This window comes from Pseudomonas sp. efr-133-TYG-23, from assembly GCF_030209215.1.
GTDB classification, from domain to species: domain Bacteria; phylum Pseudomonadota; class Gammaproteobacteria; order Pseudomonadales; family Pseudomonadaceae; genus Aquipseudomonas; species Aquipseudomonas rhodesiae.
In genome coordinates this window covers 1-57671 of the sequence record NZ_JARVSL010000021.1, presented here as the reverse complement: position 1 = coordinate 57671, position 57671 = coordinate 1, and the positions used below count along the sequence as shown (strand labels likewise).

Below are 57671 nucleotides of genomic sequence, written 5' to 3'. Positions count from 1 at the left end.
GGCGGCCGAGCGATGGAAATCGTTTACGAAGAAGAAGAACTCAAGCGCTACCTGCGCGATGCTGTGAAAGTGTCCAACGACAGCCCGGTGCTGCTGGACCACTTCCTCAACTGCGCCATCGAAATGGACGTGGATGCGGTCTGCGATGGCACCGACGTAGTGATCGGCGCGATCATGCAGCACATCGAGCAGGCCGGTGTTCACTCCGGTGACTCTGCTTGCTCGCTGCCGCCTTACTCGTTGCCGGCGCACATTCAGGATGTGATGCGCGACCAGGTCAAGAAAATGGCTTTGGAGTTGGGCGTGGTCGGTCTGATGAACGTGCAGTTGGCCTTGCAAGGCGAAGACATCTACGTCATCGAGGTCAACCCACGAGCTTCGCGTACCGTGCCATTTGTGTCCAAGTGCATCGGCGTGTCCCTGGCCATGATCGCTGCGCGCGTGATGGCTGGTAAGACTCTGAAAGAAATCGGTTTTACCAAAGAAATCATCCCGAACTTCTACAGCGTGAAAGAGGCGGTGTTCCCATTCGCCAAATTCCCTGGCGTGGACCCGATCCTGGGCCCAGAGATGAAGTCTACCGGTGAGGTGATGGGCGTGGGCGACACGTTCGGTGAGGCATTTGCTAAAGCACAGATGGGGGCCAGCGAAATTCTGCCGACCGGCGGTACTGCGTTCATCAGTGTTCGTGATGACGACAAGCCACTGGTTGCAGGCGTGGCGCGTGATCTGATCAACTTGGGCTTCGAAGTCGTGGCCACCGCTGGGACTGCCAAGCTGATCGAGGCTGCCGGCCTTAAGGTGCGTCGCGTGAACAAGGTAACGGAAGGTCGTCCGCATGTGGTCGACATGATCAAGAATGACGAAGTCACCTTGATCATCAACACTACTGAAGGTCGTCAGTCGATCGCGGATTCCTACTCCATTCGTCGTAACGCCCTGCAGCACAAGATTTACTGCACCACCACCATTGCTGCTGGCGAAGCTATCTGTGAAGCACTCAAGTTCGGTCCAGAAAAGACCGTTCGTCGCTTGCAGGATCTACACGCAGGATTGAAGGCATGAGCATTACCAAATACCCAATGACTGTTCAGGGCGCTCGCGCCCTGGAAGAGGAGCACGCCCACCTGACTAAGGTCGTACGTCCGAAGCTGAGCCAGGACATCGGTACGGCCCGCGAGCTGGGTGACTTGAAGGAGAACGCCGAATATCACGCCGCTCGCGAGCAGCAGGGTATGGTCGAGGCACGGATTCGTGATATCGAAGGTCGCATGCAAAATGCTGTGATCATCGATGTGACCACTATCCCGCACACCGGCAAGGTGATTTTCGGCACCACTGTCGAAATCGCCAACGTTGAAACGGACGAAAGCGTGACTTACCACATCGTGGGTGAGGACGAGGCTGATATCAAACAGGGCAAAATCTCTGTAGGTTCGCCTATAGCACGTGCCTTGATCGCCAAGGAAGAGGGGGACGTGGTTGCCGTCAAAACGCCAAGTGGCGTGATCGAGTACGAGATTGTCGAAGTTCGTCACATCTGATACTCGGCGCCCGTTTCGTGCGGGCGCCATGCTATGGCAGCTCACTCAGATGTTGTGGGTGGGCGGCTTGTGGTTGCTTCACATTGGCGTGCTGCCGGCACTCGGTTTGATTGGTTTGGCGCCGTTGCTGATAGACGAACTCGACGGATTGCTCAGTGCATTACTGGTGGGTTTTGCTGCGGCGTGCGTGGTGCTTCAAGCGTTTGTGCTGATCAAGGCTGAGGGCTTGGAGAGTTTGTGGCGGGATATTCGCGGCCAACTGCTGTTGATGGCGCTGTATGCATGCGCTATGTATTGCGTCGTGCATCTCTGGCTGCCGGAAGCGTTGCGCTGGCGGCTATTCAGCTATCTTGTGCTAGGGTTCTCGGGGCTTGTGCTGGTTGTACAGCCTGCGCCGGGATGGAGTGGCGGGGCGCGCGAAGCACGCCCTTGACCCTATTTGTCATTTGAAGCGATGAACGTTCGACAGTTGTTTGTTGACGCTGAAATTCTTGCGATACAGCAGCGCCATCTTGCCGATGACCTGAACCAGGTCTGCTTTGCCCGCCTTGCACAGTTCCGCAATGGCAGCCAGGCGTGCTTCGCGATCGAGGATATTGACCTTGATCTTGATCAGTTCGTGATCGTTGAGTGCGCGCTCGAATTCAGCTAACACACCCTCAGTCAAACCGTTGTCTGCCACAATCAGAACTGGTTTCAGATGGTGGCCAATGGATTTGTACTGTTTCTTCTGCTCTTGAGTGAGCGGCATAATCTGACCCCTGCGTCTGATCTTGTAAAAAGCGGCGGCCAGTTTACCCGAGCGAGTCCGGGACCGCCCAGTTAATCACGACCCGTTTTATTTTCGAGGTGGCCCGTGGCCCGTTCCAAAACCAGCCTTAACTGGCTAAAAGAACATTTCAACGATCCTTACGTCAAAAAGGCGCAAAAGGACGGCTACCGTTCCCGGGCCAGCTATAAGCTGCTGGAGCTGCAGGACAAGGACAAATTATTCCGGCCAGGCATGAGTGTGATCGATCTGGGGGCCGCCCCGGGGGGCTGGTCTCAGGTGGCCAGTCGTCTGATTGGTGGGCAGGGGCGATTGATCGCTTCCGACATTCTGGAGATGGACAGCATCCCGGATGTGACCTTTGTGCACGGCGACTTCACCCAGGATTCAGTGCTGGCCGAGATCCTTGAGGCTGTGGGAAATTCACAGGTGGACCTTGTGATTTCCGATATGGCACCCAATATGAGTGGATTACCGGCCGTTGATATGCCGCGCGCCATGTTCCTGTGCGAATTGGCGTTGGACCTGGCAGGGCGTGTATTGCGTCCGGGCGGAGATTTCCTGGTCAAAGTCTTCCAGGGTGAAGGTTTTGACGAATACCACAAGAACATCCGTAAATTGTTCGACAAGGTACAGATGCGCAAACCGGACTCCTCAAGGGATCGTTCCCGCGAGCAGTATCTGTTGGCTCGAGGGTTCCGTGGCATCGAAGGCGCGGCGAGTGATGAGCGTCTTTAAGGGTTTCAACGGAGTCGATAGGTTTTTTTATATCGCTTTCGTCATGAAGCTTTACGAATATTGTGTAGTCAAAGTTTCACAAAGGGTTACAGACGGCGCCTGCCAGAGTTGTAGGTAATGTAGTAAGTTAGGTCGGTGAATATCATGCGAAGCGCGCGCCAGCAGCGGAGCTTGCTTCAGAGGGTAGTTAATTGAACGATATGGCAAAGAATCTGATCCTGTGGTTGATCATCGCGGCTGTCCTGGTGACGGTGATGAACAACTTCTCCAGCCCTAACGAGCCGCAGACCCTCAACTATTCCGACTTCATCCAGCAAGTTAAGGATGGAAAGGTCGAGCGCGTAGCGGTTGATGGCTACGTGATCACCGGCAAACGCACCGATGGCGACAGCTTCAAGACCATTCGTCCGGCAATCCAGGACAACGGTCTGATCGGTGATTTGGTGGATAACCATGTTGTCGTTGAAGGCAAACAGCCAGAGCAGCAGAGCATCTGGACACAGTTACTGGTGGCCAGCTTCCCGATCCTGGTGATCATTGCTGTGTTCATGTTCTTCATGCGTCAGATGCAAGGTGGCGCGGGAGGCAAGGGTGGGCCGATGAGCTTCGGGAAGAGCAAGGCACGCCTGCTCTCCGAAGATCAGGTGAAAACCACTCTGGCCGACGTTGCCGGTTGTGATGAAGCTAAAGAGGAAGTGGGCGAGCTCGTCGAGTTCCTGCGCGATCCGGGGAAATTCCAGCGTCTTGGCGGGCGTATTCCGCGCGGTGTGCTGATGGTCGGTCCTCCGGGTACTGGTAAAACCTTGCTGGCCAAGGCGATTGCCGGTGAAGCCAAGGTGCCGTTCTTCACGATTTCCGGTTCTGATTTTGTCGAAATGTTCGTCGGTGTCGGCGCAAGCCGTGTTCGCGATATGTTCGAGCAAGCTAAGAAGCATGCGCCGTGCATCATCTTTATCGACGAAATTGACGCCGTTGGTCGTCATCGTGGTGCGGGCATGGGCGGTGGTCACGATGAGCGCGAGCAAACGCTCAACCAATTGCTCGTGGAGATGGATGGTTTCGAGATGAATGACGGCATTATCGTCATCGCCGCAACCAACCGTCCTGATGTGCTTGACCCCGCGTTGCTGCGTCCAGGTCGTTTCGACCGTCAGGTCGTAGTTGGCCTGCCGGACATTCGTGGACGCGAACAGATTCTGAAAGTTCATATGCGCAAAGTGCCGATGGGCGACGACGTTGCTCCTGCGGTGATTGCTCGTGGCACTCCAGGTTTTTCCGGTGCCGACCTTGCCAACTTGGTGAACGAGGCGTCGTTGTTTGCAGCGCGTACCGGCAAGCGCATTGTTGAAATGAAAGAATTCGAGCTGGCAAAAGACAAGATCATGATGGGCGCCGAGCGCAAATCCATGGTTATGTCCGAAAAAGAGAAGCAGAACACTGCTTACCACGAGGCTGGTCACGCTATTGTGGGCCGCGTTGTGCCTGAGCACGACCCGGTCTACAAGGTGTCGATCATTCCACGAGGCCGGGCACTTGGCGTGACTATGTTCCTGCCTGAGGAAGACCGTTACAGCCTCTCCAAGCGCGCGCTGATCAGCCAGATCTGTTCGCTGTATGGCGGGCGGATTGCTGAAGAGATGACCTTGGGTTTTGACGGTGTGACCACCGGCGCCTCCAACGACATCATGCGCGCCAGCCAGATTGCGCGAAATATGGTGACCAAGTGGGGCTTGTCCGAAAAACTCGGCCCTCTTATGTATGCCGAGGAAGATGGCGAAGTGTTCTTGGGGCGTGGTGGTGGCGGTCAAAATGCCAGTTTCTCCGGTGAGACTGCCAAGCTGATCGATTCCGAGGTGCGCAGCATCATTGATCAGTGCTACGGCACAGCCAAGCAGATTCTCACGGACAACCGCGACAAACTGGACGCCATGGCCGACGCGCTGATGAAGTACGAAACCATTGATGCCGATCAGATCGACGACATTATGGCAGGCCGTCCGCCACGTGAGCCGCGGGACTGGGAGGGGGGATCAGGCACCTCAGGTACCCCGCCCGTTGTTCAGAATGAGCGCCCTGAGACCCCGATCGGCGGCCCTGCGGCTGACCACTAAGGTTTGAAATGACTTCTGTGTTGTCCTCCACCCGGTTGCCTTGCGGCAACCGGGTTCTTGATTTGGCCCATACGCATGTCATGGGCATTCTCAATGTAACCCCCGATTCTTTTTCCGATGGCGGCCGATTCAGTCAGCAGGATGCAGCGTTGCGTCATGCCGAGGCGATGGTGGCGGCTGGTGCGACCTTGATTGATGTCGGCGGCGAATCGACTCGGCCTGGTGCTCGTATAGTTTCTCCACTCGAGGAGTTGGAGCGGGTTGCTCCCATTGTCGAGCGCATCGCACGTGAGCTGGATGTGATCATCTCCGTTGATACATCGACTCCGGCTGTCATGCGCGAAACTGCGCGCCTTGGGGCTGGATTGATCAATGATGTGCGCTCTCTACGGCGTGATGGAGCCTTGGATGCGGCTGCGGCTACAGGATTGCCGGTGTGCCTGATGCATATGCTCGGTGAGCCCGGGAATATGCAGGACGACCCCCATTACGATGATCTGGTAGGTGAAGTGACGGGTTTCCTGGCTGAGCGAATCGCTCAGTGCGCCGCAGTTGGAATAGCGCCGGAGCAGATCATCCTGGATCCGGGTTTTGGATTCGCCAAGACCTTACAACACAATCTAAGTTTGTTCAGGCACATGGAGTCCTTGCATGTCCTCGGCCGGCCCCTATTGGTGGGTGTGTCGCGCAAGAGCATGATTGGACTGGCGTTGAATCGTCCTGTTGGCGAACGTCTGTATGGCGGCCTTGCGCTGGCGGCGCTTGCCATGACCAAAGGTGCGCGGATTTTGCGCGTGCACGATGTCGCCGAGACCGTTGACGTGGTGCGTATGATTGCCGCAGTAGAATCAGCCGAATAAGAATGATGGAGCACTTATGACTAAAAAATATTTTGGCACCGACGGTATTCGTGGTCGGGTCGGCGAGTTTCCCATTACCCCTGATTTTATGCTCAAGTTGGGGTGGGCGGCAGGCATGGCGTTCCGCAGTATGGGGGCGTGCCGCATCCTGGTGGGGAAGGACACTCGAATTTCCGGCTACATGTTTGAATCAGCGCTTGAGGCTGGTTTGTCAGCTGCAGGTGCGGATGTGATGTTGTTGGGGCCAATGCCTACGCCAGCGATCGCTTACCTGACGCGCACGTTTCATGCTGAGGCCGGTATTGTGATCAGTGCCTCCCACAACCCTCACGACGACAACGGCATCAAATTCTTCTCTGGGCAGGGCACTAAACTGCCGGACGAAATCGAGTTGATGATCGAGGAATTGCTGGATGCCCCCATGACAGTGGTCGAGTCTAGTAAGTTGGGCAAAGTGTCACGCATCAATGATGCATCCGGCCGCTACATCGAATTTTGCAAAAGCAGTGTGCCAAGCAGTACTAATTTCGCTGGCCTTAAAATCGTTGTCGATTGCGCTCACGGTGCGACTTACAAAGTGGCGCCAAGCGTATTCAAGGAGCTGGGCGCTGATGTGACAGTGCTGTCGGCCCAGCCTAACGGTTTGAACATCAACGAGAACTGCGGTTCTACTCATATGGAGCAATTGCAGGCCGCGGTTTTGGCTCAGCATGCCGATCTGGGGATTGCTTTTGATGGCGATGGTGACCGCGTGTTGATGGTGGATCACACGGGCACTGTAGTGGACGGTGATGATCTGTTATTCATCATTGCCCGCGATCTGCATGAGCGTAACAAGTTACAGGGCGGTGTCGTTGGAACGCTGATGAGCAATTTGGGCCTTGAGTTGGCTCTGGCGGAATTAGGCATTCCTTTCATTCGCGCGAATGTTGGGGACCGTTATGTGATTGCTGAGCTCCTGGAGCGAAATTGGCAGGTGGGGGGCGAGAACTCCGGGCATGTTGTCTGCTTCCAGCACACCACGACAGGTGATGCCATTATCGCTGCATTGCAGGTGTTGCTTGCGCTGCGGCGTCGTGAAGAGAGCCTCGCTCAAGCACGTCAGGCCATGCGTAAATGCCCGCAGGTGCTACTCAATGTGCGCTTTGCCGGTGGCGAAAACCCAATCGAGCACCCCGCTGTTAAGGAAGCGTGCGAGCGCGTGACCCAAGCGATGGCTGGCCGTGGACGCGTGTTGTTGCGTAAGTCCGGGACCGAGCCTCTAGTGCGTGTCATGGTCGAAGGGGAAGATGAAATACAGGTCCGTGGCCATGCAGAAGACCTGGCGAAACTGGTAACTGAAGTTTGCGCCTGAATTCGGCTTGCCAGTGATGTTGTGGTTGGGTAACATCTGCGCCCACTTTGACCGACGAGGTACAGCATGCGTCGCACTATGGTAGCTGGTAACTGGAAGATGCACGGTACCCGCGCCAGTGTCGCTGAGCTGATCAATGGCCTTCGTCACTTGGCTTTGCCGAGCGGTGTTGATGTTGCGGTTTTCCCGCCTTGCTTGCATATCACCCAAGTGGTTGATGGCTTGAAAGGTAAGTCGATTCAGGTCGGCGCGCAAAATTCTGCGGTGGAGGCCATGCAAGGTGCCTTGACTGGCGAGATTGCGCCAAGTCAGCTGGTCGATGCGGGATGTTCATTTGTGCTTGTTGGGCATTCCGAGCGTCGCCAGATGATGGGTGAGCGGGATGGCACTCTCAATCGCAAGTTCGCAGCAGCACAAGCATGTGGCCTGGTTCCCGTGTTGTGTATAGGGGAGACCCTGGAGCAGCGCGAATCCGGCAAGACCCTTGAGGTTGTCTCGCGTCAGCTTGGCAGCATCATTGAAGAGTTGGGCGTTGGTGCGTTTGCAAAGGCGGTCATTGCTTATGAGCCGGTCTGGGCCATTGGTACCGGGCTGACTGCTACACCGCAACAGGCGCAGGATGTGCATGCAGCCATCCGCGCTCAGTTGGCGGCAGAGAATTCTGAAGTCGCACAAGGTGTGCGTCTTCTATACGGCGGCAGCGTGAAGGCGGCCAATGCGGTCGAACTGTTCGGCATGCCGGATATCGATGGGGGGCTCATTGGTGGAGCTTCCCTGAATGCAGATGAGTTCGGTGCGATTTGTCGCGCCGCGGGAAACTGAAAAAATGCTGGAAACAGTCGTAGTCGTTTTTCATCTGTTGGCTGCCCTGGGCGTAGTTGCCCTGGTTTTGTTGCAACAGGGTAAAGGTGCGGATGCTGGTGCGTCTTTCGGTGCAGGTGCTTCAAATACTGTGTTCGGAAGCCAAGGTTCCTCTACCTTTCTTAGTAAGTTTACTGCTATACTTGCCGCCGGTTTCTTCATAACCAGCTTGGGGTTAGGTTACTTTGCTAAAGAGAAAGCTCATATGCTGACTCAAGTAGGTTTGCCAGATCCAGCAGTGTTAGAAGTACCTAAAGCAAAACCGGCTTCTGATGATGTCCCGGTGCTTCAAGAGCAAAAGTCGGCTACTCCAGCGACTGACGTACCTCCAGCTCAAGAGCAGAAGTAAGAAGGGTTTTAAACGCTGTATTGCCGAGGTGGTGGAATTGGTAGACACGCAACCTTGAGGTGGTTGTGCCCATAGGGTGTAGGGGTTCGAGTCCCCTTCTCGGTACCAATTATCAGGAGAGCCCGCTGTTGCGGGCTTTCTTGTAGGTGGAAGGTTACATTGACCCTGTAAGGGATCGGTCGTATACTTCCGCCCCAGCTTTGTCGCGGGGTGGAGCAGTCTGGTAGCTCGTCGGGCTCATAACCCGAAGGTCGTCGGTTCAAATCCGGCCCCCGCAACCAGTTTTAGCGGAGCCCCTTTTAAGGGGCTTTTTGTTAGCTGGACACTTTCAACGCCGCTGTTCGACGGCGTTTCAAGGATGGGCGTTTCGCCCATTTTTTTATTTTGCACAGCATGCACATACATGCACGAGGGGGTTCAGGTGTCGAGCAAGCTAGAAGAGTTGCAGGCCTTGCTGGCCCCGGTGGTCGTGGCCCTAGGCTATGAATGCTGGGGTATTGAGTTTTCGGCTCAAGGTCGCCACTCAATGTTGCGCGTTTATATCGATAAAGAGGGCGGCGTGCTGGTGGACGATTGTGCCATTGTCAGCCGTCAGATCAGTGGTGTGTTGGATGTTGAAGATCCAATTTCCGTTGAGTACACCCTCGAAGTTTCCTCGCCAGGCATGGAACGCCCACTGTTCACTCTCGAGCAGTTTGCTAAATATGTCGGTGAACAAGTGAAGATCAAGCTGCGATCTCCCTTTGAAGGGCGACGCAACTTTCAGGGCCTTCTACGCGGTGTAGAAGAGCAGGACGTCGTGGTGCAGGTAGAAGACCATGAGTTCCTGTTGCCGATCGATATGGTCGACAAGGCCAATATTATTCCCAGTTTTGACTGAGACGCGGATCCCGCGGATCCAATGGCTTGCGAAAGGCGAGGCGTACGATGAGCAAAGAAGTACTGCTGGTTGTTGAGTCGGTATCCAATGAAAAGGGCGTACCGGCAAACGTGATTTTTGAAGCGTTGGAGCTGGCTTTGGCCACTGCTACCAAAAAGCGTTTTGAAGACGAAGTTGATCTGCGTGTGGAAATTAACCGCCACACCGGTGCCTATGAGACTTTCCGTCGCTGGACGGTCGTCGAAGAAGCCGATCTTGATGATCCGGCCATCGAAACCTGGCCGAGCAAGGTTGCTGAAACGCACCCTGGCGCAAAGGTCGGTGATGTCGTCGAAGAAAAGATCGAATCGATCGAATTCGGCCGTATTGCTGCACAGACTGCTAAACAGGTCATCGTGCAGAAGGTTCGCGAAGCCGAGCGCGCTCAAGTCGTTGACGCCTATCGCGAACGCCTGGGTGAGATCATCTCCGGTACCGTTAAAAAAGTAACTCGCGACAACGTGATCGTCGACCTGGGTAACAACGCCGAAGCGTTGCTGGCCCGTGAAGACATCATCTCTCGCGAAACCTTCCGTGTCGGCGTGCGTTTGCGTGCGCTGCTCAAGGAAATCCGCACCGAGAACCGCGGCCCTCAGTTGATCCTGTCGCGTACCGCCCCGGAAATGCTGATCGAGCTGTTCCGTATCGAGGTGCCGGAAATTGCCGAAGGTCTGATCGAAGTGATGGCTGCGTCCCGTGACCCGGGTTCGCGCGCCAAGATCGCGGTCCGCTCCAAGGACAAACGTATCGACCCGCAGGGCGCTTGTATTGGTATGCGTGGTTCGCGCGTTCAGGCGGTGTCGGGTGAGTTGGGCGGTGAGCGTGTGGATATCGTCCTGTGGGACGATAACCCGGCGCAGTTCGTGATCAACGCCATGTCGCCGGCTGAAGTGGCGGCAATTATCGTTGACGAAGATGCCCATGCCATGGACATCGCCGTTGGCGCAGACAATCTGGCTCAGGCCATTGGTCGTGGTGGTCAGAACGTGCGTCTGGCCAGCCAACTGACCGGTTGGACCCTGAACGTGATGACCGAATCGGACATCCAGGCTAAGCAGCAAGCTGAAACCGGCGACATCCTGCGCAACTTCATCGAAGAGTTGGAAGTCGATGAAGAACTGGCACAGGTTCTGGTAGATGAAGGTTTCACCAGCCTGGAAGAGATTGCCTACGTACCGTTGGAAGAAATGCTCAACATCGACGGCTTTGACGAAGATATCGTCAACGAGCTTCGCGCTCGAGCCAAGGATCGCTTGTTGACTAAAGCCATCGCTACTGAGGAAAAGCTGGCAGACGCCCATCCGGCCGAAGACCTGCTCTCGCTTGAGGGTATGGACAAGGATTTGGCGATGGAACTGGCGGTGCGCGGCGTAATTACCCGCGAAGACCTGGCCGAGCAGTCTATTGACGATCTGCTCGACATCGACGGCATTGACGAAGATCGTGCCGGCAAGTTGATCATGGCCGCCCGAGCCCATTGGTTCGAGTAACTAGGCGCGGCCTGAGGAGAGAAGTGCATGACGCAAGTCACGGTGAAACAACTGGCCGATGAGGTCAAAACACCGGTAGAGCGCCTGTTGCAGCAGATGCGTGAGGCAGGTCTGCCGCACACCGCCGCCGATGAAGGTGTGAGCGATAGTGAGAAGCAGTCTTTGCTGACTCACTTGAAGAGCAGCCACAAGGCGAAAGTGGAAGAACCGCGCAAGATTACATTGCAGCGCAAAACCACCAGCACCCTGCGTGTTGCGGGTAGCAAGAGCATTAGCGTTGAAGTACGCAAGAAGAAAGTCTTCGTACAGCGCAGCCCGGAAGAAATCGAAGCCGAGCGCAAACGTGAACTGGAAGAGCGTCGCGCAGTAGAAAATGCTGCACGTCAGAAGGCTGAAGAAGAAGCCAAGCGTCGCGCCGAAGAAGAAGCGCGTCGCCAGCCTGCTGCTGCGCAACCTGCTGCCACTGAAGCGGTTGCCGCGCCAAGTGCACCTGTTGAAGCTGTGCGTGAGGCCGCTCCGGTTGCCGCTGCACCAGCCCCAGCAGCTGACCGTAAGCGTGAAGAGCCCCGTCGTCCGGACAAACCACGTGCCGACGATAACAATCGTCGCGGCGGCGGCGATGGCGAGCGTAAAAACGCTCCGCATCGTGCTTCGGTCAAAGAGAAAGCGCCTGCTCCGCGCGTTGCCCCACGTACTACCGACGAAGAGAGCGATGGCTTCCGTCGCGGTGGTCGCGGCAAGGCCAAGCTGAAGAAACGCAACGCCCACGGTTTCCAGAGCCCAACCGGCCCTGTTGTGCGCGAAGTGAAGATCGGCGAGACCATCACTGTGGGCGATCTGGCCCAGCAGATGTCGGTCAAGGCCGCTGAAATTATCAAGTTCATGTTCAAGCTGGGCACTCCGGCCACCATCAACCAGGTGCTGGATCAGGAAACTGCTCAACTGGTTGCTGAAGAGCTGGGCCACAAAGTGACCCTGGTCAGCGACACCGCCCTGGAAGATTCCCTGGCCGAGTCCCTGAAGTTTGAAGGTGAAGCGGTTTCCCGTGCACCGGTTGTGACCGTAATGGGTCACGTTGACCACGGTAAAACCTCCCTGCTCGACTACATCCGTCGTGCCAAGGTGGCTGCGGGCGAGGCCGGTGGTATCACCCAGCACATTGGTGCTTACCACGTTGAAACCGACCGTGGCATGGTGACGTTCCTTGACACCCCTGGTCACGCCGCGTTTACCGCAATGCGTGCCCGTGGTGCAAAGGCGACCGACATCGTGATCCTGGTGGTTGCGGCGGACGACGGCGTGATGCCACAAACCATCGAGGCCGTTCAGCACGCCAAGGCTGCTGGGGTTCCGTTGGTTGTAGCCGTGAACAAAATCGACAAGCCGGGCGCCGATCTTGATCGCATCCGTAGCGAACTGTCGGTTCATGGCGTGACTTCCGAAGAGTGGGGTGGTGACACTCCATTCGTACCGGTCTCCGCGAAAATGGGTACTGGCGTTGACGAACTGCTTGAAGCCGTTCTGTTGCAAGCCGAAGTTCTGGAGCTGACCGCAACACCATCGGCTCCTGGCCGCGGTGTCGTGGTCGAATCCCGCCTCGACAAGGGCCGTGGCCCGGTTGCGACGGTGCTGGTTCAAGACGGTACCCTGCGCCAAGGCGACATGGTTCTGGTCGGTTCGAACTACGGCCGTGTACGTGCCATGCTCGACGAGAACGGTAAGCCAATCAAGGAAGCCGGTCCGGCCATTCCAGTTGAGATTCTCGGCCTGGACGGTACCCCGGACGCTGGCGACGAGATGAGCGTGGTTGCCGACGAGAAGAAAGCCCGTGAAGTGGCTCTGTTCCGTCAAGGCAAGTTCCGCGAAGTCAAGCTGGCCCGTGCTCACGCCGGCAAGCTGGAAAACATCTTCGAGAACATGGGCCAGGAAGAGAAGAAGACGCTTAACATCGTCCTCAAATCTGACGTACGTGGTTCCCTCGAAGCGTTGAACGGCGCCTTGAACGGCCTGGGTAACGACGAAGTGCAAGTGCGTGTTGTCGGTGGCGGTGTCGGTGGTATCACCGAATCCGACGCCAACCTGGCACTGGCTTCCAACGCTGTACTGTTCGGCTTCAACGTGCGTGCCGATGCCGGCGCTCGTAAGATCGTCGAGCAGGAAGGCCTGGACATGCGTTACTACAACGTCATCTACGACATCATTGAAGACGTCAAGAAAGCCCTTACCGGCATGCTTGGCAGCGACGTCCGGGAGAACATCCTGGGTATCGCCGAGGTGCGTGACGTGTTCCGCTCGCCGAAATTCGGTGCGATCGCCGGTTGCATGGTTGTCGAAGGCACTGTGTACCGTAACCGCCCAATCCGTGTACTGCGTGAAGACATCGTTATCTTCGAAGGCGAGCTGGAATCCCTGCGCCGCTTCAAGGATGACGCTTCCGAAGTGCGTGCCGGCATGGAATGCGGTATCGGCGTCAAGAGCTACAACGACGTCAAGGTTGGCGACAAGATCGAAGTCTTCGAGAAGGTTCAGGTTGCTCGCAGCCTCTAACTCGCGCACTTCCGGAGCCACGCGGCGATTGGGTATGCAAATGCCCTACACCGCGTACGGACTCTAAACGCAACGCCCGGTCTGGCTCTTGTCAGGCCGGGCGTTTGCCGCTTTCAGACCCCACGGGTTTCACCGTGTGGCAGTAACAGGTAACAAGACATGGCAAAAGAATACAGCCGTACCCAGCGTATCGGCGATCAGATGCAGCGTGAGTTGGCTCAACTGATCCGTCGCGAAGTCAAAGACCCGCGCGTTGGCCTGGTCACCATCACCGCTGTTGAGGTGAGCCGTGACGTGGGTCACGCGAAGATCTTCATCACTGTAATGGGGCAGGATAACAGCGAAGAAATCGCGCAAAGCATCAAGGTGCTCAACGCCGCGGCAGGTTTCCTGCGCATGCAGTTGGCCCGAGAAATGAAGCTGCGTAGCGTTCCCCAACTGCACTTCCACTACGATGAAAGTGTCGTGCGTGGTGCGCATCTGTCGGCACTGATTGAGCGTGCCGTGGCAGAAGACAGCCAGCACCCGTCCGCACCTGAAGACGCCAAGGAGTAAGCGGTGGCTCAGGTCAAACGTATCCGTCGTAACGTCAGCGGCATCATTCTGCTCGACAAACCCATTGGCTTTACCTCCAATGCAGCGCTGCAGAAGGTCCGCTGGTTGCTCAACGCTGAGAAGGCCGGGCACACAGGTAGTCTCGATCCGCTGGCTACTGGCGTATTGCCGCTGTGCTTCGGCGAGGCCACCAAGTTCTCGCAATACCTGCTCGATTCCGACAAGGGTTACGAAACCCTGATGCAACTGGGCAAGACCACTACCACGGCCGACGCAGAAGGCGATGTTCTGCAGGTTCGTGACGTGACCGTTGGTCGTGCTGATATCGAGGCTGTTTTACCCGCTTTTCGTGGAGAAATCAGCCAGATACCGCCTATGTACTCGGCGCTCAAGCGTGATGGCCAGCCCCTTTACAAGTTGGCGCGTGCGGGTGAAGTAGTGGAGCGGGAACCGCGTTCTGTTACTATTGCGCGCTTGGAATTGCTCGCCTGTGAAGGCGATACCGCGCGTTTGGCCGTGGACTGCAGCAAAGGCACCTATATCCGTACCCTGGTGGAAGATATCGGTGAAAAGCTCGGTTGCGGCGCCTACGTTGCAGAACTGCGACGCACCCAGGCCGGGCCTTTCAGTCTGGCCCAGACGGTGACGTTGGAAGAGTTGGAAGCGGTGCATGCCGAAGGCGGTAATGAAGCGGTTGATCGCTTCCTGATGCCATCGGACAGTGGGCTGCTGGATTGGCCATTGCTGCACTTCTCGGAACACAGCGCGTTCTACTGGCTCAACGGCCAGCCGGTACGCGCTCCGGATGCCCCGAAGTTCGGTATGGTGCGAGTACAGGATCACAACGGTCGCTTTATCGGTATCGGTGAAGTGAGCGAAGACGGGCGCATCGCGCCGCGTCGACTGATTCGGTCAGAATGACCGAACGAGTGTGGCTGTTAACAGGCATGGTCAACACTCATTTTTAGATACAGGGATTTGTCCCTGGCCTGTTGAAACTTCCCTTTGGGTGGTTTCCTGAAAAAAGGATTGCCTCATGGCTCTCGACGTTCAAGAAAAAGCACAAATCGTAGCTGACTATCAGCAAGCTGTTGGTGACACTGGTTCGCCAGAAGTGCAAGTTGCACTGCTGACCCACAACATCAACAAGCTGCAAGGTCACTTCAAGGCCAACGGTAAAGACCACCACTCCCGTCGTGGTCTGATCCGCATGGTAAACCAGCGCCGTAAGCTGCTGGACTACCTGAAAGGCAAAGATCTGGGTCGTTATCAGACTCTGATCGGTCGCTTGGGTCTGCGTCGCTAATAAGCGATTGCGCTAGAGGTTGGTTGTCTGCCGTGTGTCAGTGGAATCCCGCTGGCCCATGGCAGGCTCCCAGCCTCAAGTTTTATCTGGATACACGTTTTACCCTGGACGAGCGTCGGGCCGATTCCCGGCATTGCCCAAGAATTTCGCAAGAAGACAAGTTCCCCAAGAGCCACAAAGAAGGTAGGACACCGTGAACCCGGTTATCAAAAAATTTCAGTTCGGTCAGTCGACCGTTACCCTCGAGACAGGCCGTATCGCCCGTCAAGCCTCCGGCGCAGTGCTGGTTACCGTTGATGACGACGTTACTGTATTGGTGACCGTTGTTGGCGCCAAGACCGCTGACCCTAGCAAAGGCTTCTTCCCTCTTTCCGTTCACTACCAGGAAAAGACTTACGCTGCCGGTAAGATCCCTGGCGGTTTCTTCAAGCGCGAAGGGCGTCCTTCCGAGAAAGAAACCCTGACTTCCCGACTGATCGACCGTCCGATCCGTCCGCTGTTCCCAGAAGGCTTCATGAACGAAGTGCAGGTTGTCTGCACCGTCGTGTCCACCAGCAAGAAGACCGATCCGGACATCGCTGCGATGATCGGTACTTCGGCTGCCCTGGCCATCTCCGGCATTCCTTTCGATGGCCCGATCGGCGCTGCCCGCGTTGCGTTCCACGAAAGCACCGGTTACCTGCTGAACCCGACTTACGAGCAACTGAAAGCGTCGAGCCTGGACATGGTCGTTGCCGGTACCTCGGAAGCCGTACTGATGGTTGAATCGGAAGCCAAAGAGCTGACCGAAGACCAGATGCTGGGCGCTGTGCTGTTCGCCCACGACGAATTCCAGGCCGTTATCAAAGCGGTCACCGAGCTGGCTGCCGAAGCCGCCAAGCCAACCTGGACCTGGGCTCCGCAAGCTGAAGCCACCGAACTGCTGGGCACCATCCGCTCTGAGTTCGGCGCTGCCATCTCCGACGCCTACACCATCACCGTCAAGGCCGACCGTTATGCTCGCCTGGGCGAGTTGAAGGATCAGGTCGTGGCCAAGCTGTCCGGTGAAGAAGGCCAGCCTTCCGCCAGCGACGTCAAAGCTGCATTTGGTGAAATCGAATACCGCACCGTTCGCGAAAACATCGTTAACGGCAAGCCACGTATCGACGGCCGCGATACCCGTACCGTGCGCCCGCTGAACATCGAAGTCGGCGTTCTGCCGAAGACTCACGGTTCGGCCCTGTTCACCCGTGGTGAAACTCAGGCACTGGTAGTTGCGACCCTGGGCACTGCCCGTGACGCACAACTGCTGGACACCCTGGAAGGCGAGAAAAAAGACCCCTTCATGCTGCACTACAACTTCCCTCCGTTCTCGGTGGGCGAGTGTGGTCGTATGGGCGGTGCAGGTCGTCGCGAAATCGGTCACGGCCGTCTGGCCCGTCGTTCGGTTCAGGCCATGCTGCCGGCTGCTGACGTGTTCCCGTACACCATCCGTGTCGTATCGGAAATCACTGAGTCCAACGGTTCCAGCTCCATGGCTTCCGTGTGCGGTGCTTCCCTGGCACTGATGGACGCCGGTGTGCCGATGAAGGCGCCGGTTGCCGGTATCGCCATGGGCCTGGTGAAGGAAGGCGAGAAGTTTGCCGTCCTGACCGACATCCTGGGTGACGAAGACCACTTGGGCGACATGGACTTCAAAGTAGCCGGTACCGCTAAAGGTGTTACTGCGCTGCAGATGGACATCAAGATCAAAGGCATCACCGAAGAAATCATGGAAATCGCTCTGGGCCAAGCCCTGGAAGCGCGCCTGAACATCCTCGGCCAGATGAACCAGATCATTGGTCAGTCGCGTACCGAACTGTCGGAAAACGCTCCGACCATGATCGCGATGAAGATCGACACCGACAAAATCCGTGATGTTATCGGTAAAGGCGGCGCGACCATCCGTGCGATCTGCGAAGAAACCAAGGCCTCGATCGATATCGAAGACGATGGTTCGATCAAGATCTTCGGCGAAACCAAGGAAGCTGCGGAAGCTGCGCGTCAGCGCGTGCTGGGCATCACTGCAGAAGCTGAGATCGGCAAAATCTACGTAGGTAAGGTTGAGCGCATCGTCGACTTCGGCGCATTCGTCAACATCCTGCCAGGCAAGGACGGTCTGGTTCACATCTCCATGTTGAGCGACGCTCGCGTGGAGAAGGTGACCGATATCCTCAAAGAAGGCCAGGAAGTGGAAGTACTGGTACTGGACGTGGACAACCGCGGCCGTATCAAGCTGTCCATCAAGGACGTAGCAGCGGCCAAAGCCTCGGGCGTTTAATCACCCCTAGGTCTCAAGCTGAAAAAAGGACTCTTCGGAGTCCTTTTTTATGGCTACTGGAAAATGCCTAAAAATCAGACGGTTAATGCAAACCCAAAAGCCGCAACTTGCATGCAGGTGTTGAGCGCTTCATGCAATATGCACGATTCCGGAAATAATGTTGATTTGTAAGTTATTGTTTTTAAAGGTTTTAATCGAAGAAATAGAATTGGCACAGTGCCTGCAATATCCCTGTTAACGCTGCAGCATTGAGGTTTACACGCTGCAGACTTTTAATAAAACAGGAGTTACTCGTATGAAGAAGTTCGCTCTCGCTACCGCAACAGCTACCGCTCTGACCCTGGCTATGGCCAACGCCGCCTTCGCCCAACCTACTCAGGCGCCGATGACCCTGGCTGCTGGCGAGATGACCAAGGCTAAAGAGTCCACTTCGGATACCTGGATCACCACCAAAGTCAAAGCTGATCTGCTGACCGAAAAAGGCATTCCAGGTTCGGACATCAAGGTCGAAACCAACAAAGGCGTGGTTTCCCTGTCTTCCGATGTAGCAATTTCGGACTCGCAGAAAGCGACTGCCGTAGCTATCACCAAGAAAATCAAAGGTGTTACCGCTGTTTCCGCTGATGGCCTGATGGCTGGCGGCGCTGCTAAGGCTGACAACATCGACAAGTCCAAAGAAGCCACTTCGGATACTTGGATCACCACCAAGGTCAAAGCTGACCTGGTAACCGAGAAAGGCATTCCTGGCACTGACATCAAGGTCGAAACCAACAAAGGTGTGGTTTCCCTGTCCTCCGCTAGCCCAGTTACTGAATCGCAGAAAGCCACTGCTGTTGCGATCACCAAGAAAATCAAAGGCGTTAAAGCTGTATCGGCTGATGGTCTGAAAGCCGAGTAACGCTCAACAGTTCGTCTGAACAACTTAGCGGCGGCGGCGCGTGAGTTAGATATCCACTCAATGCACCTCTGAGGTTCATGCGACCGACCACACGGAAGTGGTCATTACAGGCCCCGGCACTTTGTGTCGGGGCCTGTTCTATTTTAAGGCCGACTGCGACAAGCGAGCCTACTGCACCGGGGGAGCTGGCATCGATTGTCCATAGCTATCTCGATTCGGCCTACACCCTCGTTCACGCAAGACCTTCTTCTTGCAACGCTTTTTGAACGGCAGGACGCACTTTAACCCGGTCATACCAGGCATGTAGGTTAGGCAAATTGTCGAAGTGAATGTCGGCCTTGTAATAACTGGTCAGCCAGGCGGCCTGCCCCCAGCCTGTCAATGCGAACAAATAGGCATCCGCCACAGTGAAGGAATCACCCATGAGGTATGGGCGAGTACTCAACTGTTCGTCAATCCAGGCGAAGCGCTTCTCCAACTTCAGCTTGGCAGTGTCTACGTATCTACCTGCGAGTGTGGCGTACAACAGCGGAATGAACCCTTTGTGAATCTCCGACGTCAGGAAACTCAGCCATTCTTGAAGTCGGTATCGATCCAGGGTGCCATTGGGGGGAACAAGCCCAATCTCCGGCCTCAGGTCACCCAAATACTGCACGATCGCTGGGCCTTCACGCAGGATAGTGCCGTCGTCCAGCTCGATTGCGGGCACATAACCGAAGCTGTTGACCTCGAAGTAATCGGCGCCCGATTCGGTGAGGTGTTTCTTGTGATCGACTTTAACCAGCGTGGCGTCGAGACCAAGCTCATTCATGACGATATGGGGCGATAAGGAGCAAGATGCGGGGATGTAGTACAGCTTCATTTACAGACTCCAGAACATGGGTAAGCGCTTTCAATTCCAACAGAGAGGTGGCTTCAGCTCATTCTAGATGTCAGGTATAAAATAGGAAGAACGCACTATTTTGTAGTATAGGTACAAAAAATATACCTACATCCGTCTAGGATTTTGACCATGAAAGACAATATATCTGGCTGCTCGGTCGAAGAAGCGATGCGTTTGCTCGGTGGTCGCTGGCGTCTGCTCCTTGCCTCATACCTGCTCGATGGGCCAAAGCGCTTTAATGCGCTTAGGCGGGACATCCCCGCTATTTCCCAACGGATGTTAACCCTCGATTTACGCGCTCTTGAGGAAGCAGGTCTCGTCAAACGTACAGTATTTCCCACCGTGCCCGTCACGGTTGAATATGAGCTCACACTCGACGGACGGCGGTTAGAGCCTGTGGTTGAGGTAATGAAACAGTTTGGGCTATGGGTCAAGAGTCGCCAGTGCGTTGATGGCGTCGGCCCAGTTTAACGTGCCTTAGTTAGCGGCCATTCCACGTAGGCTGCGGTAGCTGGCTGATCTCAATTACCGGCTGCGCCTGCAGCCGTTTGAGGGCTTCCTTCAAAATACGCCAAGACTGTGACTTGGCGTGAGGTAGGCATCATCGTCTTTGGCGTCTGGGCCGGGCCGGACGGACACTACTGGAACCGGCGCCCCAGTACGAGCACGGCCCCAGCCACAATGCGCCTAGATACGCCCCCTCACTACTCGGCATCCAGATGCATTGGCGTCACCACGCTACCGTCTTTTTCAGCCTGGCCTAACTGCGCATCAATGAAGTAAACCCGATCGTCTTCCAATTGCCCTTTATCCACCAAGTAGTCCTTGATGGTACTGGCACGGTCTTGACCCAATTGGCGCAACAGCACATCACTGGTGCTCCAGAACTTGATCACGCCGTCCTTAAGCTTCGCCGAACGCTCGTCTCGGCTCAGGTCTTTCCACTCCGCGGGCGGCTGCTGTTTCAAGCGGGTTCGGTAGATGCCTTCCAGCAGGGGCGCTTTCTCGCTTTCCGGTACTTGCAACAGGGAGGCCTGGGCCGGGACTTTGTCGCCCCGACGTTGCAGCATCTTGTAGTAGTTGTATTGGTATTCGCGTTCCAAGCGCTGTTCAGCCAGGAATGGCCCGTCGCTGCTGGCGGCGGCGGTGCCTTCGATTTCCAGGCGCAGGGTAGGGCGTTCTTTAAGCGCCGTGGCCAGTTTATTCAGCGCGTCTTCGGCGTCCTTGCTCAATTCGCTGGAGCCCGGTGCGAACGAGACGTTACCCAAGTCTTCGGCACCACCGCCGGTGACCAGCCCGCCAATGAATTTGAAAGGCGCCGTGGCGGCGCGAACCACCAGGTTTCGCAGGGTCTGCCAAACGATCGGCATAACGCTGAATTGGGGGTTATTGAGGTCGCCACTGACGGGCAGCTCGATGGATATCTTGCCGTCACTGTCTTTGAGCAGTGCAATGGCCAGACGAATCGGTAAATCCACCGCGTCGGCACTGTCGACTTTTTCACCCAATTGCAGCTGTTCGACCACCACTTTGTTTTCAGCTTTCAGTTGGCCTTTGGTGATCACGTAATGAAGGTCGAGGTTCAGGCGGCCCTTGCGGATACGGAAACCGGCGAACTTGCCTGAGTAAGGCGTGAGGGTGGTCAGTTCGACCCGTTTGAAGCTGGTGGCGATGTCCAGCGCCGCCATCGGATCGAACGGATTGACACTGCCTTTGATCGTCACGGGCGCATAGCGGTCGACCTTACCCTTGATGTCGACGCTGGCGGGCTTGGCCTGGCGGCTGTCGATGGTACCGATCTGACCGTTGAGCTGTTGAATCGCCGTGGCGAAGTTAGGGGTGAGGCTGAAGTCGGCAAAGTTGGCCGAGCCGTCGTTGATCGCAATCTGCCCAATGCGAATGCCCAGCGGCTTGTCTTTGCTCGCAGCCGGTTTGGCCGCCGACTTGGCGCCAGTGTCCGCCGGCTGTGGAATCAGCAGGTCATCAACGTTGGTGGTGCGGTCATCGTTGATCATGAAGCGGGCGTACGGCTGCAGCAGGTTGACCTTATCGATCGACAGGCTTTGGCCATGTTGGTAATTCACGCCTTCGAGTACCAGACGCTGCCACTTGAGAAAGTCGCGAGTCTTGAGCGTATCGAGGGTGTGCAGTTGGTCGACCTGAGCCCGGCCAGTGACTTGGAGTGCCAGCGGTTCGGTGCTCTTGAGGTTGACGTCCAGATTGCTGCCGAGCATGCCGCTACGCAGCTCCAGGCGTATGAAGGGGCTGATATAGGACTGGGCGACACGCAGGTCGATGTCCTGGGTAGTGACTTTCAATCTGGCGCTGACCGGGTTGAGGTTGACCTCACCACTGGCCTGCAGCTTGCCCTGTTTGCCTAAGCCGCTATCGATTTTCAGGTTGAAGGGGCTGCCGTTGAGGCTGTCGAAGTTCTGCATGTCGACGTTCAGCGGGCCCAGTTCCAGTGCGACCGCAGGCTTGGCCTGACGATCAGCCAGATGCACTTGGTAGTTGCGCAGTTGCACATCCTTGAGCAGCACTTGCCATGGCTTGCTGGGCGCGGCGGGTTCTGCCTTGGGCGAATCGGCGGTGGCAGGGGCGCTGGCCGGCTCCGGTGCCTTGGCCGGTTTGCTCGGTTGGCTGGCGAACAGTTTTTGCCAGTCCAGTTGCCCGTCAGCCTCACGCGCGGCCCAGGTTTCGAGCTTATTGCTGCGGATTTTGCCGACGACCACTTGCTGTTTGGCCAGGTCCACGGTGGTGTCGCTGACGTCCAGACGCTCCAATCGTACCAGTGGCCGGCCGTCCGGCGCCTTGATGGCAAACGGCGCGATACTGGCGGCGGTGTTGGTCAGGTTCAGTTGGGTTTCTTTGGCCAGGCTGAAGGTGTATTCGGTGCTGAAATTGAGTACGCCATCTTCAAGCACCAAGGGCAGTGCGTCGCGCACATACGGCCACCAGGCTTTCATTTTGCCGTCGGTGACCTTCAGGATGCCCTGGGACGTGATCGGCACCAGGCTGAAATTGCCTTTCCAGTCGATATGCCCGCCCTCGGGGCCGGCCGCGACCAGGGTCATGTCGGCATTGTCCTCAGGCAGGGTGCTGAGGTTCTTCAGTTCGAAGTCGAGTTTGTCGTAGAGGAATTCGATGGGCTCGCTGGGGCGCAAGTCCTCAAAGTGCAAATAGCCACCGGCCAGTTTGATGTTGTCCACACGCAGCGGGAAGGGCTTGGCGTCAGGATCAGTCGGTGTTGGCTCACTGGGTGGTAGTTTGAACAACTGCGCCAGGTTCAATTGGCCGGATTTGTCGAACAGCAATTCGGTCGTGGGCTTGTCCAGTTGCACATCGGCCAGATGCAGGGCGCGGGTCCAAAGGCTGTCGACCTGAAGGTTGGCATACAGACGCTCGAAGCCCAGCTGCTCCTTGCCCGGGTCACCTATTTTCAGGCCCCAGACCGTCAGCTCAAGGCTGAACGGGTTCAGTTCGATCCGCTCGATGCGTGCCGGCACTGTGGCGTACTCGGCCAATTGTTGGTTGGCAATGCGAAGGCCAATGCCGGGGAGGATCAAAAAGCCCAGCAAGCTGTACAAGGCCAGGGCAGTCAACAAGGCGCCGGCGGCGCGGATCAATCCTTTGGGCATGGGTGACGCCATCTATGTCGAACAAGGAGTGCCTTGGAGTATGGCACGGGTTTTCGGTTCCGAAGAGCCGGGCGTTTGGGACGAATCTTACAGCTGCAGGATCAGCGTTTTCAGGGGCGGCTGGTGATCTTGCGATGGGAAATCTGCGCCCGGAGTCATCGCTTTCCAATCACGTACAGGGCGCCCGGCTTTTTCCGCGCAGCGCAGCACCTGTTCACGCCAGTCGTCCATGCTGACCTTTGCCAAGTTATTGCAGCAGATCAACACGCCGTTATCGGCGGTAGCTAGAAGGGCGGGCTTGAGCAGGCTCTGATAGTCGCGCAACAGGTCGACGGTGCCGAAGGCGCTCTTGGCCCAGGCGGGTGGGTCGAGCAATACCAGGTCGTATTGGCGCTGCTCCAGGCGCGGGTAGCTGGGCAGTTTCTGCCCGCGACGCTGAGTGATCGGCAGGCCGGCCAATTGGCGAATGGCGGGGAAGTAGTCCGATTGCACGAATTTCATCGTTTGCAGGTGGGGGTTGAGCTGGCCATTTTCGCGCCCGACCGCCAGGTTGCCTTCGGCGAAGTCCAAGTTGCACACCTCCCGAGCACCCCCGGCAGCGGCGCTCAGGCCCACACCGCAGGTGTAAGCGAACAGGTTCAGCACGCTCTTGCCGGTGGCGTGTTCTTTGACCCAGCCACGTGTGTTGCGCAGATCGAGAAACAACAGCGGGTCCTGCCCGGCATGCCGTCCGCGCACACGGTAATTGAGGCCCCACTCGTGGCCGACCAGGTCTTGCAGAGCGGCGGGTTCGGCGCGGTACACCGAGTCTTCGCGATCGATCCGCGAGTTGCCTCGGGAGCGGTCGTTGTACACCAGCAGCAACTCCATGCCCATGTGCTGGTTGATCTGTCGATGCAGGTCCAGCAAGTCGGATGCTTGCAGTGACTGATGGAAACTCTGCACCAGCAACTGCGGGCCATAGCGGTCGATGGTCAAGCCGCCGGCGCCTTCCTGGCTGCCGTGAAACAGTCGGTAGCAATCGGTGCCTTGAGTATGCAGCTCGTGGATCAAGTCTTGGCGATGGTCGAGGGCGGCGCGCAGCGCCTGGTTCAGGGGAGACATGGAGCGCGCCTTGCTTTAGGTAAATGTGGGCAATGAGGGCGCGAAGTCTACCAGCTAAGGGATGCGGCCTACAGCAACCCCATCCGTCGATGGGCGCGTTGCACCGAACCATCGCGCATCGCCCAGCGTAGCAACGGTGCGCTGCGCTTGACCCCGGCTCGTATCATCCGGCGCTGCAGCGGGCTCTGATGCTGATCGAGCATTTCACTGGCCCAATCCGGCAGCAGGTCGATGCCGGCCTGCATCATCAAAGCGCCAAACGGCTTGGCCAAGGGGCTGGGCGCGGGCGCATTGAGCAGCAGGCGTAGCACTTCCCGGCTGCGCTCGTCGCATAGCAGTTCGGTGCGAATGAGCTCTAGATACTCAGAAATTTCCTGCCTGGAACGCGGTACGTTCTGCGCGCCCAAGCGTTCGGCGACCAGCGCAATCTCGCTGTAGTAACGGTCCTGATCGGCGCCTGAGAGGCGTGGGTTGCGATAGCGCAGATGGGCGGCGAGAAAGTTGCTCACTTCCGCCACATGCACCCACGTCAGCAGCGCCGGATCGCTCGCCGCGTAGGGGCGCCCGTCCGGGGCGTGGCCGACCACTTGCAGGTGGATGGTGCGCACTTTCTCGATCAGCCAATCAGCGTCCTTGCGTGCGCCGAAGGTGGTGCCGGAAATGAACTGCGAGGTACGTCGCAGACGTCCAAGCATGTCCTGGCGAAAGTTCGAGTGGTCCCACACCCCGGCCAGGGCCAAGGGGTGCAGGGCTTGCAGCATCAATGCGCTGATCCCGCCGATCAGCATGCTGCTGAAGTCGCCATGCACTTGCCAACTGACCGAATCCGGCCCGAACAGGCCTGATCGCCCTTGGGGTTCTCCAGGTCCAACTGGCCCAGTGACAGCCCCGTCAGACTCATCAACTGGCTTTCGATACGGCTGCGGATAAATTCCATGGCGACGTGAGGCTTCCTATCGGTTCAAGCGTTTGTCGATCAGGCCGTCCACTACGCTGGGGTCGGCCAGGGTTGAGGTGTCGCCGAGGCTGTCCAGCTCGTTGCAGGCAATCTTGCGCAGAATTCTGCGCATGATCTTGCCGGAACGGGTTTTCGGCAGGGCCGGTGCCCATTGGAGCAGTTCCGGCTTGGCAAAGCTGCCGATTTCCTGGCTGACCAGTTCCAACAGGTGTTTTTTCAGCGCATCGCTGGGCTCCACGCCGTTCATGGGCGTGACAAACGCATAGATGCCCTGACCCTTCACATCATGGGGATAGCCCACCACCGCGGCTTCGGCCACTTGGTCGTGCAGAACCAAAGCGCTCTCCACTTCGGCAGTACCGATGCGGTGGCCGGAGACGTTGATCACATCGTCGATGCGCCCGGTGATCCAGTAATCGCCATCCTCATCGCGGCGCGCGCCGTCGCCGGTGAAGTAATAGCCAGGGTAGGGTTTGAAATAGGTGTCGATCATGCGTTGCGGATCGCCGTAGACGCTGCGGATCTGCCCCGGCCAACTGGCCTGGATTGCCAGTACGCCGCTGCCTGGGCCCGTGAAGGGGTGGCCGTGTTCGTCCAGCAGCACCGGCTGCACGCCAAACATCGGCTGGGTAGCGCAGCCGGGTTTGATGCGCTGGGCGCTGACCAGCGGGCTGAGCATGATGCCGCCGGTTTCGGTCTGCCACCAGGTATCGACAATCGGGCAACGTTGTTCGCCCACGGCGTTGAAGTACCAGTCCCAGGCTTCCGGGTTGATGGGCTCGCCTACGCTCCCCAGCAGGCGCAGGCTGGCGCGGGAAGTGCTTTCCAGCGGGCCGTGTCCTTCACGCATCAAGGCGCGTAACGCGGTGGGGGCGGTGTAGAAGATATTCACCTGGTGCTTGTCGATCACTTGCCAGAAGCGCGAGCTGTCCGGGTAGCTGGGGACGCCTTCGAACATCAGCGAGGTGGCGCCGTTGGCCAGCGGTCCATACACGATATAGCTGTGGCCGGTGACCCAGCCGACATCGGCGGTGCACCAGAAGACTTCGCCGTCGCGGTAGTCGAGCACGTACTTGAAGGTCATCGCCGCTTGCAGCAGGTAGCCCCCGGTGGTGTGCAGCACGCCCTTGGGTTTGCCGGTGCTGCCGGAGGTGTACAGGATGAACAGCGGGTCTTCGGCGTCCATCGGCTCGGGCGGGCAATCATCGCTGGCGGCGGCCAGGGTTTCTTGATATTTCAGGTCACGGCCGTCGCTCCAATTCACGGCCGCGCCGGTACGTTGCACAACCAGCACGGTGCTGACACGCGGGCAACTGGCCAGGGCTTTGTCGACATTGTTTTTCAGCGCCACCGGCTTGCCGCCGCGCACGCCCTCGTCGGCGGTGATCACGGTGCGGCAATCGGCATCCAGGATGCGGTCGCGCAGGGCATCCGGCGAGAAACCACCGAACACGACCGAGTGCACCGCGCCGATGCGCGTGCAGGCCAGCATGGCGTAGGCGGCTTCGGGGATCATGGGCATGTAGATGCACACCCGGTCACCTTTCTTCACGCCACGGCTTTTCAGCACGTTGGCCAGGCGGCAAACGTTCTGGTGCAGTTGGCGGTAGGTGATCTTGCTGGAATTTGTAGGATCGTCGCCCTCCCAGATGAAGGCCGGCTGATCGGCGCGGTGCTGGAGGTGGCGATCGATGCAGTTATAGCTGACGTTCAACTGGCCGCCGGCGAACCATTGGGCGGCACCGGTGTTGATATCTGACAGTTGGACGGTATGCCATGGGGTTGTCCAGTCGAGAAAAACGCTGGCCTGCTCGGCCCAAAAAGTATTGGGTTGCTCGATGGATTGGCGGTAGAGGCGCTGATAGTCCTCTTGACTGAGTTGTGCTGCCCGGCGGACGGCATCGGCGGCGGGAAACGTGCTGATATCGAACATGAGCGGTCCTTATTCTTGTTGTCGGGACAAGGCATAAAGATGCACCCAGCGTGGGGAGGGGGCAAGGCCAACGTCCAAACGGACGTTGGCCTTGCGGGCAGTGCGATCAGCCGCGGTGACGCCCGCGGAAGTAGTTGATCAGGCCCTGGGTCGAAGCATCCTCGGCCGAGGTTTCTTCGGCACCGGTCAGGCGGTTGTACACGCCCTTGCCCAGTTCTTTGCCCAGCTCCACACCCCATTGGTCAAAGGCGTTGATACCCCAGATCACGCTTTGTACGAACACTTTGTGCTCATACATGGCGACCAGAGCACCCAGGCGGCGCGGGCTGATGCGCTCGACCACCAACGTGTTGCTCGGACGGTTGCCCGGGATCACCTTATGCGGCGCCAGCTTCTGCACCTCTTCCTCGGCGATGCCCTTGTCACGCAACTCGGCTTCGGCTTCGCTGCGGGTTTTGCCGAGCATCAGCGCCTGGCTTTGGGACAGGCAGTTGGCGTACAGCCACTGATGGTGATCGGACACAGGGTTGAAGCTGACAATCGGCACGATGAAGTCGGCCGGAATCAACTGAGTCCCTTGGTGCAGCAACTGGTGGTACGCGTGTTGACCGTTGCACCCCACGCCGCCCCAGATCACCGGGCCTGTGTCGGTGGACACCGGCGTGCCGTCCTGGCGCACGCTCTTGCCGTTGGATTCCATGTCCAACTGTTGCAAGTGCTTGGTGATGTTACGCAGATAGTGGTCGTACGGCAGGATCGCATGGCTCTGCGCACCCCAGAAATTGCCGTACCACACGCCCAAAAGGCCCAGCAGCACGGGCATGTTGGCTTCGAACGGCGCGTTCTGGAAATGCTGGTCCATGGTGTAGGCGCCGGACAGCAATTCCTTGAAGTTGGACATACCGATGGCCAGGGCGATGGGCAAGCCGATGGCCGACCACAGCGAGTAACGGCCGCCGACCCAATCCCACATCGGGAAGATGTTTTCTTCGCGGATACCGAAGGCCACGGCTGCCGCGTTGTTGCTCGACACCGCAATAAAGTGGCGATACAGCTCGGCTTCCGAGCCACCCTGGGCCAGGTACCATGCGCGTGCGGCCTGGGCGTTCTTCAAGGTTTCCAGGGTGTTGAAGGATTTCGACGAGACGATAAACAGCGTGGTCTCGGCGCGCAGCTTCATGGTCAGTTCGTGGAACTCACTGCCGTCGATGTTCGCCAGGTAATGGCAGCGTACGCCCTTATGAGCGTAGGACAGCAGGGCTTCGGAGACCAGCTCCGGGCCGAGGAACGAGCCACCGATACCGATGTTCACCACGTCGGTGATCGGTTTTTCGGTGTAGCCACGCCACAAGCCGTCATGGATGCGGCCGACCAGATCAGTGATCTGATTCAGCACTTTGTGCACGTCCGGCATGATGTTCACGCCGTTGACCGACAACTTGTCGCCCACCGGACGGCGCAGTGCCGTGTGCAGGGCCGGGCGGCCTTCGGACGAGTTGACCGGGTCGCCGGCATACAGCGAATCGATGGCGCCCTTGAGATTGACTTCCTTGGCCAGGGCCACCAGCAGGTCACGGGTTTCGCTGGTAATCAGGTTTTTCGAGTAATCGAGGAAAAGTCCGCAGCTGCTCAAGGTGAATTGGGAAAAACGCTGGGGATCGGCATTGAACGCTTCGCGCATGCTGAAATCCTGCATGGCTTGGCGGTGTTGAGTGAGCGCTTGCCAGGCGGGCAGAGCGGTAACGTCATGAGGAGTGCGGTAGTACGCCATCGCTGCGGGTTTCCTTTTATTACGGGGACTGCCTTTAGGACACTTCAAAGCCCGGAACATCCAGTCTTTTATCAAGGGCTGGGTTCCAGACAGCGCTAACCATAGCGCAGGGCGATTACATTAAACCTAGCGTGGGCATATGTCTTGGCTTTGTCTGTGCTGTAGCCGGTACTTTTTTATACCGGCACAGCGGGCGGAGCAATGGCGGAGTGTCGGCAGGGTCAGTCGAGGGTCAAGTGCAGGTTATCGATCAGGCGGGTTGCGCCCAGATAGGCGGCGACCAGAATCACCAGGTCACGGTCTTCGGCCGTGGCCGGGCGCAGATTTATGCCCTGACGCACTTCCAGGTAATCCAGGCGCAACCCGGCGGCTTCGATCTGCTCCACCTGTTCGGCGCGCAGCCTGGCGAAATCGCGATCGCCGGATTTGATCGCAGCGGCCATCTGGCTGAGGCTGCGGTACAGCACCGGCGCGATGGCACGTTGTTCATCGCTGAGGTAACCGTTGCGCGAGGACAGCGCCAGGCCGTCGTCGGCGCGTACGGTGGGTTCGCCGATGATCTGGATCGGCATGTTCAGGTCGCGCACCATGGCGCGAATCACGGCCAGTTGCTGGTAGTCCTTTTGACCAAACACCGCGATGTCTGGCTGAACCATATTGAATAGCTTGCTGACCACCGTGGCCACGCCCTCGAAGTGACCGGGGCGGCTGGCGCCACACAGGCCTTCGGACAATTGCGGAACACTGACGCGGGTCTGGCCGGCCATGCCGTCGGGGTACATCTCTTCGACGGTCGGCGCGAACAGCAGGTTGCAGCCGGCCTGCAGGAGTTTTTCCTGGTCGGCGGCCAGGGTGCGGGGGTATTTCTCCAGGTCTTCGCCGGCCCCGAATTGCAGTGGGTTGACGAAGATACTCGCCACCACGAACTCGGCCTGCTGCGCGGCCTTGGTCACCAGCGTGGCGTGGCCGCTGTGCAGGTTGCCCATGGTGGGCACAAAGCCGATGCGTTTGCCGGCCTTGCGCGCATGGGCCACGGCCGATCGCAGTTCTCGTACGGTTTTTACGGTGTTCATGCAGAAAATCCGTGTTCGGCGCCGGGGAAGGTCACGCCTTTGACTTCGGCGACATAGGCGCTCAAGGCGGCGTGGATGCTGTCCTGGCCGAGCATGAAGTTCTTGACGAACTTCGGAACCCGGCCGCTGATCGACAGCCCGAGCATGTCGTGCAGCACCAGTACCTGGCCATCGGTGGCCGAACCGGCGCCAATTCCAATCACCGGTACTTTGACGGCCTGGGTGATTTCAGCGGCCAGTTCGCTCGGTACGCATTCCAGCAGAATCATTGCGGCGCCGGCTTGCTCCAGGGCGATGGCGTCGGCACGCATCTGTCGCGCTTGGGCTTCCTGACGGCCTTGCACTTTATAGCCGCCGAGCAGGTTAACCGACTGCGGGGTCAGGCCCATGTGCGCGCATACCGGCACGCCGCGCTCAGCCAGCAGGCGGATCGACTCGGCAAGCCATACGGCGCCTTCGACCTTGACCATGTGGGCGCCAGCCTGCATCAGTTTGCCGGCGTTCAGGAAGGTTTGTTCGAGGGTGGCGTAACCCATGAATGGGAGGTCGGCGATGATGAACGCACCATCATTGCCGCGCTTGACGCTGGCGGTGTGGTACGCCAGTTCATCCGTGGTCACAGGCAGTGTGCTGTCATTCCCTTGAAGAACCATGCCCAGGGAGTCGCCCACCAGCAACACTTCGACCCCGGCCTGGCAACTGGCGTGGGCGAAAGTGGCGTCATAGCAGGTCAGCATGGCGATTTTTTCACCTTTGAGCTTGAGGCTCTGCAAGGTGGTCAGGGTAATGTCTGGCATGAAAAGGGTCCTCGTTCAGGCGCTTGGAAACAGCGAGTAACGCGCGTGAGTCTTCGTTTATACAGGCGCACTGTCTTGAGAGCAGTGCTTATAAGGCCTGGATTGCGCCCTTTAGCGCCGGGTTGGCGGCAGCGGGACGCCTATAGTCGTGAGGAGGACACGGGAAGTCAATTGGATGTGTTACCGCATTGTTACGACGGCGGTGTTACCGCTGTTACTGACGCGATTCAGCAACGGGGAGCCGTTCCAGGCCAACAAACGGGCAGGCTTCAAGCAGGGCGCTGAGGCGTCTGCCATCCGGCAATTGCAATGCGGCGGGCGCCAGTTCGGCCAACGGGTACAACACAAACGCACGCAGGTGCATCTGGTAGTGGGGCACTTTCAGGCGCGGCTGGTCGATCAGGTGGTCGCCAAACAGCAGGATATCCAGGTCGAGGGTACGAGGGCCCCAGCGTTCGAGGCGTTCGCGGCCTTGGTCATTTTCGATAGCTTGCAGCGCGTCGAGCAGGTCCAGGGGCGCCAGGTCGCTGTCCAAGGCTGCCACTGCGTTGGTGTAACGCGGTTGCCCGGGCAATAGGGAGTCACTTTGATAGAACGCGGACACCCCGGCGAGGGTAGTGCCGGGCAACCGCGCCAGCGCTTGGACAGCATTGCGCAGTTGTTGCTCCGGGGCCGCCAGGTTGCTGCCCATGCCGATGTAGATACGTTCCACGGTTACTCGCCTGCGGTGCCCGATGCATCGGCGGCGCTACGTTTGCGCTTGGCACCGCTGCGACGACGCTTTTTCGGCCCTTCGCCAGCACCATCGCCTTTGCTGCCCAGCTCACGGATCATCTCGCGGCGTTCGCTGTCATTGGCATCCTGGTAGTCGGTCCACCATTCGCCCAGGCCGTCGGTCTGTTCGCCGGCGCTTTCGCGCAATAGCAAGAAATCGTAGCCGGCGCGGAAGCGCGGGTTGTCCAGCAACAGATCGGCGCGTTTGCCGCTGCGGCGTGGCAGGCGTTCCTGCATGTCCCAGATCTCGCGGATCGGCAGGGTGAAACGTTTCGGAATCGCAATGCGCTGGCACTGCTCAGCGATCAACTCGTGAGCGGCTTCCTGCATGGCCGGAATCGGCGGCATGCCCCGTTCCTGCAAGCGCAGCACACGTTTTGGCAGGGCTGGCCACAACAGCGCAGCAAACAGGAAGGCCGGTGTCACCGGCTTGTTCTGCTTGATGCGCAGGTCGGTATTGATCAGCGCTTCGCTGATCAGCGTGTGGGTGTAGGTCGGGTTGTATTCAAGCGCCTCGGCACTGGCCGGGAACAGCGGATCGAACAACTGCAGGTCGACGAGCATTTCGAAGGTATCGGCCGCGTAACCCGAGAGGAACAGCTTGAGCACTTCTTCGAACAGGCGCGCCGAGGGGATTTCCCGCAGCATCGGCGCCAGGTCGCGAATGGGGGCGGCGGTGTGTTTCTCGATCCCGAAGTTCAGCTTGGCGGCGAACCGCACGGCCCGCAGCATGCGTACCGGGTCTTCTTGGTAGCGCTGGGTCGGGTCGCCGATCAGGCGGATCAGGTTGTTGCGAATATCGTGCACGCCGTTGGCGTAATCGAGGATGCGCTCGCTGACCGGGTCGTAATACAAGGCGTTGATGGTGAAGTCGCGGCGCTGCGCATCTTCTTCCAGGGTGCCGTACACGTTGTCACGCAGGATACGCCCGCTTTCGTTGCGGGAAGACTGGTTGGTGTCTTCCTCTTCATCGTTTTGCGGATGCCCGGCGCGGAATGTGGCGACTTCGATGATTTCTCGGCCAAAGTGGATATGCACCAATTTGAACCGGCGACCGATGATCCGCGCATTGCGAAACTCGGCGCGCACTTGTTCGGGCGTGGCGCTGGTGGCGACGTCGAAGTCCTTGGGCGTGATGTTGAGCAGCATGTCGCGTACGCAACCACCCACCAGATAGGCCTGGTAGCCGGCGTTCTGCAACCGTTCGACGATATTCACCGCATAACGGCTGAACTGAGCGCGTTGCAGCGAATGCTGGCTGCTATTGAGCACTTCAGGCGTGCTGCGTTTGTGTTGCGTACGACGCAAGGGAGAACGGAATGACTGGAACAGCTTCTTCAGCATGGGATGCACTGTTTGAAGGAATGTTCGGCCAAAACGAAGAATGACCGCATGATGGGCCGAGATTCTAGCATTTAGTCAGGGGATGGTGTAGGAACAAGCTACAGGCATTGCGCCATAAGCTTTGGAAGGTCAAATCGCGGAAACTACAAGGGGAGCCGAAGCTCCCCCAGAAGTAGTTGCGTGCTCTATTTTTATTATTGATTTCGGGCTTCTTGTTTTTGTTGATCGCCCTCGCCATGAAGCTTCACCTTCATGACACTCCCAATCGGGAGTCAAGAGCAAACGGATTGCTTTGGTCGCTGTGTTGCTGATCTACGATCCAACCAGTTCAGGCTCTGCCTTAGGGCAGTTTTTGTTGTTCTCGGCCTGGTTGCGGGGCAAGCCCCAAATGCAACGCCTCTCCAAAAGAATCAGTTAGCTGCGCCTCCGCCGTGTTGTTTTTGTTATGCGTGAGTCGATTCGTCTTATTTTTATTGTCTTGTACAAAGCTTGTTATTGTTTTTGTACTAAGCATATAGCAGGGGGCGTGCCAACTTTTGTGCCGTCCAGCAAAACCGGGGGGTTGAAGAGGTTTCGGTTTTTTGACAGGCCAAAAAAAGCCGGGGCTTCGTTACCGTAAGCCCCGGCTTTTGTTACGCGGATTGTCCGCGGTAACAGTTTTTTCACATTTGCCGGTGTTACCGGTGGGCGCGCGCTCAGCTCTCGCTGGCCACACCGGTCTTACGCCGAGGAATGCCCAAGCGCTGACGGCGTTCCCACAGGCACTTGCGGCTCACGCCTAATTTGCGCGCCAGCTCGGTCTCGGTCATGTGGTCCTGATGCTCCAGGACGAAATGCTGGAAGTAATCTTCCAGCGACAGATCTTCCGTCGGCTCATGGCTGGTGTTACTGGCCGCGCCCTGTTGCGGCGCCAAGCCGATGAACTCGTCGTCTTCCAGGTCGCTGAGTTCGATGTCGATGCCCAGCAGCTCAGCGGAAATTTCCGGGCTTTCCGACAGAATCACCGCGCGCTCCACGGCGTTCTCCAGCTCGCGCACGTTACCCGGCCATGAGTAATGCCGAATAGCCTGTTCGGCGTCCGGGGCAAACTTCAGGTCGGTACGGTTGATGCGCGCGCTTTGACGCTGCAGGAAGGCATTGGCGATCTCGTTGACGTCGGCGCCACGCTCGCGCAACGCTGGCAGTTTGAGAGCGATCACATGCAAGCGGTAGTACAAGTCTTCGCGGAACTGACCGATCTTGGCCAGGCTCTTGAGATCGCGGTGGGTCGCCGCGATCAGGCGCACATCCACCTTTTGCGATTGCACCGAGCCTACACGGCGAATCTCGCCTTCCTGCAGTACTCGCAGCAGCCGCGCCTGTGCTTCCAGCGGCAGCTCGCCGATTTCGTCGAGGAACAGCGTGCCGCCGTCCGCCGCTTCCACCAGGCCCGCACGTCCAGCGCTGGCGCCGGTAAAGGCGCCTTTCTCGTGGCCGAACAGCTCGGATTCAATCAGCGATTCTGGGATCGCCGCGCAGTTCACCGAAATCATCGGAGCCTTGGCGCGCTTGGAGAGGTTGTGCAGGGCGCGGGCCACCAGTTCCTTACCGGTCCCGGATTCACCCTGGATCAGTACATTGGAGTCGGTGGGGGCGACTTTGCGGATCTTGCCGTAAAGGTCCTGCATCGGTGGGCAGGAGCCGATGATGCCGATCTCGCCGTTGCTGTTGTCGACGCCGGGCTTGTCTGAGCCGTTGGCGGCCTTGCCGGCGGGGCGCTGCTCGGCGGGGGCGCTGCTGGCCGACTGGCGGTCGCGCAGGATGCGGGCCACTGCCTGGAGCATTTCGTCATGGTCGAAAGGCTTGGCGATGTAGTCCACCGCGCCCATCTTCATGGAGTCCACTGCCGAGCGCAGGCTGGCGTAGCTGGTCATGATCAGCACCGGGGTGCCCTGGCCGAGTTTGATCAACTCAGTGCCGGGCGCCCCGGGCAGGCGCAGGTCGCTGACGATCAAGTCGAACGTGGGAATGCTGAAGCGCTCCTGGGCTTCCTGCACCGAGCCGGCTTCGCTGACTTGATACTGATTGCGTTCAAGCAGGCGACGCAAGGCAGAGCGGATAATGGTTTCGTCTTCGACGATCAAAATGTGCGGCATTGATTCAATTCTCTCGACGGTCTCAGTTCACAGCGGACGTCGCTTCGACATGACGCGGCAAGGTCACCCGAATACGGGTGCCGCGTTGGCTTTCGGTGTCAGCCGGGCTGTCGATGGTGATTTGTCCATAATGCTCTTCAACGATGGAATAGACCAGTGCAAGGCCCAGACCGGTGCCTTCACCCGGATCCTTGGTAGTGAAGAAGGGTTCGAACAATCGGTCCATGATGTTCTGTGGAATGCCGCTGCCTTCATCCTCCACGATCAGGTCGATCGTGTGCTCGAAAGCCTCGCTCTTGACGCGTACCGCACTGTGGGGGGGCGAGGCGTCGCGAGCGTTGGACAACAGGTTGATCAGGACTTGGGCCAGGCGTTGCGAGTCGCCGTCGACCCAATGATCGGGATCGCACAGGTTGAAAAACTGTACTTCGAAATTGCGTCGGTTCAAGGCCAGCAGCCCGATGGCATCCTGCGCGACCTCAGCCAAGCACACCGCCTCGTCCTGATTCTGATGAGCGCCGGAATGGGCAAAGCTCATCAACGACTGCACGATGCGCGATACGCGCTTGGTCTGTTCAAGGATCTGCCCGCTGATTTCAGTGATTTCACCGTCTTCTTCCCGTTCTTCGCGCAGGTTCTGCGCCAGGCAGGCAATGCCGGTGATCGGGTTGCCGATCTCGTGGGCCACACCCGCAGCCAGGCGACCAATGCTGGCCAGGCGCTCGGAATGCACCAGTTTGTCTTCGAGCATCTGGGTTTCGGTCAAATCTTCCACGAGTAACACCAAACCGCTGTTGCCGGGGGCCAGGGGCTCGTCGATGGCGGCTTTGTGCAGGTTGAGCCAGCGGGTCTGGCCATCGAGGGCCAGGTGCTGTTTGTGCAAGTGCTCATCAGGCAGGTTGATAAAACCTTGCAGCAACTCTTTCCACGGTTCGCCCAGAGTCGTGAGGCGCGAGCCCACTACGCGCTGCGCGGCGATACCGGTCAGCTCTTCCATGGCCTTGTTCCACATCAGAATCTCTTGATCCTTGGCCAGGGAGCACACGCCCATGGGCAACTCCTGCAGGGTCTGGCGGTGGTAACGGCGTAACGCATCGAGTTCGGCGGCCAGGCCGGTGAGGCGCGAGTGGTAGTCCTCCAGGCGACTCTCGATAAAGTGAATGTCTTCGGTCACGTAGTTTTCGCCGCCGGCCTTGTAGGGCAGAAAGGTTTCGACCATGTCTTGGGAAACGCTGGGGCCCATCAGGCCGGACAGGTTGGCTTCGATGCGGTCGCGCAGGCGGCGCAGCGCATACGGGCGGCGCTCGTCAAAGGGCAAATAAAGATCGCGCAGCGCTTGCTCGACTTCCTTTTGTGCGGCCTTGGCGCCCAGGGGTTTGGCCAGTTGCGTGGCGAACTCTTGGGGCGAGGCTGCGTGCAGTTCACGGCGTTGCGGGCGGCGCACGTTGTCCACTGCGCAGGCTTCGGCGGCGCTGGTTTCCTCGGGGCTGGCGTTGGTGAACAGCGAGATCAGGGTGAACATCAAAACGTTGGCGGCCAGGGAGGCAATCGCGGCCATGTGCCAACTGGTGTCGTCCAATACGTAAATCATATTCAGCAACGGGATGTAGAAACCCTGGAGGTTGCCGACCAGTGGCAGCAGCATGGTCACGACCCACACCAGAATCCCCGCGAGCAGCCCCGCGATAAAACCACGACGATTGGCGGTCGGCCAGTACAGCACCGACAGCACCCCCGGCAAGAACTGCAAGGTGGCCACAAACGCCACGATGCCCAGGTTGGCCAGGTCTTGCCCAGCGCCGAGCATCAGGTAGAAGCCGTAGCCGGCCATGATGATGGCGACGATCAGCGCACGGCGTGTCCATTTCAGCCAGCGGTAGATATTGCCTTCCGCCGGCGGCTGGTACAGCGGCAGCACCAAATGGTTGAGCGCCATGCCCGACAGCGCCAGGGTGGTGACGATAATCAGGCCACTGGCCGCCGACAGACCGCCGACATAGGCCAGCAATGCCAGGGCCGGGCTATTGGCGGCCATGCCAATGCCGAGGGTGAAGTATTCCGGGTTGGTGGTAGCGCCCAGCTTCAGGCCGGCCCAGAGGATCAGCGGCACGGCGAGGCTCATCAACAGCAGGAACAGCGGCAGGCCCCAGCTTGCACTCACCAGCGCGCGGGGGTTGAGGTTCTCGGTGAACGTCATGTGATACATGTGCGGCATCACGATTGCCGACGCGAAGAACACCAGCAGCAATGTGCGCCACGGGCCTTCCTGCAAGGGGGTGTGCAGGGCGGCGAGGGCGGTCTGGTTCTGCAGCAGCCAAAGCTCCAACTGTTGTGGGCCATCGAACACACCATAGAGCGCATAGAGACCGACGCCGCCAATGGCGATCAGCTTGATTACCGATTCGAAGGCTATCGCGAATACCAGCCCCTGGTGCTTTTCTCGGGTGGCGATGTGGCGTGAACCGAAGAAAATCGTGAACAGCGTGATCAGCGCGCAAAACGCCAGGGCCACGCGATGCTGCACCGGCTCATGGGTAAGGATGCTGATGGAGTCGGCCACCGCTTGGATCTGCAAGGCCAGCAAGGGCAACACGCCAATCAGCATGAACACGGTGGTCAGCGCACCGGCCCAGGTGCTGCGGAAGCGAAACGCAAACAGGTCGGCCAGGGACGACAGCTGGTAAGTCCGGGTGATTTTCAATATGGGGTACAGCAGCACCGGCGCCAGTAGGAATGCTCCGGATACGCCGAGGTAGCTGGACAGAAACCCGTAGCCATACTGATAAGCCAGGCCCACCGTGCCATAGAACGCCCAGGCGCTGGCGTAGACCCCCAGGGACAAGGTGTAGGTCAATGGATGGCGAATGATCGCCCGCGGGATCATCCCGCGCTCACTGATCCAGGCGACGCCGAACAGCGCGGCCAGGTAGGCGGCGCTGATCAGCAGCATCTGAGTGAGGCTAAAGCTCATCGGCATCTTTTTGGCTCTGCAGGATGAAGGTCACGACGATCAGGATCAGCCACAGCAGATACGGGCGATACCAGGCGCCGGTGGCGTCGATCCACCAATCCATGATGGCGGGGGAAAACAGGTAGATCCCGACGACCAACAGCAGGACCAATCGATAGATGTACATGTTGGCCTCTGAGTTAAAAACTGCCGCGATGGTAACGGATGGCTGGCAAGCTGCAAGCGCCTTCAGCTCAACTGCGCTTCTGCCAACGTAAGCGCGCGCGGGATGCGGTTGGCATCCCAATGCCGGACGCCCCAATCGAGCAGCTCGCGCGCGCTGGCGTAGAGCAGTTCGCTGCCCGGTTGTTGGCCAAGGGCACGCAAGGCTCTTAACAGCAAAGGCGTGGCTTGGTCGGGTGTCAACGGCGGTGAGCGATAGGACTTGCCCAATTTGTGGCCGTCCGGCTGAACGATCAACGGTACATGCAAATAGCGCGGTTGGCGCAAGCCCAGCAGTTCTTGCAGGTACAGCTGGCGTGGCGTGGAGTCCAAAAGGTCGGCGCCGCGCACGATGTCGGTCACGCCCTGCCAGGCATCGTCCAACACCACGGCCAACTGGTAGGCGTAGAGGCCGTCGCGCCGACGGATAACAAAATCGCCGACCTGACGGCCCAAGTGCTGTCGGAAATGGCCCTGTACTCGGTCGGTAAAGTGGTATTCCAGTTCCGGAACACGCAAACGGATGGCTGCGTCGTGCGGGTCATGACCGGCGTTACGACAAAGGCCCGGGTAGATGCCGTTGTAAGGCTCCAGCTGTTTGCGTGAGCAGGTGCAGGCGTAGGCCAGGCCGTGGTTGAACAGGTCGTTCAATACTTTGGCGTAGGCATCATGCCGTTCGCTTTGTCGGACGAGTTCACCGTCCCACTCGAATCCATAGCTCTCCAAGGCATGAAGAATCGCCGCCTGGGCGCCGGGCTCTTCGCGGGGGGGATCCAGGTCTTCCATGCGCATCAGCCAGAGGCCTTGATTGGCGCGGGCGTCGAGGTAGGAGGCGAGGGCGGCGACCAGGGAGCCGAAATGCAAATGGCCGCTGGGCGTGGGGGCGAAACGCCCGATATAGGTAGAGGCTGTCATGGGCCGGATACTACTGGAAAATCGGCAAACGCCAGAAACAAAAATGGAGCGTTCGCACGCCCCATTCGGTCAGCCCGGCAGGATTATTTGCCGACCTGTTTTTCCTTGATTTCGGCCAAGGTCTTGCAGTCTACGCACAGGTCCGCGGTTGGGCGGGCTTCCAGGCGACGGATGCCGATCTCGACGCCGCAGGATTCGCACCAGCCGTATTCTTCGTCTTCGATCAGTTGCAGCGTCTTGTCGATTTTCTTGATCAGCTTGCGTTCGCGATCACGAGCGCGCAGTTCGAGGGCGAACTCTTCTTCCTGGCTGGCACGGTCGGCCGGGTCCGGGAAGTTGGCGGCTTCGTCCTTCATATGGTCAACCGTGCGGTCGACTTCCTGCATCAAGTCCTGCTTCCACTTTTGCAGGATCTTGGTGAAGTGCTGGCGCATGGGCTTGCCCATGTACTCCTCACCCTTCGTTTCGACGTAAGGTGTGAAGCCGCTGAGGCTCTGCTGCTGTTGCTTTGCTTGGGTGGACATGAATAGACCGCCTCTCACTCTTCTAATCCATTGCGCAGGATTGCAACGTCACCGACACCTGCCGGCCCTGCGGCTGCAAGCGGGCGAACTTACCAGATAGATTCAGGGTGCGCCACTCCCGGTTGTCGAAGCCCTTCGCTCAGGGGTTGCAAACTGCAGCAGCCCGCTGTGGCTGGGTATGGATCGCCTCGAATGTTGATTTTAGTCGTTTTGCTGGCGCGTGCCGGGTTCATCACGAACGACCGAGCAGGCAATAGAGCATGTTTTACCGCGAGGGTTCGGTAGAATCCTGATTTTGTCCTCACCGTTAAGGAAGGCTAATGGCCCAGCCCTACAGTGCGCGCAGTCGCGCCATCGAACCTTTTCATGTCATGGCGTTACTGGCGCGCGCCAATGAGCTGCAAGCGGCCGGCCATGATGTGATCCACCTGGAAATCGGCGAGCCGGATTTCACCACGGCCGAGCCGATCATCCAGGCCGGCCAGGCCGCGCTGGCCAATGGCAAAACCCGCTACACCGCCGCCCGTGGCCTGCCGGAGCTGCGCGAAGCCATCAGTGGGTTTTATCAGCAACGCTACGGCTTGAATGTCGATCCGGAACGCATTCTGATCACGCCCGGCGGTTCCGGTGCGTTGCTGCTGGCCAGCAGCTTGCTGGTTGATCCGGGCAAGCACTGGCTGCTGGCAGACCCCGGTTACCCATGTAACCGGCATTTTCTGCGCTTGGTCGAGGGCGCCGCGCAACTGGTGCCGGTAGGGCCGGACATGCGCTATCAACTGACGGCCGACTTGGTGGACAAGCATTGGAACCAGGACAGTGTGGGCGCCCTGGTGGCATCGCCGGCGAATCCGACCGGCACGATTCTCACCCGTGACGAACTGGCCGGGCTGTCGAGTGCAATCAAAGCGCGCGATGGCCATCTGGTGGTGGATGAGATTTATCACGGCCTCACCTACGGCACCGACGCCGCCAGTGTGCTGGAAGTCGATGATGACGCCTTCGTCTTGAATAGTTTTTCGAAGTATTTCGGGATGACCGGCTGGCGCCTGGGCTGGCTGGTGGCGCCGCCCGCAGCGGTGGGTGAGCTGGAGAAGCTGGCACAAAACCTCTACATCAGCGCGCCGAGCATGGCTCAGCATGCCGCGCTGGCGTGTTTTACCCCGCAAACATTGAGCATTCTGGAAGAACGCCGCGCCGAGTTCGGTCGCCGCCGCGATTTCCTGTTGCCGGCGCTACGGGAGCTGGGCTTTGGCATCGAGGTCGAGCCGGAAGGAGCCTTCTATCTATACGCCGATATTCGTGCGTTTGGCGGCGATGCCTACGCATTTTGTCGTCATTTCCTGGAAACCGAGCACGTTGCGTTCACGCCCGGTCTGGATTTTGGCCGCTATCAGGCCGGCCACCATGTGCGCTTTGCCTATACGCAGAACATCGAGCGCCTGCAGCAGGCGGTGGAGCGCATCGCCCGTGGTTTGCGGAGTTGGCAAGGCTGATGCGTTTTTATCCTCCCCTCGAAGAAGGCCGCTTGATTCGCCGTTACAAGCGTTTTCTCACCGATATCGAAACCATTACCGGCGAGTTACTCACGATTCACTGCCCGAACACCGGTTCCATGCTCAATTGCATGGTCGAAGGCGGGCAGGTCTGGTTCAGCCGCTCCAATGACCCCAAGCGCAAGTTGCCCGGCACCTGGGAAATCGCCGAAACACCCCAAGGTCGCCTGGCCTGCGTGAACACGGCGCGCGCCAACCAGTTGGTTGAGGAAGCATTGCGCGCTGGGGTGATCGCCGAGTTGGATGGCTTTACCGCGTTGAAGCGCGAAGTCCCCTATGGCCAGGAGAAAAGCCGTATCGACTTCCGTTTGGACTATCCCCATGGCGCGGCCTACGTTGAAGTTAAAAGTGTCACCTTAGGTTTCGATGATTCCAGAGTGGCGGCCTTCCCCGATGCGGTAACCCAGCGCGGAGCTAAGCATCTGCGGGAGTTGGCCTATCTGGCGCGGGATGGCGTGCGGGCGGTGCAGTTGTACTGCGTCAATCTTTCGGGGATCGATGCGGTGCGCCCGGCCGTGGAAATCGATGCGGCCTATGGCGCGGCGCTGCGCGAGGCCAAGGCGGCGGGGGTGGAGGTGCTGGCCTATGGCGTGCGTGTCACGGCCGAAGAGATTTGCGTGGATCGCCGCCTGGACGTGCTGCTCGACTAGAGGTCCACCCACAGGCCCTGTGCGTCTTCGCGGCCGGGCAGGGCGACCAGACTTTTACCGGCACAGGGTCCGGCGATGCACTCGCCGGTTTCAATCAGGAACAAGGCGCCGTGGGTCGCGCACTGGATCAGGCTGGCGCTGTCGTCGAGGAATTGGCCGGGTTGCCACTCCAGTGCAACACCGCGGTGGGGGCAACGGTTGATATAGAAGTAGGCAATGCCATCGCGGCGCACAGCCAATAACTTGCACCCGTCGATATCAAAGCCGAGGCTGGTATTGGGTGCCAGTGCGGCGGAGGAGCAGAGAAACTTCATTTCAATCCTTAAGTACCTTGACGTTCAAATGCAAACAATTATCAAATGCGGGCTTCGCTCGTCGGCTGACGGGGCGCTACGTTCGATGCCTGGCAGGGCCAATCTGTCTCCTCGAAAAGCGTTCTGAGACCCAGCCCCTGGAAGGAAACCCTGTTATGCGCCTGAGTACCAGCGCTATTGCGCTTGTTGTTGGTTTGCTCATCAATCACGGGGCAATGGCCTCTGAACTACCACAACGCTGGGTGAGTGCCGGTGGCGCGCTGTCGGAGTGGGTCGTGGCCTTGGGGGGCGAGCCAAAACTGGTGGGTGTGGATACCACCAGCCAGCATCCCGCGACACTTAAAACGTTGCCTAGTATTGGCTACCAGCGTCAATTGTCGGCCGAGGGCATTCTCAGCCTGCGTCCGCAGGTACTGGCGGGCACCGAAGAAATGGGGCCGCCGCCGGTGCTGGCGCAGATCCGCAGTGCGGGTGTGCAAGTGGAGATGTTTTCCGCACAGCCAGATTTACAGGCGCTGAAAAGCAACCTTGAGCACCTGGGGATATTACTCGGTAAGGCGGCTGAGGCTCGCGCACTGTTCGGCGATTATGAGCAGGCACTACAACGGCAGAAAAACCGCCTCGTGAAGATCCAGGCGACTCGGCAGGCGCCGGGTGTGTTGCTGCTGGTGGGCAATGCCGGTGGTAAGCCGCTCGTTGCTGGCCAGGACACGGCAGCGGACTGGATGCTGCGCCAGGCGGGTGGCCACAACCTAGCTACGCACACGGGCTATAAACCCTTTTCGGCAGAGTCGCTGGCGGGGCTGAGTCCGCAGGTGCTGGTGTTTGCGGATCGCGCATTGACAGGGGAGGCGGCGCGTGCGGCGCTGTTCAAGGAAAACCCGATTTTGGCGTCGACGCCAGCGGCCAAACAGGGCCGGGTGCTTGAAGTGGACCCCACTCTGCTGGTTGGCGGATTGGGGCCGCGTCTGCCGCAAAATCTGGAAGTATTATCGGCCGGGTTCTATCCGACTTCGTCTGAAGCTACACCATGACCACACTGGTAAAACCACGAACGTTGTTTATCGGCTTGACGCTCTTATGCGGGTTGGCCGCCTGGCTGTCATTGGCTTTAGGGCCCGTCAGCCTGCCGCTGTGGGATACGCTTCGTGCGGCTTTGCGCTTGATGGGCCTACCCATCGATGCCTACGGCCTGGAGCAGGCAGAGCTGATCCTGGGGCAGATCCGGCTGCCGCGCACCTTGCTGGGCCTGGCGGTCGGCGGCGTGTTGGCGTTGTCGGGGGTGGCGATGCAGGGGCTGTTTCGTAACCCGTTGGCGGACCCGGGATTGGTGGGGGTGTCCAGCGGCGCGGCCTTGGGGGCGGCGGTGGCGATTGTCGGCTCTGCGTTCCTGGGCGGTTTGCCGGATGTGTTCGGGCCCTATGTGCTGTCGTTGTGCGCGTTTGCCGGTGGGCTGGGGGTGACTGCGTTGGTTTATCGCCTGGGGCGGCGTGATGGTCAGACCCATGTGGCCACGATGCTGCTCGCGGGCATTGCGCTAACGGCTCTCTCCGGTTCGGCAGTCGGTTTGTTTACCTATCTGGCAGATGACGCCACGTTGCGCACACTCACGTTCTGGAACCTGGGTAGCCTCAACGGTGCCAGCTATTCAAGGCTATGGCCGTTGTTGCTGGTAACTGCGGGGGTTGCGCTGTGGTTGCCGCGGCGGGCGAAGGCTTTGAATGCGTTGCTGCTTGGCGAGTCTGAAGCGAGCCACCTGGGCGTTGATGTCGAAGGGCTTAAACGTGAACTGGTGTTTTGCACCGCCCTGGGTGTAGGGGCGGCGGTGGCTGCGGCGGGGATGATCGGATTTGTCGGTTTGGTGGTGCCGCACTTGGTGCGATTGCTTGCTGGGCCTGATCATCGCGTGCTATTGCCTGCGTCGGTGTTGGCGGGCGCGAGTTTGTTGCTGTGTGCCGACCTGGTCGCACGGCTTGCCCTGGCGCCTGCTGAATTACCGATCGGCATTGTGACGGCATTTATCGGCGCGCCGTTTTTTCTGTACTTGCTATTACGAGGACGCGCCTGATGTTGCGAGTGGAAGGGGTGCAGGTCCGTCGTGACCGCAAAGTCGTATTGGCGGACATAACCCTCGATCTGCTGCCGGGCGAAGTGCTCGGCGTGCTGGGGCCCAATGGCGCCGGCAAAAGCACACTGTTGAGTACCTTGAGCGGTGAGTTGCGAGAGGATCAGGGCAATGTCTGGCTGGATCAGCAGGCTTTGAGCGCATGGAGCGGGGCACAGCGTGCTCAGCGCCTGGCAGTGTTGCCGCAAACTTCCACCCTGGATTTTGCTTTCCGTGTCGAAGAGGTGGTGGGTATGGGGCGCCTGCCCCATCAGACCGGCAAGACCCGTGACGAGCAGATCATAGCTGCGGCGTTGCAGGCGGCGGATGTCGGGCACCTGAGCGGTCGCAATTATCTGGCCTTATCGGGCGGTGAGCGCCAGCGCGTGCACCTGGCACGGGTATTGGCGCAATTGTGGCCGGGTGAGGCGGGGCAGACATTGCTGCTGGATGAGCCCACATCGATGCTCGACCCCTTGCACCAACACACCATCCTGCAGGCAATACGTGCCTTTGCTGACCGCGGAGCGGCGGTGCTGGTGATCCTGCATGACCTGAACCTGGCGGCGCGTTACTGCGACAGGATGCTGCTCCTGGAGCAGGGACGTCCCTACGCCTTGGGCACGCCGACCCAGGTGCTGCAGCCTGAGATCGTCAAGGCAGTATTCGGCCTTGAAGTGTTGGTGCAGCCGCATCCGGAGCGTGGGCATCCATTGGTCATCGCGCGCTGAAATGGGATTTCTATCAGGCAAAAAAAGACCCGGCAAAAGCCGGGTCAAATAACCGTGATTAGCCTGATGAGGAGATAATCTGAGAGTCCGAACCAAGGGCCTTTCAGTTATCGGCTGATCTCGCGACCAGTTGTGATAATCATAACGATTCTCATTTGAGAGTCAACCGTTGTTTTTGCGGTCGCCTGAAGTTTTCTCAAACGCTCGTTCGAAACGCCGAGTGGCGAGATCTAGCCAGGCTCAACTCTTCGGGCGAGACGACACCGCCTCCAACTGGCGATTCAGGGCTTCCTTGCGTTCGGCAGGGATATCGTTCCAGTGCACATCCAGCAAGGCCCCTTCGATCGCATACAACAACACTTTCGATGCCCGAAATCCGCGAGTCCTCACTGCTCGATAGGCATCGACCGCCCCCAGGCGGCGCAGGTCCGATGCACTGTGGATGCCCACTGCATGCAGCCACTGCGCTGAGGTCTTGCCGAGGTTTTTCAGGTGTTGCAGCTCATCGTTCATCAAGCCTCCTTGCGACGGCCGAACGGTGCGGTGGGTATCGTGACCAGACAGGCCTGAAAAGGAGTGTAGCGTTCAGTAGGAAAAGTGCAGTTCTTTGCTCTGATACGGCTCAAAAGCTTATAAGCCTGACGCTGTAACTTTGACGCGCGCAGTCCCAAGTCTCCGGTTACGCTGGCGCATAACCGGGGCCTGGACCTTGAGGTTCACTTGGTGCGGTAACGCAGGCGAGTGCCGAAGTTGACCGACATCAGGATCTCATCTGCGGTCAGTTCAGGTGGGAAGTAGGTGCCGGAAATCTGCGCATGGGCAAGGCTGGCGCCTTCCAGCGAGCAGTCACGCAAATCCAGGCCGCGTAGGTCGGCAGAGCGGAAATACGCGTCGGTGAAATCCACGCCGCTGGCGTTCAGGTCGCGCAGGTCCAAACCACGGAAGTCTCCACCGCGCATATCAATCACGCCGTCGGTTGGGCGCTCTTGGTTAAAGCCGCGGATATCGTCTTTATGCAGGAGCGAGTAGAGCGGTGTATCTAAAAGCTTAGGCTGACTCATGAAGGCGACTCCTGTTGGATTTATGACGCCATTATAGTGCCACTATTGTTCGGGCGCGCGCCCAACTAGACGACGCGACCAAGAAATATTTCTTACAAGCCTGGCAGGCGCTGACGAATTTGCGCGACCAGTGCATCCAGGGTTCCGCTTTGATTGGTTTCCACCCGCTTGCTCTGCAATAACTCTTCAGGCGTGAGGGGATCGCGATGGGCCTGCTGTTCCTCGATAACTGCCAGGGTCGCGTCGGACGGGTCGTTTTGTTCCGCCTGGCGTTGCGCCAACCAACTGGCAATAACCGCTTGTGGCGCATTGCAATCCAGAATCAGAAACGGCGCACCAGTGGCTTCGGCGACCTTGGCGGCAGCATCGCGTTGTTCACGTTTAAGGAACGTCGCGTCCAGCACCACCGGGAAACCGGCGCGCAGCACGATGTTGGCGATTTCATTCAAGCGTGCGTAGGTCTTGGTGCTGGCGTCGGCGGCATAGATGCCCGCCTGAGGTGTGTTTTCTACCTGCTGTTCACCGAACAGGCGTTTGCGTTCTACATCCGACCGCAGGCGCACAGCACCCAAGGCTTCCACCAGGCGCATGGCGACGTGGCTTTTGCCGACGGCTGAGACGCCGTGGGTGATCGCCAGAAAGCGCGATGGAATGGTGCTGTAGCTTTCCGCCAGATTGGCGTAGTTGCGATATTGGCGCAGGGTGGTGGCCCGTTGCACCGGGCTGGCTTCGCTCGGCATGCTGAACAGCGCGACTTTGGCGCGGACCAGGGCACGGTAGGCTTTGTAGAAATTCAGCAACTCAAGGCCCTGGTAGTCGCCGGTCAGTTCCAGGTACTGACTGATGAAGCGGCGAGCCAGGGACTTGAGGCCGCGGTCTTCCAGGTCCATGGCCAGGAAACCGGTGTCGGCGTAAACGTCAGTGAAGCGAAACGGTTCGTTGAACTCAATGCAGTCGAAGATCACCACTTGCCCATCGATCAGGGTCGCGTTGCCCAGGTGGATGTCACCGTGGCACTCGCGGGTGAACCCATCGAGCTTGCGCTGCGCGATTAGCGGCTTGAGGCGTTCGAAGCTGCTTTCGGCCCAGGCTTGCAAGGCTTCGAGTTGAGCCAGGTCGGCCTTGTCGCTGAGGAACGGGCGGATCTGCTCGAAGTTCTGGCGCACCGGCGCCATCACCTCGTCCGGGGTCCCGGCGGGGTGAGCTTGCGGTACATGAGGGGCGCTGAGGTGAAAATGCGCGATCTGCCGGGCCATTTCATCGATGTGCGCAGCGGTCAGTTCGCCATTGGCCTGCAAGGTGCTGAGCAGTTGGCTTTGGGGAAACTGACGCATCTTCAGCGCGTATTCGATCACAGGCCCGTCACCGCCCAGGTGTGGCGATTCGGCGGTGCCGGTGATCGGCAGAACTTCCAGGTACAAATCCTGGGTCAGGCGTTGGTTGAGGCGCAATTCCTCGTTGCAGAAATGGCCGCGATCTTCCAGGGCGGTGAAGTCCAGAAAGCCGAAGTTCATCGGTTTCTTCAATTTATAAGCATAAGGGCCGGTCAAAATGACCCAGGAGATATGGGTTTCGATGACTTGGAACGCTTCTACCGGATGGGGGTACAACGCCGGGTCTTGCAGGGCTGCGATCAGGGACTGGCTCACGGGCGATCCTTCAGAGTCTTGGGGAAATCATGTCGGGCATTATGGCCGCTGTAGGCGGTCGTGCAAACCGCTGTCCGGCTCATGTTGATCATCGATAAAGTGCGTATAATCCGCCGCCATGACTCGAACCCGATCTCCCCGCTCCCGTAAAAAAACACCTTCCCGCAGCCTGCGCCCCTGGTTGGGCTGGGCGCTCAAGCTCGGCCTTGTCGGTCTTGTAGTGCTCGCCGGCTTTGCGGTGTACCTCGACGCCGTGGTCCAAGAGAAGTTCTCTGGTAAACGTTGGACTATCCCGGCCAAGGTCTACGCCCGCCCGCTGGAGCTGTTCACTGGCCAGAAGCTGAGCAAGGATGACTTCCTCACCGAGCTCGACGCGCTCGGTTATCGTCGTGAACCGGTCAGCAATGGCCCGGGGGCCGCCGCCGTCAGTGGTAACACGGTCGACTTGACCACCCGTGGCTTCCAATTCTATGAGGGCCTGGAAAAGCCTCAGCCGGTACGCGTGCGCTTCTCCGGCGATTATGTGGCCGAACTGTCGTCGCTCAATGGATCCAAACTGCCCGTGGTTCGTTTGGAACCGCTGATGATCGGCGGTATTTACCCCAAAAACCTTGAAGATCGCATCCTGATCAAGCTGGATCAGGTGCCGCCTTACCTGCTGGAAACCTTGGTTGCAGTAGAGGATCGCGATTTTTACAGCCACTGGGGCGTCTCGCCCAAGTCGATTGCCCGCGCGATCTGGGTGAACACCTCTGGCGGCAAAATGACCCAGGGCGGCAGTACGCTGACGCAACAATTGGTTAAGAACTTCTACCTGACCAACGAGCGCAGCCTGACCCGTAAGCTCACCGAAGCCATGATGGCGATGCTGCTTGAACTGCATTACAGCAAGCAGGAAATCCTTGAGGCTTACCTTAATGAGGTGTTCGTCGGCCAGGATGGTCAGCGCGCAGTGCACGGTTTCGGCTTGGCCAGTCAGTTCTTCTTCGGCCAGCCGCTGTCCGAATTGAAGCTGCACCAGGTCGCGCTGCTGGTCGGCATGGTCAAGGGGCCTTCCTATTACAATCCGCGTCGCAACCCGGAGCGTGCGCTGGAGCGCCGCAACCTGGTGCTGGACGTGCTGGAGCAGCAGGGCGTTGCTAGCGCCGAACAGGTTGCCGCGGCCAAGAAAATGCCATTGGGCGTGACCTCCCGAGGCAAGTTGGCGGACAGCTCATTCCCAGGCTTTATCGATCTGGTCAAACGCCAGCTGCGTGAAGACTATCGCGACGAAGACTTGACCGAGGAGGGGCTGCGAATCTTCACCAGTTTTGACCCGATCCTGCAGATGAAGGCTGAAGCGTCGGTCAACGACACTTTCAAGCGTCTGACCGGGCGCAAAGGTTCCGACGAAGTGGAAGCCGCAATGGTGGTGACCAACCCTGAAACGGGTGAAGTGCAGGCCATGATCGGCAGTCGCCAGGCCAGCTTTGCCGGGTTCAACCGCGCCTTGGATGCTGTGCGCCCGATCGGCTCGCTGGTCAAGCCGGCGGTGTACCTGACGGCACTGGAAAAGCCGAGCAAATACACGCTCACCAGTTGGCTCTCGGACGATCCGTTGTCGGTCAAGGGCGGGGATGGTCAGGTGTGGACCCCGCAGAACTTCGATCGCCGCTCTCATGGCACGGTATTCCTTTACCAGGGCTTGGCGCATTCCTACAACATTTCCACCTCTCGCCTCGGTCTGGAAGTGGGGGTGCCGAATGTGCTCAAGACCTTGGCGCGACTGGGCGTTACCCGTGAATTCCCAGCGTTTCCATCCATCCTGCTGGGCGCTGGCGCGATGACGCCGATGGAAGTGGCAACCATGTATCAGACCCTGGCCAACGGTGGCTTCAATACGCCGATGCGGGGCATCCGCAGTGTGTTGACGGCCGAAGGGGAGCCGCTCAAGCGTTATCCTTTCCAGATTCAGCAGCGTTTCGACGCGGGTTCCATCTACCTGATCCAGAACGCCATGCAGCGCGTAATGCGCGAAGGTACTGGCAGTTCGGTCTATAAGGTGCTGCCGTCCAATCTGACGCTGGCGGGCAAGACCGGCACCAGTAACGACTCGCGGGACAGTTGGTTTGCCGGTTTTGGTCAGGATGTACTGGCCGTTGTATGGCTGGGGCGCGACGATAATGGCAAGACGCCGTTCACCGGTGCAACCGGCGCATTGCAGGTTTGGACCAGTTTTATGCGCAAGGCTGACCCGCTTCCGCTGAACATGCCACAGCCGGATAACATCGTGCAGGCCTGGATCGATCCGCACACCGGTCAGGGCTCTGATGCCAACTGCCCGGGCGCGGTGCAGATGCCGTATATTCGCGGCAGCGAACCACCACCCGGTGCGGCGTGCGGTGGCGGTGCCCCTGCTGACGCAGAATCGGTGATGGATTGGGTCAAGGGCTGGATGAACTAAGCAAAGAGGGTTTCAAGTGAACAAGTGGTGGTTTCCAGCTATTACAGCGCTGGCTTTGCTCGGCGGTTGCTCCAGCGTGCAACGCGGTTCCATTCCAGTGGTGGACTCGAGCACGGCCGTTTCCAATAGCGATCGGATCTCGGCCAATGGCGGCTTCCGCCAAACCGTGACCAAGCGTCCCGTCCAGGCCGCGGCTCAAGCGGTGCCGCAGGACTCGGGCGTGGTGGTGATGGTGCCCGGCGGCGGTGCCGCGACTTCGGCGCCGATCAGTGCCGAGCCGTGGACACCAGGGCCAAGCACTTCCGGGCCGATCGACGCCACGCCGATTCAGACGGCGCCGGTCAATCAAGGCACCTATAACATGCCGTCCTCGCCGAGCGGCATTCCGTCGTCTTCCAATGCAGGCGGCTTGTCGGCTGACGAGCAACTGGACGGGCCGGTGCTGGCTTTGTTGACCACTGCTCAGCAGCAGCAGGCGGGTGGCGACTTGAACGGCGCTTCCTCAAGCCTTGAACGCGCGCAACGTGTCGCACCCCGAGAACCTCAGGTTCTGTATCGCTTGGCGCAGGTGCGCATGGCTCAGGGCGACGCGCCGCAGGCCGAACAATTCGCGCGTCGGGGTTTGAGCCTGGCCAACGGTCGCCCAGACCTGCAAGCCAGCCTGTGGGCATTGATCGGCGACGCGCGCGCCGCGCAGGGCGATGCCGCCGGCGCCGCCCAGGCCCGTCAGAAAGCCAAGGTTAACCTCTGATGGATGGGCGTTTTCCTGCGATTGCCGAACAGTTATTGCTGATCGAGCGTGAACTGCGCGTGCAAGGCTGGTGGGAAGAGGTTCCCCCCAGCTCTGAAGCACTCAGCAGTATTGAGCCGTTTTCGGTGGATACGCTGGATTTCCACCAGTGGCTGCAATGGATCTTCCTGGCGCGCATGAAGCACATCCTTGAGCAGGATCTGCCTTTGCCACGCGCGTCGGGCATTCTAGAAATGGCCGAGATGGTCTATGTAGACCGGCCTCAGGAAAGCCTCGGATTGCGCAACGCGCTGAAAAAGTTCGATCAATTGATCGTCGACGCTCGTTAATTGCCTGACTGCCGGCTTTTTCGGCAGTCTTGCGCATATTTCTACCGCTTGACGACATTCAGGCGAGTTTTATCCCTCCTCACGGCCCTTTCTTCTACGTTCTCATGCGCTTAGTTGGAAAAAAGCGCAATTATTGCTTGACTTGAAGGGCCTGAAACAGAAGAATCCAAAGTCCGCTGTATCGGGACTGCCAGAAGCAGGCCCGCTCAGCAGATCATGAGGCGCACATCCGCGCCGACCTGTTACACCCGCAACGCGTTACCTCGCGCTGGGTGGGAAAAGCCCGCAACACTTGGGACGATCCCAATACTTGCTCAGTCAGTGCTGACGTAGTCGGCGACCACCGTCGCTCATGCTCTGTTGAGAAGTAAACCTATTAAGACCCGTCGGTTTTCAACGGACGGTATTCTGGCGTTTTAGAGGTGAACAACGTGGAGCTTTTATCTGGTGGTGAGATGCTCGTCCGCTTTTTGCGTGACGAAGGCGTCGACTATATCTACGGGTACCCAGGTGGTGCTCTTCTGCATGTTTACGACGCGCTGTTCAAGGAACCGGCTGTTACCCACATCCTGGTTCGCCACGAACAAGCCGCGACCCATATGGCTGACGGTTATGCCCGCGCCACCGGTAAAGCCGGTGTAGTGCTGGTAACTTCCGGCCCAGGCGCAACCAATGCTATTACCGGCATTGCGACGGCCTATATGGACTCCATCCCGATGGTGATCATTTCCGGCCAGGTGCCCAGCACCATGGTGGGAACCGATGCGTTCCAGGAAACCGACATGATCGGTATTTCCCGGCCGATCGTGAAACACAGCTTCATGATCAAGCATCCGTCGGAAATCCCGGAAGTCATGAAAAAGGCCTTCTACCTCGCACAGTCCGGTCGTCCGGGCCCTGTCGTTGTCGATGTTCCGAAAGACATGACCAACCCGGCGGAAAAATTCGAATACGTCTTCCCCAAGAAAGCCAAGCTGCGTTCCTACAGCCCGGCGGTCCGTGGGCACTCAGGGCAAATCCGCAAGGCCGCAGAGATGTTGCTGGCGGCCAAGCGCCCAGTGTTGTACTCGGGTGGTGGTGTGATCCTGGGCGGCGGTTCCGCACCGCTGACCGAACTGGCCAAGCTGCTCAACTTGCCGGTGACCAACACACTGATGGGGCTAGGTGCGTTTCCGGGTACGGACCGTCAGTTCGTCGGCATGCTCGGTATGCACGGCAGCTACACCGCTAACCTCACCATGCACCACGCGGATGTCATTCTGGCGGTTGGCGCACGTTTCGATGATCGGGTTATCAACGGCGCGAGCAAGTTTTGCCCAAATGCCAAGATCATCCATATCGACATCGATCCGGCGTCCATCTCCAAGACCATCAAGGCCGACGTGCCGATCGTGGGGCCTGTAGAGAGCGTCCTGACCGAAATGGTCGCCGCGCTCAAGGATATCGGCGAGACGCCTAACAAGGAGTCGGTGGCCAGTTGGTGGAAGCAGATCGATGAGTGGCGCGGCGATCGCGGCCTGTTCCCTTACGACAAGGGTGACGGCAGCATCATCAAGCCACAAACCGTGATCGAAACCCTGTGCGAAGTGACCAAGGGCGACGCCTTTGTGACCTCCGACGTGGGCCAGCACCAGATGTTCGCCGCGCAGTACTACAAATTCGACAAGCCGAACCGCTGGATCAACTCCGGCGGCCTGGGCACCATGGGCTTTGGGTTTCCCGCGGCCATGGGGGTGAAGCTGAGTTTCCCGGACGCCGATGTTGCGTGCGTCACCGGTGAAGGCAGCATCCAGATGAACATCCAGGAACTGTCGACGTGCCTGCAGTACGGTCTCCCGGTCAAGATCGTCTGCTTGAACAACGGCGTGCTGGGCATGGTGCGTCAATGGCAGGACATGAGTTACAACAGCCGTCACTCCCATTCCTATATGGAGTCGCTGCCAGATTTCATCAAATTGGTTGAAGCCTATGGCCACGTTGGCATTCGCATCACTGATCCGAAAGATCTGAAGCCGAAGATGGAAGAGGCGTTCGCCATGAAGGATCGTCTGGTGTTCATCGATATTCAGGTGGATACCAGCGAGCACGTCTACCCGATGCAGATCAAAGACGGCTCTATGCGCGACATGTGGCTGAACAAGACGGAGCGTACGTAATCATGCGGCATATCATCTCCCTGCTTCTTGAGAACGAACCCGGCGCTCTGTCTCGTGTTGTCGGCCTGTTTTCGCAACGTAACTACAACATCGAAAGCCTGACAGTGGCGCCGACCGAAGACCCGACTCTGTCGCGTCTGACATTGACCACTGTAGGCCACGATGAGGTGATCGAGCAGATCACCAAGAACCTCAACAAGCTGATCGAAGTGGTCAAGCTGGTCGACCTATCGGAAAGCGCTCACATCGAGCGCGAGCTGATGCTGGTTAAAGTCAAGGCCACGGGCGCCCAACGTGCCGAGATCAAGCGGACTACCGACATCTATCGCGGGCAGATCGTCGATGTGAGCGCCAGCGTTTATACCGTTCAACTGACCGGCACCAGCGACAAACTGGACAGCTTCATCCAGTCGATCGGGACGGCCTCGATTCTGGAAACCGTACGCAGTGGTGTCACCGGGATAGCCCGTGGCGACAAAGTACTCAGCATCTAACCCAAATTAGCGAATGGCCTTAAGGCCTGGATATATAGAGGAACCTCATGAAAGTTTATTACGATAAAGATTGTGACCTGTCGATCATCCAGGGCAAGAAAGTCGCCATCATCGGCTACGGCTCCCAAGGTCACGCGCAAGCCTGCAACCTGAAAGACTCCGGCGTTGACGTGACTGTTGGTCTGCGCAAAGGCTCGGCCACCGTAGCCAAGGCTGAAGCTCATGGCCTGAAAGTGACTGACGTTGCTTCCGCAGTTGCTGCTGCCGACCTGGTCATGATCCTGACCCCGGACGAGTTCCAGTCCTCGCTGTACAAGAACGAAATCGAGCCGAACATCAAAAAAGGCGCCACCCTGGCCTTCTCCCATGGCTTCGCGATTCACTACAACCAGGTTGTGCCACGCGCCGACCTCGACGTGATCATGATTGCGCCGAAAGCGCCGGGCCATACCGTACGCTCCGAGTTCGTCAAAGGCGGCGGTATTCCTGACCTGATCGCGATCTACCAAGACGCATCGGGCAACGCCAAGAACGTTGCGCTGTCCTACGCTGCTGGCGTTGGTGGCGGTCGTACCGGCATCATCGAAACCACCTTTAAAGACGAAACTGAAACCGACCTGTTCGGCGAACAAGCTGTTCTGTGCGGCGGTACCGTTGAACTGGTAAAAGCTGGTTTCGAAACCCTGGTTGAAGCTGGCTATGCGCCGGAAATGGCCTACTTCGAATGCCTGCACGAACTGAAGCTGATCGTTGACCTCATGTACGAAGGCGGGATCGCCAACATGAACTACTCGATCTCCAACAACGCCGAGTATGGCGAGTATGTGACTGGTCCCGAAGTGATCAACGCCGAGTCCCGTCAGGCCATGCGCAATGCCCTGAAACGCATTCAGGACGGCGAGTACGCCAAAATGTTCATCAGCGAAGGCGCTACCGGCTACCCTTCGATGACCGCTAAGCGTCGTAATAACGCTGCTCACGGTATCGAAGTCATCGGCGAGCAACTGCGCTCCATGATGCCGTGGATCGGTGCCAACAAGATCGTCGACAAAGCCAAAAACTAAGTCGTACGCATCAAAGAAAAACGCGGCCTAGGCCGCGTTTTTTCGTTTGGCTGGCCGGTTCTGGTATAAAGCTGCATCGTTTGCTGGCGAACACTCGCCGCACGTCTTTGTCGAATTTTTCAAACTGTTGCAAGGTAAAGTCCATGAGCGAACGTCCCGAAGAGCCAAGCCAGGCTTCTGACGCCGAAAGCCTGCTGCCAATCGATGAGCATGTCGAAGAAGGGCATGACGCGGAAGGCCGCAAGGTCCGGCATCGTGGCATCTATCTTCTGCCTAACCTGTTTACCACCGCGAACCTGTTCGCCGGCTTCTACTCGATCATCAACTCCATGAGCGCCCAAAGTGCGCTGGCGGCGGGTGACGCGGCGAGTGCCAGCAAATATTTCGGTTTTGCTGCTATCGCGATTTTTGTGGCCATGGTGCTTGATGGTCTGGATGGTCGTGTAGCGCGGATGACCAATACGCAAAGTGCATTTGGTGCCGAGTACGACTCGCTGTCGGACATGGTGGCATTCGGCGTCGCCCCTGCATTGCTGGCGTTCGCCTGGGCGCTGGGTGATATGGGCAAGGTTGGCTGGATGGTTGCCTTTATCTATGTCGCGGGTGCCGCGTTGCGTCTGGCGCGTTTCAATACCCAAGTGGGTACCGCGGACAAGCGTTACTTTATCGGCTTGGCCAGTCCGGCTGCTGCGGGAGTGGTGGCGGGTATCGTCTGGGCATTCAGTGATTACGGTATCCAGGGGTCGAAAATGTCGTTCCTGGTGGCCTTGATGGTGGCGGCTGCCGGGATGTTGATGGTCAGCAACATCAAATACAACAGCTTCAAGGAGCTGGACCTCAAGGGGCGTGTGCCTTTCGTGGCGATTCTTGTCGTGGTGTTGGTGTTCGCCGTGGTGTTCAGCGATCCGCCGCGGATTCTGCTGCTGGCATTCCTGGTTTATGCCGCGTCGGGCCCGATTCAGTATTTGCTGCGTCTGCGTCGGGACAAAACGTTGCCTTAATGTAATTTCCCCCATACTCCACAGTCTATTGGTGCATCAGTCCTCCAATGCTGCGGAGTTGCCATGTTAATCAAATTGCCTAAAGCGTCCGATTCCCATGAGTCGGACGTCACGCCTGAATCTTTTTACCTCTCTCGTCGCAGCCTGCTCGGTGGTGCACTTGCCGGCATTGCCGCCAGCAGTCTTCCACGTTGGGCGAGTGCGGAGGATGCTGCGCGTTATGCTGACGTCGAACCGGGTAGGGCGCCTGGGTGGTTCACCGAAAAGCTGCCTGCTACAAAGTGGCAAGCGGTAACGGTCAAAGATGAGGCAATTACTCCATTTAAGGACGCAACCCACTACAACAACTTCTATGAGTTCGGTACCGACAAGGGAGATCCGGCAAAAAATGCCGGTTCGCTCAAGACTGAGCCCTGGAGTGTTGTGATCGATGGTGAGGTAGCGAAACCTGGGCGTTATGCCCTTGAAGACTTCATGAAACCTTATCAATTGGAAGAACGAATCTACCGTTTACGCTGCGTCGAGGCGTGGTCGATGGTTATTCCATGGATAGGGTTTCCGATTGCCGCTTTGCTTAAGCAGGTCGAACCGACGTCCAAGGCCAAGTACATCCGTTTCGAGACTTTGCAGGACCCAAAAAGCATGCCGGGTCAGCGTTCTAGCTTCGCTCTGATCGATTGGCCTTATGTGGAAGGCTTGCGTTTGGATGAGGCGATGAACCCTTTGGCGATTCTTGCCGTGGGCATGTATGGGCGGGAGCTGCCTAACCAGAATGGCGCGCCGTTACGTTTGGTTGTGCCGTGGAAGTATGGTTTTAAGAGTGTGAAGTCGATTGTGCGTATCAGCCTGGTCAGTGAGCAACCGAAAACCACATGGCAAAGCATCGCTGCGGATGAGTATGGGTTTTATGCAAATGTGAATCCCACTGTCGATCACCCTCGTTGGACTCAGGCGCGGGAGCGTCGGCTGCCAAGTGGCCTTTTCAGTCCTAACGTACGTGAAACGCAGATGTTCAATGGATACTCGGAAGAGGTGGCTTCTCTTTATACGGGCCTTGATCTGCGGAAGAACTATTGATGCGTCATCCTATCTGGCGTGTCGGCGTTTTTATCGCCGTGGCGATATGGCCGTTGTGGTGGTTGTATCAAGCATGGAGTTTTGCGCTGGGGCCTGATCCGGGCAAGGTGTTGGTTGATCGCTTGGGGTTGGGCACGTTGGTCCTGTTGCTGATCACTCTGGCAATGACGCCGATGCAGAAGCTGACTGGGTGGTCGGGGTGGATAGCGGTGCGTCGGCAGTTGGGGTTGTGGTGCTTTGCTTATGTGGTGCTGCATTTGGCTGCTTATTGTGTCTTCGTCTTAGGATTGGACTGGTCACAACTAGGAGTGGAGTTGCGCAAGCGACCTTACATCATCGTCGGAGCATTGGGGTTCCTGGGCTTGTTAGCCTTGGCCGTGACTTCGAATCGCTATAGCCAGCGTCGGCTGGGTACTCGTTGGAAGAAGCTGCATCGCGTTGTGTATGTGATTCTTGGTCTTGGTTTATTGCATATGTTGTGGATCGTGAGGGCAGATCTGAAGGAGTGGGCGATCTACGCCTTTATAGGGACGCTGCTTTTGGCGTTGCGGCTGCCCCCTTTAATGCGCCGTATCCCCCGGCTTAAGGCGAAAAAACCATCTTCTGCGGAAAAGGTGTAATTAACGCTTGACGGCAGATTCCAGAAGTCTATAATTCGCCCCACTTCCGGCGC

The 57671-nt window shown here is 58.4% G+C and carries 50 protein-coding genes, 2 tRNA genes and 2 pseudogenes (1 of these 54 running past the window's edge); 34 read left to right on the top strand and 20 right to left on the bottom strand.

The annotated features are described in order from the left end of the window. The 3 genes in view from carB to QRN41_RS15540 are tightly spaced (at most 28 nt apart) and all read left to right on the top strand, a layout consistent with a single transcriptional unit that may run on beyond the window. Positions 1-1065: the 3' end of a carbamoyl-phosphate synthase large subunit gene (carB, locus tag QRN41_RS15550; protein WP_034100733.1), read on the top strand. 2157 nt of this gene lie to the left of the window's left edge; the window shows 1065 of its 3222 coding nt (coding positions 2158-3222); its start codon lies beyond the left edge, outside the window; it ends in the stop codon at positions 1063-1065. Between the two features lie 2 nt (positions 1066-1067). Beyond that, complete coding sequence (greA, locus tag QRN41_RS15545) at positions 1068-1544, top strand: transcription elongation factor GreA (protein WP_034100946.1); 477 nt, start codon at positions 1068-1070, stop codon at positions 1542-1544. A 28-nt stretch (positions 1545-1572) separates the two neighbouring features. Then, the gene (locus tag QRN41_RS15540) at positions 1573-1977 is read left to right on the top strand and encodes an MFS transporter (protein ID WP_285421806.1); all 405 of its coding nucleotides are present in this window, start codon (positions 1573-1575) and stop codon (positions 1975-1977) included. A gap of 9 nt (positions 1978-1986) precedes the next feature. On the opposite strand, the gene yhbY is transcribed toward QRN41_RS15540, so the two are convergent. After that, positions 1987-2295, bottom strand: coding sequence for a ribosome assembly RNA-binding protein YhbY (yhbY, locus tag QRN41_RS15535; protein ID WP_028617972.1), 309 nt, complete (start codon positions 2293-2295; stop codon positions 1987-1989). A gap of 105 nt (positions 2296-2400) precedes the next feature. Here yhbY and rlmE point away from each other — a divergent pair, with 105 nt between their 5' ends. The 16 genes from rlmE to QRN41_RS15455 all read left to right on the top strand — a co-directional run bounded on the left by rlmE (position 2401) and on the right by QRN41_RS15455 (position 18600). After that, complete coding sequence (gene rlmE, locus QRN41_RS15530; protein WP_034139321.1) at positions 2401-3051, top strand: 23S rRNA (uridine(2552)-2'-O)-methyltransferase RlmE; 651 nt, start codon at positions 2401-2403, stop codon at positions 3049-3051. Between the two features lie 200 nt (positions 3052-3251). Next, entirely contained in the window at positions 3252-5162 is a 1911-nt protein-coding gene (ftsH, locus tag QRN41_RS15525; RefSeq protein ID WP_034100726.1) for an ATP-dependent zinc metalloprotease FtsH, read from the top strand. Between the two features lie 8 nt (positions 5163-5170). Then, the gene (gene folP, locus QRN41_RS15520) at positions 5171-6022 is read left to right on the top strand and encodes a dihydropteroate synthase (RefSeq protein ID WP_034139320.1); all 852 of its coding nucleotides are present in this window, start codon (positions 5171-5173) and stop codon (positions 6020-6022) included. A 16-nt stretch (positions 6023-6038) separates the two neighbouring features. Next, the gene (gene glmM, locus QRN41_RS15515; protein WP_034100722.1) at positions 6039-7376 is read left to right on the top strand and encodes a phosphoglucosamine mutase; all 1338 of its coding nucleotides are present in this window, start codon (positions 6039-6041) and stop codon (positions 7374-7376) included. 66 nt (positions 7377-7442) lie between these two features. After that, on the top strand, positions 7443-8198 hold the full coding sequence (gene tpiA, locus QRN41_RS15510) for a triose-phosphate isomerase (protein ID WP_034100720.1): 756 nt from the start codon (positions 7443-7445) through the stop codon (positions 8196-8198). A 4-nt stretch (positions 8199-8202) separates the two neighbouring features. Then, complete coding sequence (secG, locus tag QRN41_RS15505) at positions 8203-8586, top strand: preprotein translocase subunit SecG (protein WP_034100718.1); 384 nt, start codon at positions 8203-8205, stop codon at positions 8584-8586. 22 nt (positions 8587-8608) lie between these two features. Next, a tRNA-Leu gene (locus QRN41_RS15500) sits at positions 8609-8694 on the top strand. 96 nt (positions 8695-8790) lie between these two features. Further along, positions 8791-8867: transfer RNA gene (locus tag QRN41_RS15495), tRNA-Met, on the top strand. Positions 8868-9007: 140 nt separating this feature from the next. Further along, entirely contained in the window at positions 9008-9466 is a 459-nt protein-coding gene (rimP, locus tag QRN41_RS15490; RefSeq protein ID WP_034100945.1) for a ribosome maturation factor RimP, read from the top strand. Positions 9467-9513: 47 nt separating this feature from the next. Continuing rightward, positions 9514-10995: a transcription termination factor NusA gene (gene nusA, locus QRN41_RS15485; RefSeq protein ID WP_034100716.1), complete on the top strand. Its 1482-nt coding sequence runs from the start codon at positions 9514-9516 to the stop codon at positions 10993-10995. Between the two features lie 27 nt (positions 10996-11022). After that, positions 11023-13542 carry a translation initiation factor IF-2 gene (infB, locus tag QRN41_RS15480; RefSeq protein ID WP_034100714.1) on the top strand — a complete coding sequence of 840 codons (2520 nt, stop codon included), beginning with the start codon at positions 11023-11025 and terminating at the stop codon, positions 13540-13542. 159 nt (positions 13543-13701) lie between these two features. Continuing rightward, positions 13702-14097 carry a 30S ribosome-binding factor RbfA gene (rbfA, locus tag QRN41_RS15475; protein ID WP_034100712.1) on the top strand — a complete coding sequence of 132 codons (396 nt, stop codon included), beginning with the start codon at positions 13702-13704 and terminating at the stop codon, positions 14095-14097. Between the two features lie 3 nt (positions 14098-14100). Next, positions 14101-15018: a tRNA pseudouridine(55) synthase TruB gene (truB, locus tag QRN41_RS15470; protein ID WP_034100709.1), complete on the top strand. Its 918-nt coding sequence runs from the start codon at positions 14101-14103 to the stop codon at positions 15016-15018. 115 nt (positions 15019-15133) lie between these two features. Beyond that, positions 15134-15403, top strand: a complete 270-nt coding sequence (gene rpsO, locus QRN41_RS15465) for a 30S ribosomal protein S15 (protein WP_003177875.1) — start codon at positions 15134-15136, stop codon at positions 15401-15403. A 193-nt stretch (positions 15404-15596) separates the two neighbouring features. Continuing rightward, entirely contained in the window at positions 15597-17702 is a 2106-nt protein-coding gene (gene pnp / locus QRN41_RS15460) for a polyribonucleotide nucleotidyltransferase (RefSeq protein WP_034100707.1), read from the top strand. Positions 17703-17997: 295 nt separating this feature from the next. Beyond that, a complete protein-coding gene (locus QRN41_RS15455) occupies positions 17998-18600 on the top strand; it encodes a BON domain-containing protein (protein ID WP_167417891.1) in 603 nt (200 codons plus the stop codon). A 232-nt stretch (positions 18601-18832) separates the two neighbouring features. On the opposite strand, the gene gstA is transcribed toward QRN41_RS15455, so the two are convergent. After that, a complete protein-coding gene (gene gstA / locus QRN41_RS15450) occupies positions 18833-19462 on the bottom strand; it encodes a glutathione transferase GstA (RefSeq protein ID WP_167417892.1) in 630 nt (209 codons plus the stop codon). A gap of 150 nt (positions 19463-19612) precedes the next feature. On the opposite strand from gstA, the gene QRN41_RS15445 reads away from it, so the two are divergent. Then, positions 19613-19954 carry a winged helix-turn-helix transcriptional regulator gene (locus QRN41_RS15445; RefSeq protein ID WP_123479374.1) on the top strand — a complete coding sequence of 114 codons (342 nt, stop codon included), beginning with the start codon at positions 19613-19615 and terminating at the stop codon, positions 19952-19954. A 233-nt stretch (positions 19955-20187) separates the two neighbouring features. Here QRN41_RS15445 and QRN41_RS15440 read toward each other — a convergent pair whose 3' ends face one another. From QRN41_RS15440 to dksA, 14 genes and pseudogenes are all read right to left on the bottom strand, one after another. Continuing rightward, the gene (locus tag QRN41_RS15440; protein WP_167417893.1) at positions 20188-23121 is read right to left on the bottom strand and encodes a DUF748 domain-containing protein; all 2934 of its coding nucleotides are present in this window, start codon (positions 23119-23121) and stop codon (positions 20188-20190) included. An 87-nt stretch (positions 23122-23208) separates the two neighbouring features. Then, positions 23209-24225 (bottom strand): class I SAM-dependent rRNA methyltransferase, encoded by a 1017-nt coding sequence (locus QRN41_RS15435; RefSeq protein WP_167417894.1) that lies wholly within the window; start codon positions 24223-24225, stop codon positions 23209-23211. Between the two features lie 68 nt (positions 24226-24293). Continuing rightward, positions 24294-25162: pseudogene (locus QRN41_RS15430) on the bottom strand (oxygenase MpaB family protein). Positions 25163-25178: 16 nt separating this feature from the next. Continuing rightward, on the bottom strand, positions 25179-27116 hold the full coding sequence (acs, locus tag QRN41_RS15425) for an acetate--CoA ligase (protein WP_173603552.1): 1938 nt from the start codon (positions 27114-27116) through the stop codon (positions 25179-25181). A 106-nt stretch (positions 27117-27222) separates the two neighbouring features. Next, positions 27223-28887, bottom strand: coding sequence for a glucose-6-phosphate isomerase (pgi, locus tag QRN41_RS15420; RefSeq protein ID WP_034100692.1), 1665 nt, complete (start codon positions 28885-28887; stop codon positions 27223-27225). A gap of 221 nt (positions 28888-29108) precedes the next feature. Beyond that, entirely contained in the window at positions 29109-29960 is an 852-nt protein-coding gene (gene panC, locus QRN41_RS15415) for a pantoate--beta-alanine ligase (RefSeq protein WP_034139312.1), read from the bottom strand. Next, positions 29957-30757, bottom strand: coding sequence for a 3-methyl-2-oxobutanoate hydroxymethyltransferase (gene panB / locus QRN41_RS15410; protein WP_034100689.1), 801 nt, complete (start codon positions 30755-30757; stop codon positions 29957-29959). The genes panC and panB overlap by 4 nt, the downstream gene beginning before the upstream one ends. A 214-nt stretch (positions 30758-30971) precedes the next feature. Further along, positions 30972-31469, bottom strand: a complete 498-nt coding sequence (folK, locus tag QRN41_RS15405) for a 2-amino-4-hydroxy-6-hydroxymethyldihydropteridine diphosphokinase (RefSeq protein WP_034100686.1) — start codon at positions 31467-31469, stop codon at positions 30972-30974. A 2-nt stretch (positions 31470-31471) separates the two neighbouring features. Continuing rightward, a complete protein-coding gene (locus QRN41_RS15400; protein ID WP_034100683.1) occupies positions 31472-32875 on the bottom strand; it encodes a polynucleotide adenylyltransferase PcnB in 1404 nt (467 codons plus the stop codon). Positions 32876-33570: 695 nt separating this feature from the next. Beyond that, on the bottom strand, positions 33571-35010 hold the full coding sequence (locus QRN41_RS15395) for a sigma-54-dependent transcriptional regulator (protein ID WP_034139309.1): 1440 nt from the start codon (positions 35008-35010) through the stop codon (positions 33571-33573). A 22-nt stretch (positions 35011-35032) separates the two neighbouring features. Next, complete coding sequence (locus tag QRN41_RS15390) at positions 35033-37987, bottom strand: sensor histidine kinase (RefSeq protein ID WP_162276695.1); 2955 nt, start codon at positions 37985-37987, stop codon at positions 35033-35035. After that, positions 37971-38147: a hypothetical protein gene (locus tag QRN41_RS15385; protein WP_003176118.1), complete on the bottom strand. Its 177-nt coding sequence runs from the start codon at positions 38145-38147 to the stop codon at positions 37971-37973. Before QRN41_RS15385 ends, QRN41_RS15390 begins: the two co-directional genes overlap by 17 nt. Positions 38148-38209: 62 nt before the next feature. Next, on the bottom strand, positions 38210-39097 hold the full coding sequence (gluQRS, locus tag QRN41_RS15380; protein ID WP_123479368.1) for a tRNA glutamyl-Q(34) synthetase GluQRS: 888 nt from the start codon (positions 39095-39097) through the stop codon (positions 38210-38212). 83 nt (positions 39098-39180) lie between these two features. Next, the gene (dksA, locus tag QRN41_RS15375) at positions 39181-39621 is read right to left on the bottom strand and encodes an RNA polymerase-binding protein DksA (protein ID WP_034100675.1); all 441 of its coding nucleotides are present in this window, start codon (positions 39619-39621) and stop codon (positions 39181-39183) included. Positions 39622-39941: 320 nt separating this feature from the next. On the opposite strand from dksA, the gene QRN41_RS15370 reads away from it, so the two are divergent. Both QRN41_RS15370 and sfsA read left to right on the top strand, forming a co-directional pair. Next, on the top strand, positions 39942-41114 hold the full coding sequence (locus QRN41_RS15370) for a pyridoxal phosphate-dependent aminotransferase (protein WP_285421790.1): 1173 nt from the start codon (positions 39942-39944) through the stop codon (positions 41112-41114). Then, positions 41114-41824, top strand: a complete 711-nt coding sequence (gene sfsA / locus QRN41_RS15365) for a DNA/RNA nuclease SfsA (RefSeq protein ID WP_167417899.1) — start codon at positions 41114-41116, stop codon at positions 41822-41824. The genes QRN41_RS15370 and sfsA overlap by 1 nt, the downstream gene beginning before the upstream one ends. Here the strand turns inward: sfsA and QRN41_RS15360 are convergent. Next, entirely contained in the window at positions 41821-42138 is a 318-nt protein-coding gene (locus QRN41_RS15360; RefSeq protein WP_047882061.1) for a Rieske (2Fe-2S) protein, read from the bottom strand. The two genes, sfsA and QRN41_RS15360, sit on opposite strands and share 4 nt — an antisense overlap. A gap of 155 nt (positions 42139-42293) precedes the next feature. On the opposite strand from QRN41_RS15360, the gene QRN41_RS15355 reads away from it, so the two are divergent. The 3 genes and pseudogenes from QRN41_RS15355 to QRN41_RS15345 form a co-directional block, all read left to right on the top strand. After that, complete coding sequence (locus QRN41_RS15355) at positions 42294-43172, top strand: heme/hemin ABC transporter substrate-binding protein (protein ID WP_285421789.1); 879 nt, start codon at positions 42294-42296, stop codon at positions 43170-43172. Then, positions 43169-44206: a FecCD family ABC transporter permease gene (locus QRN41_RS15350; RefSeq protein WP_285421788.1), complete on the top strand. Its 1038-nt coding sequence runs from the start codon at positions 43169-43171 to the stop codon at positions 44204-44206. Before QRN41_RS15355 ends, QRN41_RS15350 begins: the two co-directional genes overlap by 4 nt. Positions 44207-44253: 47 nt before the next feature. Further along, positions 44254-44973 (top strand): annotated as a pseudogene (locus QRN41_RS15345) (heme ABC transporter ATP-binding protein); the annotation flags it as partial. A gap of 240 nt (positions 44974-45213) precedes the next feature. On the opposite strand, the gene QRN41_RS15340 reads toward QRN41_RS15345, so the two are convergent. The 3 genes from QRN41_RS15340 to QRN41_RS15330 all read right to left on the bottom strand — a co-directional run bounded on the left by QRN41_RS15340 (position 45214) and on the right by QRN41_RS15330 (position 47683). Then, on the bottom strand, positions 45214-45486 hold the full coding sequence (locus tag QRN41_RS15340; protein WP_034100663.1) for a TfoX/Sxy family protein: 273 nt from the start codon (positions 45484-45486) through the stop codon (positions 45214-45216). 203 nt (positions 45487-45689) lie between these two features. After that, positions 45690-46034 carry a pentapeptide repeat-containing protein gene (locus tag QRN41_RS15335; RefSeq protein WP_285421786.1) on the bottom strand — a complete coding sequence of 115 codons (345 nt, stop codon included), beginning with the start codon at positions 46032-46034 and terminating at the stop codon, positions 45690-45692. 92 nt (positions 46035-46126) lie between these two features. Then, positions 46127-47683 (bottom strand): bifunctional aminoglycoside phosphotransferase/ATP-binding protein, encoded by a 1557-nt coding sequence (locus tag QRN41_RS15330; RefSeq protein WP_285421785.1) that lies wholly within the window; start codon positions 47681-47683, stop codon positions 46127-46129. Between the two features lie 118 nt (positions 47684-47801). Between QRN41_RS15330 and mrcB the strand changes: the two genes are divergently transcribed. From mrcB to msrQ, 9 genes are all read left to right on the top strand, one after another. Next, a complete protein-coding gene (gene mrcB / locus QRN41_RS15325; protein WP_285421784.1) occupies positions 47802-50126 on the top strand; it encodes a penicillin-binding protein 1B in 2325 nt (774 codons plus the stop codon). 16 nt (positions 50127-50142) lie between these two features. Continuing rightward, positions 50143-50877 carry a tetratricopeptide repeat protein gene (locus QRN41_RS15320; protein ID WP_034100657.1) on the top strand — a complete coding sequence of 245 codons (735 nt, stop codon included), beginning with the start codon at positions 50143-50145 and terminating at the stop codon, positions 50875-50877. After that, positions 50877-51206 carry a YqcC family protein gene (locus QRN41_RS15315; protein WP_167417904.1) on the top strand — a complete coding sequence of 110 codons (330 nt, stop codon included), beginning with the start codon at positions 50877-50879 and terminating at the stop codon, positions 51204-51206. Before QRN41_RS15320 ends, QRN41_RS15315 begins: the two co-directional genes overlap by 1 nt. A 431-nt stretch (positions 51207-51637) precedes the next feature. Next, positions 51638-53362, top strand: a complete 1725-nt coding sequence (locus QRN41_RS15310) for an acetolactate synthase 3 large subunit (protein ID WP_034100944.1) — start codon at positions 51638-51640, stop codon at positions 53360-53362. 2 nt (positions 53363-53364) lie between these two features. Continuing rightward, positions 53365-53856, top strand: a complete 492-nt coding sequence (gene ilvN / locus QRN41_RS15305) for an acetolactate synthase small subunit (protein ID WP_003176102.1) — start codon at positions 53365-53367, stop codon at positions 53854-53856. Between the two features lie 47 nt (positions 53857-53903). After that, entirely contained in the window at positions 53904-54920 is a 1017-nt protein-coding gene (gene ilvC, locus QRN41_RS15300; RefSeq protein ID WP_003194132.1) for a ketol-acid reductoisomerase, read from the top strand. Between the two features lie 143 nt (positions 54921-55063). After that, a complete protein-coding gene (gene pssA, locus QRN41_RS15295) occupies positions 55064-55921 on the top strand; it encodes a CDP-diacylglycerol--serine O-phosphatidyltransferase (RefSeq protein WP_034139298.1) in 858 nt (285 codons plus the stop codon). 63 nt (positions 55922-55984) lie between these two features. Then, positions 55985-56998, top strand: a complete 1014-nt coding sequence (gene msrP, locus QRN41_RS15290; RefSeq protein ID WP_034139297.1) for a protein-methionine-sulfoxide reductase catalytic subunit MsrP — start codon at positions 55985-55987, stop codon at positions 56996-56998. Next, positions 56998-57618 (top strand): protein-methionine-sulfoxide reductase heme-binding subunit MsrQ, encoded by a 621-nt coding sequence (gene msrQ, locus QRN41_RS15285; protein WP_034139296.1) that lies wholly within the window; start codon positions 56998-57000, stop codon positions 57616-57618. The genes msrP and msrQ overlap by 1 nt, the downstream gene beginning before the upstream one ends. Positions 57619-57671: the final 53 nt, after the last annotated feature.

Bases quoted from the DNA above. Each gene is read 5' to 3' on its own strand.
- mrcB (WP_285421784.1), top strand. From the start codon at position 47,802: ATGACTCGAACCCGATCTCCCCGCTCCCGTAAAAAAACACCTTCCCGC.
- gluQRS (WP_123479368.1), bottom strand. From the start codon at position 39,097: ATGACAGCCTCTACCTATATCGGGCGTTTCGCCCCCACGCCCAGCGGC.
- QRN41_RS15315 (WP_167417904.1), top strand. From the start codon at position 50,877: ATGGATGGGCGTTTTCCTGCGATTGCCGAACAGTTATTGCTGATCGAG.
- QRN41_RS15370 (WP_285421790.1), top strand. From the start codon at position 39,942: ATGGCCCAGCCCTACAGTGCGCGCAGTCGCGCCATCGAACCTTTTCAT.
- tpiA (WP_034100720.1), top strand. From the start codon at position 7,443: ATGCGTCGCACTATGGTAGCTGGTAACTGGAAGATGCACGGTACCCGC.
- QRN41_RS15435 (WP_167417894.1), bottom strand. From the start codon at position 24,225: ATGTCTCCCCTGAACCAGGCGCTGCGCGCCGCCCTCGACCATCGCCAA.
- ilvN (WP_003176102.1), top strand. From the start codon at position 53,365: ATGCGGCATATCATCTCCCTGCTTCTTGAGAACGAACCCGGCGCTCTG.
- QRN41_RS15340 (WP_034100663.1), bottom strand. From the start codon at position 45,486: ATGAACGATGAGCTGCAACACCTGAAAAACCTCGGCAAGACCTCAGCG.
- panB (WP_034100689.1), bottom strand. From the start codon at position 30,757: ATGCCAGACATTACCCTGACCACCTTGCAGAGCCTCAAGCTCAAAGGT.
- QRN41_RS15395 (WP_034139309.1), bottom strand. From the start codon at position 35,010: ATGCCGCACATTTTGATCGTCGAAGACGAAACCATTATCCGCTCTGCC.
- panC (WP_034139312.1), bottom strand. From the start codon at position 29,960: ATGAACACCGTAAAAACCGTACGAGAACTGCGATCGGCCGTGGCCCAT.
- QRN41_RS15350 (WP_285421788.1), top strand. From the start codon at position 43,169: ATGACCACACTGGTAAAACCACGAACGTTGTTTATCGGCTTGACGCTC.
- QRN41_RS15400 (WP_034100683.1), bottom strand. From the start codon at position 32,875: ATGCTGAAGAAGCTGTTCCAGTCATTCCGTTCTCCCTTGCGTCGTACG.
- folP (WP_034139320.1), top strand. From the start codon at position 5,171: ATGACTTCTGTGTTGTCCTCCACCCGGTTGCCTTGCGGCAACCGGGTT.
- QRN41_RS15335 (WP_285421786.1), bottom strand. From the start codon at position 46,034: ATGAGTCAGCCTAAGCTTTTAGATACACCGCTCTACTCGCTCCTGCAT.
- ftsH (WP_034100726.1), top strand. From the start codon at position 3,252: ATGGCAAAGAATCTGATCCTGTGGTTGATCATCGCGGCTGTCCTGGTG.
- nusA (WP_034100716.1), top strand. From the start codon at position 9,514: ATGAGCAAAGAAGTACTGCTGGTTGTTGAGTCGGTATCCAATGAAAAG.
- QRN41_RS15385 (WP_003176118.1), bottom strand. From the start codon at position 38,147: ATGTACATCTATCGATTGGTCCTGCTGTTGGTCGTCGGGATCTACCTG.
- gstA (WP_167417892.1), bottom strand. From the start codon at position 19,462: ATGAAGCTGTACTACATCCCCGCATCTTGCTCCTTATCGCCCCATATC.
- msrP (WP_034139297.1), top strand. From the start codon at position 55,985: ATGTTAATCAAATTGCCTAAAGCGTCCGATTCCCATGAGTCGGACGTC.
- QRN41_RS15440 (WP_167417893.1), bottom strand. From the start codon at position 23,121: ATGCCCAAAGGATTGATCCGCGCCGCCGGCGCCTTGTTGACTGCCCTG.
- QRN41_RS15360 (WP_047882061.1), bottom strand. From the start codon at position 42,138: ATGAAGTTTCTCTGCTCCTCCGCCGCACTGGCACCCAATACCAGCCTC.
- QRN41_RS15355 (WP_285421789.1), top strand. From the start codon at position 42,294: ATGCGCCTGAGTACCAGCGCTATTGCGCTTGTTGTTGGTTTGCTCATC.
- pgi (WP_034100692.1), bottom strand. From the start codon at position 28,887: ATGGCGTACTACCGCACTCCTCATGACGTTACCGCTCTGCCCGCCTGG.
- secG (WP_034100718.1), top strand. From the start codon at position 8,203: ATGCTGGAAACAGTCGTAGTCGTTTTTCATCTGTTGGCTGCCCTGGGC.
- rpsO (WP_003177875.1), top strand. From the start codon at position 15,134: ATGGCTCTCGACGTTCAAGAAAAAGCACAAATCGTAGCTGACTATCAG.
- glmM (WP_034100722.1), top strand. From the start codon at position 6,039: ATGACTAAAAAATATTTTGGCACCGACGGTATTCGTGGTCGGGTCGGC.
- acs (WP_173603552.1), bottom strand. From the start codon at position 27,116: ATGTTCGATATCAGCACGTTTCCCGCCGCCGATGCCGTCCGCCGGGCA.
- QRN41_RS15445 (WP_123479374.1), top strand. From the start codon at position 19,613: ATGAAAGACAATATATCTGGCTGCTCGGTCGAAGAAGCGATGCGTTTG.
- rbfA (WP_034100712.1), top strand. From the start codon at position 13,702: ATGGCAAAAGAATACAGCCGTACCCAGCGTATCGGCGATCAGATGCAG.
- sfsA (WP_167417899.1), top strand. From the start codon at position 41,114: ATGCGTTTTTATCCTCCCCTCGAAGAAGGCCGCTTGATTCGCCGTTAC.
- QRN41_RS15540 (WP_285421806.1), top strand. From the start codon at position 1,573: ATGCTATGGCAGCTCACTCAGATGTTGTGGGTGGGCGGCTTGTGGTTG.
- yhbY (WP_028617972.1), bottom strand. From the start codon at position 2,295: ATGCCGCTCACTCAAGAGCAGAAGAAACAGTACAAATCCATTGGCCAC.
- dksA (WP_034100675.1), bottom strand. From the start codon at position 39,621: ATGTCCACCCAAGCAAAGCAACAGCAGCAGAGCCTCAGCGGCTTCACA.
- infB (WP_034100714.1), top strand. From the start codon at position 11,023: ATGACGCAAGTCACGGTGAAACAACTGGCCGATGAGGTCAAAACACCG.
- pssA (WP_034139298.1), top strand. From the start codon at position 55,064: ATGAGCGAACGTCCCGAAGAGCCAAGCCAGGCTTCTGACGCCGAAAGC.
- QRN41_RS15455 (WP_167417891.1), top strand. From the start codon at position 17,998: ATGAAGAAGTTCGCTCTCGCTACCGCAACAGCTACCGCTCTGACCCTG.
- msrQ (WP_034139296.1), top strand. From the start codon at position 56,998: ATGCGTCATCCTATCTGGCGTGTCGGCGTTTTTATCGCCGTGGCGATA.
- QRN41_RS15390 (WP_162276695.1), bottom strand. From the start codon at position 37,987: ATGCCGATGAGCTTTAGCCTCACTCAGATGCTGCTGATCAGCGCCGCC.
- ilvC (WP_003194132.1), top strand. From the start codon at position 53,904: ATGAAAGTTTATTACGATAAAGATTGTGACCTGTCGATCATCCAGGGC.